The sequence below is a fragment of the Helicobacter sp. TUL genome, assembly GCF_002287135.1.
Lineage (GTDB): Bacteria > Campylobacterota > Campylobacteria > Campylobacterales > Helicobacteraceae > Helicobacter_F.
Window position 1 is genome coordinate 171,916 of the sequence record NZ_NESU01000001.1, and the last position, 42,512, is coordinate 214,427.

The window sequence follows — 42,512 nt, forward strand, 5'->3', positions numbered from 1 at the left end:
CTTACACATATTTCTAAATTCCCAATAACTAGGCTCTAAATAAAATGAATATGGTGTGTAATAAAACATAATTAAACCTATACTTCCAAGCACTACAAGAAATTTAGATATATGCTTTTGTGATTTAAAGAGTTTTCTATATATAAGCCACCATATAATGTATGAAAGAGTAAAGAATAGAAAATAAAAAAATACCATAGGCGGATACACAAAAAGCATTACCAAGCCTATACTTACAACAAATGTTAGGGCTATAGAAATCTGTTCTTGTGATTCAAAGAGTTTTCTATAAATAAGCCATAAAAGAAAATAAAAAATACTAAAGACAATCACGACAAGAACCAAAAGTATCAAAGCCATTGCATTACCTTTGCGTATGGAATTATCACAGATGATGTGTTATATCACCTAAAATGCTAATATATTCATTTTGTCATATCGTATTTTCATTAATCTACTACATACATAGAACATTTTTATTTTCCTTTAAGGGGGGGGGCTATAATTAAAAACTTGTTATTAATCATAACAAAACCCAAAATAATAAAAGGAGAGAAGATGAAAAAATCTTATTTGTTGGGAAGTCTTGTTGCATTGTTTGTATTTAGTGGATGCTCCACAAACATGGCTCGTTTTTCTATGGCTACAACAAGCAACCTCCCTGTAACAAATCTAAAAAAAGGAAATATTGTTGAAGGCAAAGATTGCATCACACAAGTTCTTTGGTGGAGTTTTGGAAACACACAAAATCGCGTAAGTGGAGCAGTAGCAAATGCTATTGATAGATCTGTTAAAAAAGGTGATTACGCCGATGCCTTAATCAATGTTGATATAAGCCACTCATATTGGAATGCGTTGCTTTTTGGAAGAGATTGCATAACCGCACAAGGACAAGCTATCTCTGTTGCGAGTAAATAAAACTCTAAAGATTCCCTAATGGGAATCTTAAAACTTTGTGTAAAGATTTTATCCTCTATGCACCAAGACAGATTCTATAATTTTGTCAAGATCCCCATCAAGCACCCCACTTGTATCACTTGTGGCATACTGACTACGCAAATCCTTGACTTGCTGATAAGGCGCAAGCACATAGGATCGGATCTGATGTCCCCAGCCTATCTCACTTTTTTCTTGGGTAGCGACACCTTCTTGTTGTTTTTGCCGCTCTAGTTCGTATAGTTTGGATTTGAGCATTTTCATAGCAGTGGCTTTGTTTTTGTGTTGGGATCGATCATTTTGACACTGCACGACAATACCGCTAGGTAAATGTGTGATTCTGATAGCGGATTCTGTTTTGTTTACATGCTGTCCGCCTGCACCACTCGCACGATATGTATCTATGCGTATGTCTTTGTCCTCGATGACAATATCAATATCATCATCAAGTTCAGGGCTTACTTGCACACTGCTAAAACTTGTATGCCGCTTGGCGTTGGCGTCAAATGGTGAAATTCGCACAAGCCTATGCACACCATTCTCGCCTTTTAAATAACCATACGCATTCTCGCCTTTTATGATAAAAGCCGCACCTTTAATCCCAGCCTCCTCGCCGTCTTGATAATCAAGCAATTCGACTTTATAGCCACGACGCTCCGCATAGCGCAAATACATACGATAAAGCATACTCGCCCAATCTTGAGATTCTGTGCCACCTGCACCAGGTTGGATTGTAATAATGGCGTTGGTGTTGTCGTTTGGCTCATTTAACATCACTTGGATTTCAAGATCTGTAATGCTAGATTCTAACTCGGGAGCTTGGGCAAAAAGTTCAGCCAAACTTGCTTCATCATTTTCAGATTCTAAAAGTGCAAAAAGCTCTTTAGAATCCGCTAGTAACGTACTTGTTGTATCAAATGTTTCTAAAAGACGCGTGATTTTACTTTTTTGCTTGCCTATCTCACCGGCTTTTTTGCTATCCTCCCAAAACTTTGGGTCTAACTCCATATGCGAAATATTTGTAAGCTCTTCTCGCAGGGTATTTGGTTGTATAACTTTTGTAATATTTTGTAGTTTGTTTTCTAATTCCTTTAGCAACTCGCCATATTCGTAGGTATCCATTTTTACTCCTTATAATGCTCCAAATCTGCGGATTCTGTGATAAAAATCTTGCAAGATACTTTCTAATTCTTTGGCACTAAAATCTGGCCAAAGTGTTGGGGTAAAAAACAACTCCGCATACGCACATTGCCAAAGCAAAAAGTTTGAAAGTCGCATTTCCCCACCTGTGCGTATTAGCAAATCCACATCACTTGCTCCGCGCGTATCAAGGGTGTTTTCGATATTTTTTGCTATGTATTCAATGGCTTGTTCACGCTTAAGCGTTTTTGCCTGTGCAAATACATTGCGATCATAAAGAGAGAGTGCAGATCGTGCAATTTCATTTTTTGCTCCATAATTTAGAGCCAAAAATTGCGTCAAGCCTGTGTTGTGTGCGGTGGCATCTTGCATAGCGTGTATGAGTTTTTGAAGTTTTTTGCTTAATCCCTCCACATCGCCGATGACAACAAAGCGTATGTTATTGTTTTGATAGACTTCTAGCTCACTTTGCAAATAATGCTCCAAAAGCTTCATCAAAAAATCCACTTCGGATTTTGGGCGTAGCCAATTTTCGGTAGAAAACGCATATAACGTGAGGTATTTGATATTTTGCCCAGCACAATATTTTGTAATCTCACGCACAACTTTTGCTCCCTGCCTATGCCCAAAAGTGCGATTTTTCCCCTTGGCACTTGCCCAACGCCCATTGCCATCCATAATAATAGCTATATGCTGTAATGTATTCATTTGCTCTCCATTGTTCGTAACAATCTCGCTGGATTCCCTGCATAAAATCCGCTCACTGCTATATCTTTGGTTACTACACTTCCTGCGCCAATCACGACATTATCGCAAATGCACACAGGTAAGATTGTGGCATTTGATCCGATAGAGACATTATTGCCAATCTTGGTAGCGCGCCACTTTGTCTTAGAATCTGCTGGCGCACCTTCACTAAAAAGATCATTGACAAACATCACGCCATGCCCTATAAAACAATCCTCGCCAACCTCCACAAGCGAACAAATAAAGCTATGGCTTTGAATCCTCGTGCGCGCACCTACATATACATCATTTTGAATCTCACAAAATGGTCCTACAAACACATCATCGCCCAAAGTGCAACCATACACATTACTTGGCATTATCACGCGGACATTTTCGCCACTTCGGACATTCACAATCCCACTTTCTTGTATGTATATAGCCACTTTTGCTTATCCTCGCAATGATTCTAGAGAATCTTTTATGTCTTTAAGTTGTGTAGAAAATTTGCATATTTTTTCAAACTTTTGCGCACAATGAGATTCAAAATCTGTGGGTATCACAAGGCTTTTAAGGCTCTCTACATCAATACTTTTGGTATAGTGCTCATACAATGCGCTTAAGGCACTTTGTCCATTATGGGAGTAAAAATAACAATATAGCCCAATAGCTTGTTTGGGATTTACACATCGCACAATCACAATCCCCGCATTTGCCACAGCAAGTTTATGTGCGATATTTGGGCTAAAAATCGTTACCTTTGGGGTATTACCGCGTAGTGAGAGACAAATATCATAGGGCTTTAGTGCATATTTTTGCACCTTGAGGCGATCACCCAAAAAGCGCTTAGTATAAAATTCCTCGCTAAACCCATATTCATTAAAATCTGCCAAACCAACATCATAATATTCTATGCGTGTATCATTTTTCCCACCATATACACGCTGTCCGCGAAACACTTCCACACCCAAAGTGCTCAAGGTAATGCCCTCATTTTGTGATGTGTCTTTGCGTGTAAGTGGGAGATTATAAGAAGTGATATGTGTATAAGGCGTAAGAAAGCAAAAGTCATTTTCTTTACGCGCAAAAAATGCTTCTGTGATTTCATCAAGATTCACAAGGCGATTGTATTTGCCATCTTTTTTCCAAAAATGCTCACCCTTGGCATCAATACTTAAAATCTCTTGATTATTTGGCGAGAGGACAAGCACACAAAAATCCGCGTTTTGGTGAGGAAAAATATTTTTAGGTAATTCGATAATTGCTTCAATCAAGCCTTGCTTATAGAATCTCTGCATAAACTCACTCTCAAGACTAGATTTTTGCAAAGTTTGTGTGCGCAAAATAAACACTGCGCGCTTTTTTAGATAATACAAAGCGTGGATTAAAAAAACCCATTCGGCATATGTTTTTGCCAAAGAATGCAATCCGCTAAAACGCTTATCATCTTTGAGATATTCCACGCCTATATGCGCACTAAATGGAGGGTTACAAATAATTTTGTCAAATTTTTGCTCAAAAAATGGTGCTTTTAAAATGTCATTTACGATGAGATGTTGATAATCGATATTAGCAAGTTTGCATGTAAGCTTTGCTACCTTGGCAAGACGAGCGTCTAGCTCCTCGCCATAAAGGGCTATTGGTGTATTTGGCTGCTTGGCATACAGAATCTGGGAAATCATCAAAAACAATGTGCCAATCCCATAGCAAGGATTATAAATTTTTTCATCACCTTGTATATCCAAAAGTCGCACAAGAAGTTCATTAATTTCTAAAGGTGTGGAATAAAAATAAAGCTTATTGGAGGTCTTTTTTTGCGTAATAATGTGCAAAAATTCCTCGATATTGCTCAAAGTTGTATCTGTATCTTGGATAAGTTTGAGGATTTTTAGAAAATTAATGTTTGGATTAATGGCGATAAAAAGTTCCTTGCTCACAATCTCTTCAAGTTTATGATTGAGACTTTGGGCGATTGGTTTGCGTTTGGAGCCTAAAGCTATAAATTCCCTTAGGGTATCGGGATAAGCATTTTTAATGATAAAAAGTTCTAACATAATGCTTATAGAATCTAGCATATCGACATGATAACGCTTGATATACTCAAAACATTGTAATAACTTCTCCACGCACTTCCTTAAAAATATGTTGGTAGAAGCGCATTTTAGCAGAGACTCCCTTTAACTTTTATCAAAGCTACGCTACAATGCAAACCCAAAATCCCTAAAGCCCAAAGGAATAAGGTGCTAAGACATTGTAGCCACTGCCATATCGCTTATGAAGAACATATGCTCAAAAAAGTTCCCTTTAATGGTGAGGACTTGTATTTTTGCTGCAATGGTTGTGAGGGCGTGTATATGCTTCTCCAAAAAGCAGACTTAGGGAGTTTTTATACCAAAAGAGGCGATGTCGCTCTCACACCGCCTACACAAGATACACAAGATTTAAGCTTTTTTGATTCACCCAGCTTCGCGCAAAAATATATCCGCACAGATTCAAAAAATCCTAATCTTAGTAGCTGTGCGCTCATTCTTACACATATTCATTGTGCGGCTTGTGTATGGCTTAATGAGCAAGTGTTAAACTCCCAAAAGGGCATAAAAAGCGCAAGTATCAATTACACCAACAATCGCTTATATATCACTTGGGATTCTCAAATCATCACACTTTCTCAAATCATACGACTTATACAAAGTATCGGCTATGATGCCTACGCGTATGATCCACAACTCCAAGAAAACGCGGACAAAAAACAAACAAAAGACTATTACACGCGTGTCATTGTCGCCCTTTTTTGCACGATGAATATTATGTGGATTGCTGTAGCCCAATATAGTGGCTATTTTCTTGGGATAGAAGCATACGCACGCAATGTGCTAAATATCGCCTCATTCATTCTTTGTTCACTTACGCTATTTTATGCAGGATTTGTCTTTTATAGAGGGGCATATTATGGATTAAAAAATGGCTTTATTGGTATGGATATGCTTGTAGCGGTGGGCTCAACGCTTACTTATTGTTACTCAATCTATGCCGCTATCACGCATAGTGGGGAAACATACTTTGAATCTGTGAGTATGATTATTACCTTTGTCTTGATTGGAAAATTTTTGGAAGTGCGTAGCAAAAAAAGTGCTGGAGAGAATTTGGAGGCTATCTATGCATTTTTGCCCCAAAATATCACTATTTGCAAAAATGGCGATGAACGCACACTAGAAATCAAAAAACCTCAAGAAGTGCAAATAGGCGATGTGATTATGAGTTTGCCTGGTGAGAAAATCGCCATTGATGGAATCTTGCTAAGCCAAAAAGGGCTTTTTGATACCAAGGCTATTAATGGAGAAAGTATGCCCCTAGAACTTCAATCAGGGCAAGAAGTCATATCCGGATCTATAAACCTCACGCATAAGATTCTCTACAAAGCAACTAAAAGCTTTAATGATAGCCTTATGAGCAAGCTTCTTAATCTCGTAGAACAAAGCCTAGCCCACAAACCATCTATACAGAATCTTGCCAATAGTATTTCACAAAATTTCTCACGCACGATTTTGGCTATCGCGCTTTTATGTTTTATGGGCTGGTATGTGCTAAGTGACAAAGGTGCAGAAGGCGCGATGATTATCGCTATTTCGGTTATTATTATCGCGTGTCCTTGCGCTCTCGCCCTTGCCACACCAATAGCTACAATCATAGGAATCTCCCAAGGCTACAAAAAACATATCTTGTTTCGACAAGCAAATTTTTTAGAAACCCTCGCCAAAATAGACACAATTGTTTTTGACAAAACCGGCACGCTCACTATGGGAAAACCACAGGTATGCGCTACACATACAGACTTGCTAGATTCTCTAAGCATTAGTCTACTTTATACACTCACACATACAAGCAAACACCCTATCTCTCTTAGTGTATGTGAATATATCCGCACATACTATGCACACCTAAATCCGAACCTTGTGCATTTACAATCCTTTCAGCAAATAGATTCTAAGGGCGTGTGTGGCTACTATGAAGGGGAGCTTGTGCTTGGTGGTAGCCTTGCATTCTTGCAAGAACAAGGCGTGAGAATCCCTGCCCTAGAGCTTGGTGAAGGTATGATGTTTGGGTTTGCAAAAGGTAGAGAGCTTGTGGCAGTTTTTGAATTACAAGATTCACCAAAGCCCTATGCCAAAGAACTTATAGCGTATCTACAATCCCAACATATACATACAATTTTGCTTAGTGGTGATAGGGTACAAAGTGTGCAAAAATGCGCCAAAGAACTTGGGATAAGTGAATATCACGCGGAATTTTCTCCACTAGATAAAGGTGCATATATTGAGAATCTAAAAGCAAAAACGCATAGGGTGGTTATGGTGGGTGATGGGATTAATGACGCTCTTGCGCTAAGTAAAAGCGATATAGCCATATCTATGGGTGCTGGAAGTGATATTGCGATTTTAAGTAGTGATGTTATAATCCTTGATGATAGCTTGCAAAGTGTGCAAAACGCCTTGCATTTGGCTAAAATCACTTTTAAGACAATCAAGCAAAACATATTGCTAAGCATTATCTATAATGCCCTTACTATTCCCATTGCAATTTGTGGGCTTATCATACCGCTTTTTGCCGCACTCTCAATGAGTCTTAGTTCAATTATTGTGGTGCTAAATTCATTGCGTATCAAAAGCCAAACTCGATAAAGGAATGTATTTTGCTTTATGCTCTCTAAGATTTCACGCTTAGGAGTATAGTATGATAGAAGATGTTTTGCAGACACAACCAAAAGCCCAAAAGCTTGTAGAAAAAAGTTCTACGCGTAATTCAGAATTTGAAAAATATTTAAAAGAAACGACACAAAACCTCGAAGGGTTAACGACTAAAAGCACAATACAGGCAGCAGCAAAGCCAACCCAAGTACAAGACACAAAAGAAAGCAAAACAACGCCAAAAGATAGTCCAAAACTAGCAGAATCTACCCAAACAAAAGAACAAACATCTAAAAAAGCACCAGATGCCACAGAGCTTTTGGCTGCTTCACTCACACCAGAGGCATTAAAATCCCAAAGCACTGCTACGCCACCACAAACACCAAAGGACACGCCGCTTACTCAAGCACTCAAGGCTACACAAGAGCAAGGCACAAAAATCGCTCAAGACAAACAAGCCCTACAAGCCCAAAATACAAATATGCAACCCAAAATAGTGCCTGATACAAAGGATCAAGCACCAAAAACTCTTGATGATGTGCAAGAACTCGCCAAAGATAAGGGATTAAACCCTACAAAAATTATCGCAAGTAGCCAAACACAAGAAACACAACCAAAACCTAAAGCAACACCAGAATCTGCTAAACAAAAGATTCAATACGAAATGGAAAACATAGAAGATCGCGTGGCAGTGATTAACCGCGGCACGAAAAAACCACAAAACATCACAAGCAAAATTTCTAATATCTATGAGGAAGGCAAAGCAGAACAAAGCACCGCTACGCTAGGGTCAATGCTTGGTCTAAAGGATTTACCCCAACAAAGCTAAGCAAGATGCAATAGAGGCAACACCCAATGCCTCACAGAATCCTAAAAGTGAGAAAAAAGCAAAAGCTTCACAAAAAACTAATGCCAAAACCCAAGATAGCGCACCCAAAAATACGCCAAGCAATACTAAAGAAACTATAGCAACAAAAGAGGAAAACGCGCCACAAAAAAGCCAACAACTCCAGCATTCTAAAGCCCAAAATACACAATCTCAAATTACACAAGAGCCACTTAGCACCCAAGAATCACTCCAAAACCTTGAAATGCCTAGCACTAACGATATGGCTAACAACGCCACCACAAACACACAAAAAAATCAAAAAAAATCAAAAACACCCAAAGAGACACAAAAACAAACGCAAACAAAAACTACCCAAAACTCTCAAAATACACAAAATAAGGTATCAGACACAAAACTAGATTCTAAACAATCCCCCAAAGAAAACACAGAATCTACCCAAAAATCTTCTCCAATAGATGCTCCTATACTATCGCAAGGTATGCAAATTACACAAGATATACTAGAAGATTCGTTGCATATACCAGAGAATATAAATCTCCAAGAAACAAAAGAGCTAATCCCTACAATAGAGCACCAAAACAACCACGCACCAAAGGCAAAAAGCCAAGAGCTATCTCAAAAATCCAACACACAACCACACGCAAAAACCACACAAACCAATACAGAATCTACGCAAAATGGAGATTCTAAACAACAATCCCAAAATTCCCACACACCACAAGATTCACAAAAATCATCAACAAACCAAAATGCACAAATAACTAATGAAGAATTTGTGCAAGATTTGGAACAAAGTGCGCGACATATCGAACATATCCACACACAAACAAGCAAAGAAACGCCAACAAGCAAACAAACCCAAACCTCTAAAGAGGCAACCCAAAACCAAACAACTAACGCAACTCCTACAATGCAGACTATCAAGCATGATATATTCTATAAAAGTGTTATGGCAAGACAATCTGTGTATAACTTTGCCTCACAACTTACGCAAGAAATGCTGAATTATAAACCACCAATTACTAAGCTATCTCTTGAGTTAAATCCACAGAATCTAGGCACGCTTGAACTAACAATCTCCAAAAATGGCAAGGATTTGCAAGTGCAAGTCATCTCTAATCCAACTGCAATCAATCTCTTTGTCAATAACCAAATGGAATTGCGCAACAATCTCGCACAAATGGGCTTTAACAATGTTGATTTAAGCTTTTCTCAAAACAATGCAAATTCGGGACAAAGACGCCAACAAGGACGCAGAGATCAAGCCCAGACCTATAATACAAATCAAGGGAATGAAAATAGCTTAGAATCCCACACAATGTTTATCACAATACCACAATATGCATAAAGGGTTTAAATGGCGATTGATTTAGGGGAAGTTACAGGGGCAACTGCCAAAATAGAGAAACAAAAACAAAATCCAAAAAATATCAATGAACTTGATAATGATGCGTTTATGAGATTGTTTTTGGAGCAGCTCAAAAACCAAGATCCCACCGCTCCAATGGAGACGGATAAAATCATTACACAAACTGCACAACTCACACAAGTAGAAATGCAAGAACAAAACAAAAAGACTATGGTAGAAGTGGCAGAAGCGATGAAATCCACACAAGAAACCAACAAGGAGCTTAAAGAATTCCAAGCCAAAATGAAAGAATCTCTTGAAAGTCTCAATGAGGGTATGAAAACCACCGCTTCCTCTAATAGCGCAATGGCAGCCCTCAATGCCCTCCAATCTGTTTCTATGATAGGCAAAATCGCTGAAACTGATGTTTTTGGTGTCAATCTCAATGCCGGTGATAGTGTGAAATTTCAAATCTTTTTTGACCAAGCTATCAATGCCCAACAAGGCGAACCAAAGATTCATATCTTTAACCAACAAAATGAACTTGTGCGCACGCTCTCGCTTAAAGAATATGCCGGAAAAAGTGGCTATGTAGAATTTAATTGGGATGGCAAAAGCGACAATGGCACACAATTACCAACAGGCGGCTACAACATTCGTGCAGAATATAATCTTGATCCAAGCACTAGCCAATATCACACTGCGCGAGTGGGGCGTGGTGAAGTGCAAAGCATTATCTTTGATAAGGGCGCACCAATGCTAAGAATGGGCGATATGATTTTGCCACTACAAAGCGCAATTGAGTTTTATAATAAGGATCATAGCCTATGAATGGGACAATGATTAATTCCTTTAGCGGTATCAAAACTCATCAATTTGGCTTAGATTCACTAGCGAATAATATCGCGAACGTCAATACAATAGGATATCGCGAGAATCAGCCACAATTTGAAAGCCTCTTTACTTCATCGCTAGATTCACTCAATGCAAATTCCGCAATCAATAATGACTACAATTACGGCGTTACAAAAGCAAGCAATGCGATCTCTACCAAAAGCGGAAGCTACAAAAATAGCGATGGAGAGTTTGATGTCGCCTATGAGGGCAAAGGGTGGTTTGTCGTAGGTGAAAACAAAGGCGGATCTTTTGTCATCAAAGATGATGGCTATGAAAGTAAGCAAAAAACCTACTTTACGCGTGATGGAAGTTTTTTGCGCGATGGTGAGGGGTATATTGTCAATTCTAGTGGATACTATATGTATGGCGTGAATCTAGGCAAGATTAATAATAATGTTTTTACCACTAGCAACAATAGTGATGAGGACTTTACCAAACTTGCCACAGGCGAACTTCAGCCTATCCAAATCCCACAAGATTTGTATTATAAACCTGTGCTTACTACAAAAGTTGATTTAAGTCTAAACCTCAACAAAAAACAAAGCAGTGTCAATGCTACACAAGTATATAGTCTTCCAGATGGATCATTTGATGAAGAGCGATTTTTAAATGCCGATCTCAATGGGTTTTCTGCCAATGGCGAAACGCTTGATGCTACAACCTTTGATAAGATTCTTATTACGATAAACAATAATGGACGCAACCAAGACATAGAACTTCGCTATGGCAAAGATTTTCGCACATTTAATGAACTCAAAACCGCACTTTTACAAAAGGCAGGAATTGGGCTAGACATCACGCGACTTCCTGATGGTAGCGTTTCAAAAGTAGGCTTAAAACTCTCCAATGCAACATACACAACAAAAGATATGACAATTAGTGGGAATCTCGCAGAAAAACTTGGCATAGCTGGAAGAAATGAGAATTTCGCAAGTGGCGTGGATTCACAATATCGTCCGAGTAAAAACTATAATAATGGTGATATTGTCAATGATCAAGGTATCGTGTTTCGATATATTGGCACAAGTGGCAATAGCGAACCCTTGCAAGATCCTGCAAATTGGGAAGTTTTGGACACAAGTGCTTTAGGCGAGTGGCAGGAGCGAACAAGCTACCAAGTTGGAGAGCTTGTCAATTATAATGGCAATGTCTATAAACGCACAGAATCTAATGGCAATAGCAATCCTCAAGAAGGTGGCTGGGAGCAAGTTGTGACTTCAGCACGCAACCTTCCTCAAGATTTTGTAGAAGGGACAAGTTATGCGCCAAAGACGATCATAAATTACCAAGGCAAACTATATGAACGCGTAAGTGAGGGTATCTCAAATCCAAAACAAGATCAAATAGGCTGGAAAGCATTGGGCAATGATAGCTTTGAGAGCGCGTATTTGGAAGTGCCTAGCTACCAAAGCAATGTCGAGGTATATGATGAGAGTGGTGCGAAGTTTTTGCTACAAAGTCATTATTATCTTATCAATTCAGCAGATGTAACCACAGATCCTCGCATAAATGAAAAATGGGAAGTGCGCACACAACTTTTTAATCAAGATGGCACGATTGCACTAGGAGATGTAAGCACACACGAAATTTCTTTTGATGAAAATAACAATCCTATCACACAGCCTATCACTATCGCATTTGGTAATGGACAAATCACATATAATATCGCAGGCACAGATCAAAAGCGTAGTAGCAACCGACTCTATCAAGATTCACAAATACTCCAAACAGATCAAGATGGTCGCAGCGAAGGGCATTTACAAGATTTGCGTATCGATAAAGATGGCATTATTTTCCTTTCTTTTAGTAATGGGGCATTTGAGGCTATGGGACGCGTGGGTATATCAGCGTTTGTCAATGATCAAGGTTTGCGCAAGGTGGGAGGTAATCTCTTTGAAATGACAGAAATCTCTAATAATGGCGATACCTATGTAAGCAGTGGCAGACCTTTATTGGGCTGGAGCGGACAACATTTGCGTTTTGGGTCTGTATTATACAAACACCTAGAAACAAGCAATGTTGATGTAGGGAGCGCCCTCACAGATCTTATCGTTATGCAAAGAGGGTATTCGATGAATGCCAAAGCTTTTACAACTGGCGATGACCTCATAAAAGAAGCCATTAACCTAAAACGTTAAAAATATTTTTAATTTTTTATAATTTTTTATAAACTTTGGAGTATAATCAATTCATCTCAAGCAGACTATCTAATCTCTTGACACAATCTTTCCAAGCCTACCACTACAGCCCTATGACTGCCTAAAGTAGGAATTTTCATTATCATTTCACATAAGGGAATGCCCTTAGACAACAGCTATAAGCTCTTGTGTAACAAAAAGAGCACAAGTAATACAAAATATTACTAAAATAATAGCGAGGCTATATGTCAATTGATATAAAAAAACATTTTAAACCTAATGAAATGCCCTCTATATGGGGAAGTCCGGCTAAGCCAAATCTTCCTGGCACAATACGCTTACTCTATGGCGTGGGATTTATTATCGTGCTGCTTACTGCAAGTTTGCAAAATAATCTCATTATAGCCTACATCGACTATCTCCAAGGCGATATGGGCTTTACGCCTACGCAGGGTGCATGCATAACAGCCGCCTATTATATGGGAAATGTTTGGACTACAATTATGCTCTTTAGGTTTCGGCAACATTTTGGACTAAAAGTATTTTTCACTTGTATTTTTATTGTTCTTTTGTTTTCAGAAATTTTGGAATTATCATTTAGCAATTTTGTCATTGTCGTATTTGCGCGTTTTATTGGTGGAGTTGTTGGTGGTGGTATTAGTGTGCTTTGTATTTTTTACACAATCCAAATGCTCCCAACAAGCAAAAAATATCTACTCTTTCCTACTAGCATAGGACTTACACAAATTGGCTCTGCACTCTCGCATTTTATCGTGGCGTATTTTAGTATGAGTGATTATCCGCATTTGATGAATTTCTTTGAGATAGGCTTTTGTCTTATTGCATTTTGCACATTTTTACTTATTGAATTACCACCATCACATGTCGCCAAAGCCTTTTTTCCTGAAGATTTTACGGTTATTTTATTTGCGCTTGGCACAGCACTTTGTTGTCTTATTTTTAGTGTAGGGAATGTTGCATGGTGGCATTATGATCGCATAGCCTATGGCTTATGTATTGGTATTGCGTCTTTTGGGATATTTTTTATCGCAGAGTTTTTTAAAAAGCGTCCATTTATTCACTTAAATTTTTTGCTCAATATCCAACTTTTAGAAATTTCTCTCGCAGCAGCATTTGTGCGTATGTGTCTCGCAGAACAAAGCACAGGGGCTACAGGATTATTCAGAGATGTGCTAAACTTTAGCGACTATCAATTAATGGGATCATATGGAATCTTAACCTTAGGAGCACTTGGCGGTGGACTTGGCTGTTTATATATCTATAATTATGAACGATCGCATGGTATGGTGCTTTTTGCAGCAGCACTTATTCCAATAGGTAGTTTTCTTTCTATGAATCTCTCCATTGATATGCTTCCTAGCAATATTTATCTAGGACAATTTCTTATCGCCTTTGCAAGTGTCTTTTTTATCGGTCCTCTGCTTGCAAATGGCATTATTTTAGGTGTTGCGCGTGGAACAAATTATGTCATTACCTTTGCGGTAATTTTTACCTTCTCTCAAGGTGTCTTTGGTCTCCTTGGATCAGCGATTATTGAATATTTTATCAAATCTCAAAGCATACAAAACGCACAAGATCTTATCAATAACAATATCACCAATCCTCATTTTGACGCACATTCTTATGACATAATCATGCAACACGCTGGAATCTTGGCTTATGAGGATTTATTTTTTGCTATTGGTGCAATTGGCAGTGTGATTTTTGTCATATTGCTTATGCGTTATATTTATCTCAAACTTACAACAAATTCTTTGCGCAGAGAACTTGATATCCTCAAGACTCGATCGATAAAAAAACAACGCCAAAACAGCCAAGATTCTAGAATCTCTTCAAGCCACACACTCTATACCACAACACGGAGGTAAAATATGAAACCACATTATTCATGGCTTCCTAGTAAGCCAAAACTCTTTGTTATCATTGCAACAAGTATTGGTATTATCACCGGTATTACGCTTATCCTTTATGCGTGGCAATTACCACCATTTTTTCTCAATGTTGTCGTGACAAATGATGCCTATGTCCAATCCAAAACTACCCTACTCTCACCCCAAGTAAGCGGTTATATCACACAAGTGTATGTCAAAGATTTTGCATTTGTCAAAGAGGGCGATCCACTTTTGCAAATCGATAAGCGTATTTTTACCCAAAAAGTGCAAGAAGCGCGTGCAAACCTACAAGGTGCGCAAAGTGCATTACAAGCATATGAGCAAAATTATCGCCTACATGAGGCTGATATTATCGAAAAAGAAGCCCAAATTAAAGCCACAGAAGCCAACCTCAAAAATGCTCAAGCAGAAAACAACAGAGTTTCACAACTTGTCAAAAAAGAGAGTTTAAGCAAACGCGATTATGACAATGCAAGAGCGCAGTTATCAAGTGCGCAAGCTGCATACATACAAGCAAAAGCACAATACCAAAAATCCCTCCAAGAATTTGAAGCCTTTAAAACCACCAAAGATTCACTACAAGCAGGAGTAAAACGTGCAAACGCCCTCTTAGAACTTGCACTTATTGATTTGGATAATTCCCTTATCAAAGCTCCTATAGATGGGCAACTTGGGGAAATTTTGGCACATATTGGACAATTTGTCTCCCAAGGTAGCACACTTACTTATATCGTGCCACAAACGCATTGGGTAATAGCCAATATCAAAGAAAACAAAATGGATAAAGTAACGCTTGGACAAAAAGTGCGTTTTAGTGTTGATGCCCTAAGCGGTGAGGAATTTAGCGGTGTTGTAGAAGAAATCTCTCCTGCTACAGGTAGCGAATTTAGCCCAATCAAAGTCAATCACGCTACTGGAAATTTTATCAAGGTTATCCAACGCATTCCTGTGAAAATCGCCATAGATCCTACAAATAAGCGCTTAGAAGAATTGCGTGCAGGAATGAGCGTCATAGTAGAGATTGAAACAAAATAAAGGATAGATATGAAATCTTTACACCTAAAATATGTAGCTCCAAATCTTTTGCTTACAATATCTCTCATATCATTTAGCGCGTGTGTGCCACAAATCACCGATGTGCCAAAAGATTCACATATTTCCCTAAATCTTAGTCAATCACAAGAAAGCATTAATGCGCATTGGTGGGAAGATTTTCATAACCCTGCTTTACTCTATTTGCTAGAACACGCAAGAGAATTTAACACACAAAACAAACTTGCCAAAACACATATTGAAATGGCAAGAAATGACTTAAAAATTGCTAGAGCCAAACTCTATCCAAATATGAATCTAAGCATAGATCCTGCCTATAATCAAACAATCCTCCACCCACTTTATGCCCTCACACAAGGCAATGTAGATTTTTCTTATCATTTAGATTTTTTTGGAAAATACCGCTATGCCAAACAAAGCAAACACTACGCCTTGCAAGCTAGTATTGCCCAAAGCTATGCGACACAACTCTCGGTTGATATGCTTGTCGCAAAGACATATATCACGCTTTTAGGGGCGTATGCGCGTTTAGAATTGCTCCAAACCACACTAGAGGCTAGACAAAAAGAGTTAAATATTATGCAAGATAGAAACAATATGGGCTACATTAGCACATATGATGTCAAACAAGCCGTTATTGCTTATGAATCTGTTCAAACACAAATTGCCGATACTAAACTCTCCATAGCAACAAGCAAAAATGCTTTGGAATATCTTACCGGTGTGGATGTGGATTCGGAGGAATTTATAGTCTTGCAAGGCTTTAGTGTCAAATATCAAGAGGATATGGCACAAAATACTACATCTATAGAATCCCAAAATGCCTCTCTTGCCTCTGCCACAGATGTGTTTATTACTTTACAAGCCCCAAAACTTCCAGATAGTATCTCTTCAAAACTCTTGCATAATCGTCCTGATGTGTTATACGCAGAATTTATGCTTGCCTCAAGTAGCGCATATCTACAAAAAGCACGAGCGGATTTTTTGCCAGATTTTAATATCGGACTAAATCTAGGTGCTATAGGCTATGCAAACTTTACGCAATTTTTAACACTAGGCGGGGTTACAGGCAGTGTATTAACACCACTTTTTAAAGGCAGGGAATTAGAGGGAGCATTTGGCATAGCCAACGCCCAAAGAGATGAAGCAGCGTATATCTATCGTGATGTGGTTATTAGAGCCTATAGAGAAGCAAGAGACGCATATATGAGTGTTTCATACCTAAATCTTGAGCGAAATAGCACAAAAAAGCAGCAAGAAGCTGCAAAAGAAGCACTTGCCCACGCACGATCAAGATATGATACAGGGTATTCCTCTTACTTGGAGGTTGTTGATGCGCAACGATCACTCTTAGAGATTGAGACAAACCTCATCACCCTAAAAACCCTCTATTTAGAATCTATGTTCACTCTCTATGGGGCATTAGGTGGAGGTATGCAATACCAAGCAGAGGACTTTAAGCAAGAATAATCTACTTATTGTCGCTTGCCAAATGTGATACTATACACTTCATTTCTTGTTTCAAAAAGTGGATCTTTGGGTGCATCAACGCCTTGTGGCAATACTGCTGGCATATATACATCGCCATTGCAATCCTTACCTGCATATTCTTTTATCCTAAGCGTTGCTATTTGCACTTCTTTATGTTTGCCACTCCACAATGCTGTCGTGTCGTTTGTAATATCATTAGGATTTGCCAAAATAAGCATCATTTTGTATTCGATAGGCTTACTAGCGGTTTTGGCTTTAAAATCAGATTCTAAAAAATCATCGCCAAGTTTTTTTGCTTCATCAGCACTCAATCCTTTCTCACCTGCTACAGGCACAAAAGCAAATCTAGCAGGAATGCTCTTGCCCTTAGAATCTGTAAAATAAAAAGTGTGTATGCTGTAGTAAGTCGTATTTGCTACGCTTGGCGTGAGCGGTGTTTTAGCAAGGTATTTGTCATAATTTGCAAACGATGGGATTTCTTTGGTAACCTTAGCGATATTTTCAGAATCTACCTTTCCATTTTTAGGCACGCGTATTTCAAAAAACTTTACAAATTCTTCTAGATTCTTTGCAAAATTAATTTCTGTATTAAGCATTACGATTTCCCAGCTATCACTTTTGCCTTCGATTTTTAGCGCCAAACCTCTTCCTTTTGTAGCATCACTAGCCTTAGGATTTCCACCACCTAGTGAAAAACGCGCTTGAGTAGGGATACTAGATTCCTTTAATAGAGGAATATTATAGGTATTTGTAATGCCTTTTACAGGTATAAATTCCCCAACTGCACAAAAACCCTTGGCATGATTAATTTTTTTGTGTGGATCCTTTGCATCACCATTAAGCGTATAAAAAAGCTCTGCGATGCTTTGTGAATCTGTAGCAGATTCTGCCCATAATGCGCAACTTGAAACAAACAAAGCTGCGACAATGCCTCTAAAGATATGTGTTTTTGGTTTCCTTGCACCAATTGTAGGTATGGTTTTCATTCATTACTCCTTTAAGTATTTTTAATGCAAATAAAATTCTTGCACACTTTTACAAACAAAGTTTTGCATACATCACAAAGAGTTTGTGTTTTATAACAATGTTGCCTTAAGTCCAATAATCATCATTTTTACGCCCATTGCCATAATAAAAACAAGTGCTATTCGTGAAAACACATGCAAAACAAGTTTTCCTAATACGCGTTCTATTGTGGCAGCAAAATGAAACAAAATAAGCATAAATACAAAAGCTACCACCACGGCACTAAGGGCAACAAAAGTGCCATTTTCTTCAGAGATAACAATGCTAGTAGAAAGTGTCCCCGGACCTACCAACATAGGAAAAGCCATAGGCACAATGCTTTGGCTTAATAATTCACTCTTATTTGTCGTAGTATAATGCGTGGTTGCTTTGTGAGATTGAAAAAGGAGATTCTTAAGGCTTACAAGGATTAATAGCAAACCCCCTGCGATTCGCAAATCATTTAAATCCACATTAAACAAATAACGCATAATAAAAGGTCCGCTTAGTAAAAACAACACAACAATAATAAAAGAAGTATACAGAATATTGCGGAAAAGACTTTGACGTAGTGAAGTCTCTAGCTCTTCAGTCATCGCAATAAATTGCGGGAGATTCCCAAAAGGGTTTAAAACAGCCAAAATTGTGATAGCTGCAAGCAAGATAGTATATAGTATCGTATACAATTGCGTTGAAAACAAAAGCTGCATTTCTTCAAACATGTATCTATCCTTTAGAAAAATTTCGCGATTTTAGCACAATTTGCAACAATGCAATGCTACTCTCATGTATTTTTAACCCTTGTATATCTCTAAAATCTCAAAGCAAATACTCTTTCATCATTACATACCAACACAACACAAACATTTAAGGATTTTTTTAGAACTTAAGAATTAGAATGCACCCCCTCATAAATTTAGGCTTTTGGACAAAGCAAGTGTATGTGAGATTCTGCATTAATCCCATAACCATTTCTTTTCAACAACAAGGACATAGTATGTTTAAAGCATTTAAAGAGCGTTATCTCGTGCGATTTTGGTCGCCTATGCCTGCAATCATCGCATTAGGCATTATGGCAGCGTATTATTTTGGACTTACTGGAACATATTGGGCAGTAACTGGTGAATTTACCCGTTGGGGCGGTCATATTATGCAATTCTTTGGCATAGATACAGATTCACTTGGATATTTTAAGATTATAGGACTTAGTGGCACTCCGCTAGATCGAATCGATGGCGTAATGATTATTGGTATGTTTGCTGGAGCTTTTATAGCAGCAAGTTTTGCAAACAATGTTAAATTTCGCCTACCACAAAGCAATTTACGCATAGCTCAAGCCCTCATTGGTGGTATCATTGCAGGTTTTGGAGCGCGTATTGGTATGGGGTGTAACTTAGCGAGTTTTTTTACAGGTATCCCACAATTTAGTCTCCATGCTTGGTTTTTTACACTTATGACAATTATTGGGGTTTATCTAGGCACAAAGGTGGTGCTTTTACCATTTTTTAGATCCAAAGCTCCACTCCAAAAAGTCCAAGCACAAAAAGTCATCGCCCATAATGCCAAAAGAGAAAAAATACTGCTTATTCTTGGCATCATTGTGCTACTTGTAGTTGCTATATGGGTAGCATATCTTATGATATATGGCATAACTCCAGAAGGCAGGGCTATACCGATTTTGCCTATTGCGATTATTTTTGGTGTAGGGTTTGGATTTATTATCTCACGCGCACAAATTTGTTTTACTTCCGCATTTAGAGATCTGTTTATTACAGGTAGAGGCTACATGGCAAGGGCAGTCATCATTGGTATGATGGTTTCAACTATTGGGGTATTTAGCTATGTTATGCTTGGTATGCCGCCTAAAATTATGTGGGCAGCACCAAATGCTGTCATTGGTGGATTGCTCTTTGGATTTGGGATTGTCATCGCTGGAGGCTGTGAATGTGGGTGGATGTATCGCGCTGTTGAGGGGCAAGTGCATTATTGGATTGTTGGGATTGGTAATGTCATTGGATCTACGCTTGTAGCACTCACTTGGGATTATTATTCTGCGCCATTGGCAACAAACTTTCCAAAAATCAATCTCTTGCAATCATTTGGAAATTATGGCGGACTTGTGATAAGTTATGTATTGTTGCTTGTTTTCTTGGGTTGGGTGCTATGGATTGAACGAAAATACCACGCACAATCCAAATTTCAAAAAGCATAAGATTCTAAGGAGTTTTGTATGGATATAACACCAAACTTTTCCCTTGATTTGCAAGGTGAGCCTTGCCCATATCCCGCAATTAGGACACTAGAAGTGTTACCTGAATTACAAAGTGGAGAAATTTTAGAAGTGCTTAGTGATTGCCCACAAAGTATCAATAATATCCCTATTGATGCTAAAAATCACGGCTATGAAGTTTTACAAGTAGAACAAATGGGAGCGACTATTCGCTATCTTATACGCAAACCTTAACGCTCTTGCAGGAGGTAAAATTCTCCTGTATTTGGATTTTGTTTTTTGGTTGGTATTTGTGATGAAGATGAGGGTTTATTGGCATAGTTAGCACTAAATTCTTGTGGTAATTCTATAAAATCACGCTTCTTTTTTTGAGAATCTGTGCGTTGCGTAGCAACTTGTGTAGTCATTTTTTTTGGGTTTGGCTTAGGGTATGCTACAGATTGTTGTGATAAAGATGGCTTTGGATTCTGTGCTAAAGCTGTGCTTTTTCCCAAAAATGCAAGTGCCTTATCATTTTTGGCTTGTTTGGCAAGTGCAGAAGCATATTTAGGTATATAGCCCTGCAGAGCTTGGACACGCTGCGCAATATCTTCATAATAACTTTGTGCCATTTTATCACGCTCCCTATCTTTTTCCCAACTAAACCCTTTATTATAAGATTTAATCACCTCTTTCCAATTCCCATTACGCACTTTTTGCCAATACAAAAGCTCATCAAGCGCCACTTCAGAGGCATATTCATCATCACGCACGAGTAATTCTCCTACCATATTGCGTATAAATCCTGTGTCTTTTTGGTTATTTTTTTTCAAAAGTCCAGGTATATGTGCATGATAGATTCCAGCAGATGGATCAGCAAAATTCATTCTATACTCTCCTGCGCACGATTCTTTCCATGCAATAGCCGCCATTGTGTAACCAAAACCCGATTTTACTCCATATTTAAATGCCTTAAGAATGACATTTCTTTGTGCAACACTAAAATCCTTTAATGCCACGCATTTACCCTCGACTTTATGCAGTGGAAGTGCCATACACACACTCATAATCCCAAATACCACACATACAAATATTGCCCTCATATATACCCTCTTTAACTCTATATTTTAAAAAACCCTAATGCTTTGCGTGGTAAAATCCCATCTCAAAGACTTTATCACAAAGGATACCCTTGAATACAGCAGAGCTTTTGATAGAAATCCTTACTCAAGAACTCCCAGCAATCCCGTTTCTACAAGAATTTCCAAATATTGCTACCAAATGGAATCATTCTCTTCAAGCACATCACATACCGCCTTGCCAAACACAAGTATTTTTCACCCCTAGACGCATTGTGATTTATGCCAAAGATTTTCCACTGCATTCAAAAGACATACACATACAAGCCTATGGTGCGCCAATTGCCATAGCCTTTGAAGGTGGTGATCCAAATAATGCACTCACAAAAGCAGGAATGAGTTTTTTTACCAAACACAACCTCAATCCACAAACAGATCGCGACAAAGTTACAATCGCTACCAAAGACGGCAAGGAAGTATTATATTTTTCCTCCACGCAAAAAGGCATAGAATCTACAGAACTTTTGCCAGAAATTTTTGACCAATTCTTGCATTCTTTACATTTTGGTAAAAGTATGCGTTGGGGTAATTTAAGCGAGAGTTTTATCCGCCCTATCGAAAATATTTGTGCCTTTTTGGGTGAAAAAAGCCTTAAATTGCACGCATTTGGTATAGATTCTAAGCCACAAACTTTTGGGCATAGAGATTTGGGCTTTGGGGCTATTGCGGTTAATAACATCGCGCAATATTTTGAAGTTTTGCATACACATAAAGTAATACTAAACCAACAAGAACGCAAGGAAAAAATTCTCAAACAAATCCAAGAATTAGAACATACACATAATATCAAAGTTGAGCTAGATTCTGCACTGCTTGAAGAGGTGGTAGCTATCACAGAATATCCACAAGCTTTGCTTGGAAGCTTTGAAGAGGACTTTTTGGAATTACCACAAGAAGTCATCATCACCTCTATGAAAGAAAATCAACGCTATTTTGCTATCCACAAACAAGGGCGACTTTTTAATGGCTTTGTTGTAGTTACAAATTCTACCACCAATGACCCTTCTATCATCATTTCTGGGAATCAAAAAGTCCTAAGAGCAAGGCTAAGTGATGCGATGTTTTTTTATCACAATGACTTAAAACGCGGATTACAAACCAAAGGATTAGAAAATATTGTCTTTGTGCAAGGCTTGGGAAGCTTGGCGCAAAAAACACAACGAGAATTACAAATCGCGCGACTTTTATACGCCAAATATACACAAACCCACACACTCTTACCTCATCATCAAGATTGTTTGGCATTGCTAGAACAAAGCATATTGCTCGCCAAAGCAGATTTACTAACAGAAATGGTGTATGAATTTCCTGAATTACAAGGCATTATGGGCGGTTATTATGCGCAAAAACTAGGATATGATCCACTCATCGCACAAGCCTTACAAGAACAATATCTCCCAAATAGCGAAGATTCTGCCCTTCCATCAAATGCACTTAGTGCCTTATTAAGTCTTGCAAACAAACTTGATAGTATTTTTGGGCTTTTTAGTATCAACAAAATTCCTACCGGCTCCAAAGATCCATATGCACTGCGTCGAGCCGCCAATGGAATCTTAAAAATTATCCAAGATCAAGGTTTTGCCTTTAACCTACGCGATGATATTCTTAATATATACAATGCCATAGGCTACACAAACAATACAGAATCTAGCGATACAAACACACAACCTGCACCAACAACACAAAATATAGTAGCGCACATAGAATCTTTTTTCCTAGAGCGCTTAGAAAATGCATTGCCTCTGAATGCCTCTATTTTCCGCAGTGCGCTTTGTGGGCTAGATTCACACAATCACGCACAACGCGATGTTAATACACTTATCCACAATGCCCTTGCACTTCATGAGGTATTTGAAGATACGCAAGATAAGCCTATGCTTCTTAGCACATTTAAGCGAGTAGCAAATATTTGCAAAGATGTATCTCTTGATACACTTGATATAGCAAATGTAGATTCTACGCTTTTTAGTCATAATGCCGAAAACACGCTTTTTCAAGCTTTTGTGGCAATCAAAGATAAAGAATTTGCTACTCCATTAGAGCGCACAAAGGCACTTTTTGAACTCAAAATCCCACTTGAAGCATTTTTTGATAATGTGCTTGTAAATGACAAAGATCCAAAGCTTAAACACAATCGATATGCACTCATTGGAAGTATCTATAGGGAATTTTTGAGTATTGGCGATATTACCCAAATCGCTATGTAAAAACACTATCCATATACATCACACAATAAGGAGAGCCTATGCAAAATTATGAAATGTTTGCGCAAGAATGCAAAGAGTTTTTGTTTGACCAAAATGGCACAAGGCGTGATTATAGAATCTATGATAGCTATATTATGCGTTTTGCCTATGGTGTAGATGCCTCGTGTTATCGCTATATCCCAAAACTCGTGTTAAAGCCTATCAATGAAGAAGAAGTGCAACGCATCATTATGCTAAGCAACGCGTATAATATTCCACTGACCTTTCGTGGATCTGGCACAAGCCTTAGCGGACAAGCCTGTAGTGATAGTGTGCTTGTGGTGTGTATGCATAAATGGCAAAATATCAAAGCAAGTGCGGATTCTATATGGTGTGATTGTGGTGTGATAGGCGTGGATGCAAACAATGCCCTAAAACCTTTTGGTAAAAAAATAGGTCCTGATCCTGCTACGATTAATAATGCAAGTATTGGTGGGATTTTTTCTAACAACTCTAGTGGTATGTGCTGTGGTGTAAAACAAAACAGCTATCAAACTATCAAATCTATCCGCGTGATTTTACACGATGGCTTTATTTTGGATACTTCAGATTCTAAAAATGTGCAAGAATTTATCAATACACATACTGATATGGTAAAAGAGATTCTTGCATTACGTCAAGAAATCTTAGATGACAAAGCCCTCCATAAAGAAATACATCGCAAGTTTGCTATCAAAAATACTACAGGGTATGCCTTAAATTCTCTAAGTGATTTTGAAGATATCAAAGATATTTTAAACCACATCTTTATCGGCGCAGAAGGCACACTTGGCTTTGTTTCAAGAGTAGAATACACGCCGGTCAAAGACTATGCACTCAAAGCCTGTGCATTGCTTTTTTATGAAAATCTCTCTCTTGCCGCACAAGCTATTGAGATTCTTGCGCGCAATGATGATAAGGTAAATGCGGCAGAAATTATGGATTATGCGTGCTTAAAAGCCGTAAGTGCGCTAGATGGTATGCCAGAAGAGCTTGGAAAGATTACACAAGAGAATTGTTGTATCCTCATACAAATAGAATCTGATAGCAAGGAGATTTTAGATTCACATCTAAGCCATATCAAAGCCGAGCTAGAGTGTGTGCCAACACTTTTTGGCATACATTTTAGTTTTGATGAAGCCACACAAGCCAAATGGTGGAAAATCCGCAAAGGTCTTTTGCCTATATCTGCAGGAACAAAAAGGCGTGGTAGCACGGTTATTACAGAGGATATTTGCTTTGAAATACCAAATTTTGCCAAGGGCATTAGAGGCATACAAAAGCTTTTTACAGAGTATGAGTTTGAGGGGATTATCTTTGGTCACGCGCTAAGTGGGAATGTGCATTTTATCATCACACCATTACTTAATGATGAAAAAGAACGCAATAACTTCGCGCTTTTTATGGATAAAATGGTGGAATTAGTCGTTGCTCTCAAAGGTAGCACCAAAGCCGAACACGGAACAGGCAGAATGATGGCGCCATTTGTTGAACAAGAATGGGGAGAAAAAGCCTATGCGCTCAATAAACGCATAAAACATATCTTTGATGCCAAAAATCTTTTTAATCCTGATGTGCTTATTTGCGAGGATAAAGAGATTCACATAAAAAATCTAAAACCCGCACATAGCATTGATGATTATATAGAATCTTGTATGGAATGTGGATTTTGTGAAAAAGTGTGTCCAAGCAAAAATATCACACTCACTCCGCGACAAAGGATTGCAGTCTATCGAGAAATACGCCGACTTGAAAGCCTAGATCACAAAAGCGCACAAGAACAAGAGGAATTAGAACTTTTACGCAAAGATTATGCGTATTTTGGAGTTGCAACCTGTGCGACTTGCTCGATGTGTGCGAGTATTTGTCCATTAGAGATTGATAGCGCCAAAATTGCTATCAATACCAAAAACGCCAATGCCTCCAAAGGTGCAAGTGCTATTGCACGCATAATAGCCAACAATATGGATAAAACAACACAAATAGTAAAAATAGGCGTGAGTGCAGCAAATGTAGGTGCTACACTCTTGGGCAATAATGTCCTAAAAAAACTTACCTTTTGGCTTAATAAAATCCTACACACTCCAATAGTGCCTAAATATATGCCTACAAAAAACACCTATACTCTGCAATCTAAGATTATAGAATCTAACGAAAAAACTCCTAATGCGCCCACACCAAACGCAACAAGTGTCATCTATCTCACAAGTTGTCTTAATCGTGTATTTGCACCACCTATACAAGCCAAAGACAAGCGCCCAATACAAGCAGTGTTTGAAAGTCTTTGCAAAAAAGCTGGGATTAGTGTCATATATCCAAAAAATATCGCTAAAATGTGCTGTGGTAAGGCATTTAAGGATTTTACAACCAAAGATCCTAGCCTAAATCCTATTCATCACACACTAAAAGAACTTTTAGAGATTTCAGATAATGGCAATATCCCTATTGTGTGTGATCATAGTGCGTGTAGTGGGGAGCTTATCGAGCAATTAAAACAGCTTCATGACTTTACAAAGCTACAAGTCTATGATATGAGCGTGTATGCTCACGATGTGCTTTTGCCACATTTACACATAACACCACTTAATGAATCTGTAGGAATTTATGCAGTATGTTCGTGCAAAAAACACGCATGGGCGCAATCCATAGAACATATCGCTGCTGCTTGCACCACAAATGAGGTTATCACACACGCACAGACTTATTGTTGTGGCTTTGCCGGAAACAAAGGCTTTAGCACACCACAACTTAATGCTTCAGCCTTGCAAGGCTTACAAGAACATTTCAAAAAAACATCGCCTACACGTATGTATGCTTCATCTAGCACTTGTGAAATTGGGCTTAGCGATAGCACTAACCACGCGTGGCAACATATCATCTATCTGCTTGATGAGGTTTGCCAATCAAAAGAGGCGTTGTCTTGAAACATATCTCTGTGTTGCAAAATGAGGTATTAGTAGCCTTTTGTCACCTCACGCACAAAAAAGAACCCATTATTCTTGATCTCACGCTTGGTTTTGGCGGACACACACTCGCCCTACTCCAAGCATATCCAAACGTCAAAGTCATTGGTGTTGATAGAGATGACTACGCGCTAAGCCTTGCCAAAGAGCGCCTACACGCATATGCAGATCGCATAACATATATTAAAAGTGATTTTGGAAGTGTTTGGGAAGTCTTAGAGGAAAACTATAAACCTCACATTCAAGCCATTTTGGCTGATATAGGCGTAAGCTCTATGCAGCTAGATTCACTAGATCGTGGTTTTGGATTCCAATCACACACGCTTGATATGCGTATGGATACCTCCACTCCATTAAGCGCCAAAGAAGTGCTAAATACCTATAATCCAATGGAGCTTGAGCGTATATTTAGCCAATATGGCGAAATTAGAGAATCTAAAAAACTTGTGCGATCTATTATCCAACATCGCGAAAAAACTCCATTTACTAGTGCTAGAGAATTTAGTGAGGTTTGTGCGCACACTCTCACACGCACCAAAGGGATTAATCCAGCTACACAAGCATTTCAAGCTATTAGGATTGAAGTTAATGATGAATTAGGACAGCTTCATAAACTCCTAGATTCACTCTATGCTAATTTCAAAGAGGGATTTTTGCATGGATCTCGCGTGGGAATTATTAGCTTTCATTCGCTTGAAGATAGGATTATTAAAAACGCCTTTAAACAATGGAGCAGAGCTTGTATCTGCCCACCAAATGTGCTTAAATGTATGTGTGGTGGGAATAATGCACTTGGTGAAGTGCTCTATAAAAAACCAATAAGCCCAAGCGCACAAGAGATCGCCCATAACAATCGTGCAAGAAGCGCAAAATTACGCGTCTTTGCCTTTAAGGACTAACAATGCATACAACACCAAATCTCACACAAACTAATCCATATGAATCTCACATAGATTCTAGCACAAGCCAAACTCCGCAGGAACGAGAAGCACTTGCACAAAACTTGCAAGAAGAAAACACCATTAGCACAAGGCATTTAGTCTATGCCTTTGGAATCTTTTTTGGTATTTTGGGGTTATGTTTCCCAAAAATTTATCTCTCAAATACTATCTATGCGACAAGCAAAGAGGTATTTAGTTTGCAAACAAGCAAGGAGATTCTCTCTGAGGAAAATAAAAAATTGCGTCGTGAACTTGAAGATATTGATTTTCGATTTCGCGTATTGGATAATGCGCCACAATAGCCTATGGTGGGCCTTGCAGGACTCGAACCTGCGACCGATCGGTTATGAGCCGAGCGCTCTAACCAGCTGAGCTAAAGGCCCACGAGCAGAACGCACATTATACTCAAAAATAAACCTAAACGCAAGGGCATTCTCTAAAATCACTAGCAAAATCATAAAAGTCATAAAGCTTGTCCCACCATAGCTCATCATCGGTAGCGGAATACCTACCACAGGAGCTAAGCCAATCACCATACAAATATTAACCCCAGCATACAAGAAAAATAAAATTGCGATATATCCACTCACTACGCGCAAAAAATAATCCTTGATAGCACCCAAACAAATACTCAACAAATACAAAATAAGCCCTAAATACAAAGCCAATAATCCAAACGCCCCAAGCAATCCAAAGCGCTCAACATAATACGCAAAGAAAAAATCGGTGCTTGCATAGGGTAAGAATCCTAATTGGGATTGTGTCGCCATCTCTTTTTTTTGCCCGACAAAACCACCAGAACCAATCGCGATCAAAGCTTGCTGCACTTGATATGGATACTCCCCACTCACAAAGTTGGCAATGCGTTTTTGGTGATAAGGCTTTAGAAGTCCTGTGCTAAATGCTACAGAATATGTAGTAGGCACGACCAAAAGCCCAATAATGCCAAGAGTAATCCAAATTTTCCTATGCACTCCAACTAAAAACAACACCCCAACACCAACAAGCAAGACAATAAGTGCTGTGCCTAAATCAGGTTCAAGCAAAATAATAAAAAATGGTAGCAAGACAAAAGAAAGGATTATGCCAAATTGTCTCCACCCATAGCCCTCATCAGGTGGAGGGTTTTTGGCAATATAAGATGCCAAAAACAACATAAGCGCGATTTTCATCACCTCACTAGGTTGGATAGAAAAACTTGTAAAAGGAATCTCAATCCAACGCACCGCAGAGTTTTTCTCCACTCCAATAAATTTCACCAGTATAAGCAATACAAGCAACAATACATACAAAAAAATAATCGAATAATTTAGGCGCCTAAAGGGAATAAAAAAAATTACCAAACCCACACACAAGCTCATCACAAGGTATTTTAGTTGTTTGGTAAACATCGTTACATCAAGTTCTCGCACAAGCCAAAACGAAAGCACCACCAAAGGCAGGACAAATAAAATAACGACAAAGTCAAAATGTGCTAGAATCTTTTTAGCATTCATTGTAGAAAATTATCCTTAGGTAAAAGAGTGAATCTTATGCAAGACTCCATAATTATAACACAAAAAGATTTAGACGCTACACCCAAGCCTCGCTTAGATTCTATCCTTAGCACCTGTTTGCAAATCCCGCGCGCACAAGCCTTGCAGCTTATAAAAAATCAGCGAGTTACCCTCAATAACAATCTATGCATCAAGCCAAGCACACAAATAGTTCTTAATGATACACTCCAAATCTCCATACCCAATCCACAACCAAGCACAAACACCCATATGACTTTGGATATGCTCATACAAGCAAAGCCAGAGTTTTTGGATATAAGCGTCGTATATGAGGATAATGAGCTTTTGATACTCAATAAACCACCACATATTGTTATCCACGAAGCGCCATCACTCAAAGAACCGACATTAGTTGATTGGCTTAAGCTTACCCAGCCTCCTATACGCAATCTTTGTGGAGATCTGCGCTATGGAATCGTGCATAGACTAGATAGACAAACAAGTGGCGCACTTGCCATAGCCAAAACTCCACACGCACACAACGCCCTAAGCACACAACTAAAAACTAGAGAAATGGGGCGCTACTACCTCGCGCTTATAGATAACCCACTAAAAGAAACCACTACTATAGAATGCTATATGGGGCGTCATCCAAAAAATCGCCTTAAAATGGCAAAACTAGCACCATATGAAAACTCACAAGATTCTAAACATAGCGCTTTACGATATTCTAAAAGCATCTTTACTCCGCTTTTAGATTCACCAAAAGACACCCTACAGCTTATTGCTATCAAACTTTTTACCGGACGCACACACCAAATCCGTGCACACCTAGAAAGCATAGGACGACATATCATTGGTGATACACTCTATGGTTATAAGGGGAAGTTTGAGGGCTATAGGGTATTGTTACATGCGTATTTGATGTATGTCTTACACCCTGATGGATATAACACACAAGATTGTAAAAAACATATTTTCAAAGCTCCACTTTTTGCCGATATGCTACAATTTTTGGAGCAATATTTTGATAAGGAGATGCTTGATGAAGTTTTGGCACCTAAGCATATTTTGGATTGTTTTACTCATTTTTAGCGGCTGTGGATTGATACAAAAACCACTAAGCATAGATGAGAATCTCCCAACAATCCAGCATATAAAAACACTTAGCGATGTAAGTAGTGTAGCGTTTGAATGGGAAAACAAAGACAAAACACAAGATGGCTCTCCTACTCCTATCGAAGGTTTTGTGATTTTTCGTGCCAGCCAAGAGGATCTACTACAAGATTCTAAATCCTCCCAAGAAAATACACAAGATACCCAATCACCACAACTCACCATAGAATCTTTTACACGCATAGCAACGCTAAAAAATCCCCTTATCACACACTTTTTTGATACAAAACTCAAACCAAAAAGCGTGTATTACTACCTGTTTGCCACACTTGGCAAAGACAACACGATGAGCCCCTATTCTCAAGCTATTAAAGTCAAAACTTCATTTATCGATCCAGTAGAAGGGGTTTTTGCTATTAGCCCACGCCCAAGGACTATCAAACTTATCATCACACCACACCCAAATCCGAGTATCAAATCCTATCTTATCCAGCGCAAAGATTCTCAAGGCGAATTTCAAACACTCACAGAACTTAAACACCGCCTCAATATTGAATATTTTGATTCTAATTTGCTTGATAGCACGACCTACACCTACCGCGTCTTAGCAAAAAGCTTTGAAAACAATCTCTCAGAGCCCTCCCAAGAAGTAAGTGTGCGCACCCTAGACCTTATAGAATCTATAGAAGGGGCTAGTGCAAGCACGCAATTACCGCTAAAAATCGAACTTACATGGCAGCCTCACCCAAAAGCCACTTCTTATAGAATCTATGCTGATATGCAAAATAATGGCAACTATACCCTTGTTGCCAAAACACAACAAACCTCCTATACACACGCACTAAAAGATCATGGGCAAAGTATCACATACCAAATTGTAGGCGTGGATCAATATGGGTTTGATGGAGAACTTTTAGCACAACCACTTGTAGGCACTACTCTCACAAGACCTATGACACCAACAATTACAAGCGCTCAAATCCAAGGCAACACCATTGCTATCACTTGGAATGCACCAAGCGATAATCGCGCACTCAAATACGCGCTATATAGGAAAGATTCACAAACAAATCGCACCAATCGTTATAACAACATCAAGACAACACAATTCATAGACAAAGAAGCTAAATATGGCATTGACTATAGTTATAGTGTGGTGAGTATTGATAGGTTTGGCATAGAATCTCCACAAAGCCCAAGTGTTACGTTAAAAAGATAACTATGCCACATTTTCACACCACATACCCCCAAGATTTTTGCCTCCCTCTTAAAAGTGGCGCATATGAGTTTGTGTGCAAATTTACACATACACGCAATCACAATCAAAGCCTTATTCTTGTGCGATATGAAGATTGTGAGTTTTTTTTACTTGAGAGTGTGCGCGACAATGGGACATTATACAAATACCACAAAGCCACAAGAATCGATCCTATTGGGATTATCAAAGATGCCTTAGAAATCCTACGCACACGCTCACACGGAATCCTAGGGCATAATCTTTCAAAAAATACACCCAAACAATGCACAAAAAGCCCATTTTTGCTCTCACGCACACAAACTTATGAGTTTGTCCTACACCACAATAAGCCCCTAAGCATAGAGGTAGGGTTTGGATCTGGCAGACATTTACTAGATCTTGCTACCAAAAATCCAAATGAGCTTTTTTTGGGATTAGAGATTCACACGCCATCTATCGAGCAAGTTTTGCGACAAATCACACTTTTGGGATTAACAAACCTCTATATCTCACACATTGATGCGCGAATCTTGCTCCAACTTATCCCAAATGCTTCACTCAAAAATATCTATGTGCACTTTCCAGTCCCATGGCATAAAAAACCCCATAGGCGAGTGATAAGTCCTATGTTTTTGCACCACGCTATGCGCACTATTAGCCTAAGCAATGATTGTCCTACTGCCCTACCACAAAGTGGCTTTTTACATGTGCGCACCGATGATAGAGAATATTTTGATTACACGCTACAGCTTGTCCTAGCCCTCCCAAAAACTACAATGCTTGTAGAAAAAAATGCCAACTTAGCGGTAGTTAGCAAATATGAAGCACGATGGAAAAAACAAGAAAAACATATCTTTGATGGCAAAATATTTAGCGTTTTACCTCCAACAGACACTCAAAAATCACTCCAAAATGGCGATTTTGTATTCCATGGTATATCTGAGTATGTAGTGCAAAATATTAAAAATCTCATAGCTTTGCCTACATTGCCAAAGATTGTGAGAAAAACATATTTTCTCCATATAGATGCCATATACCAACACGATGAAAACTATGTGATAGCCTTGTGTTTAGGGGATTTTGATGAGCCACAAAATGCCTTTGTGCTTATCCAAAATGGTATTATGCGTTATCTCAATGCCCCACCACTCCCTACACAAGCAGCTATACAAGCTCATCAATTGTTTATACATATCTTAGAATCTAAGGACAAACATTGAGTGCAATCATAGAAGCAAAAAACCTCAATCTAGGTTACAAGAATGATGAAAATATCATCAAAAATGCGAGTTTTAGTGTGCGTGCTAAGGAATTTGTATTTATCACAGGTGCGAGTGGTAGTGGCAAAAGCACGATTTTAAGTTCTTTATATGGACATTTACCAATCAAGGGTGGGAATTTGGAAGTATTTGGGATTAATATGTCTCGTGCTTCAAAAACAAAGATTCATTATCTGCGACAAAACATCGGTATTGTTTTCCAAGACTACAAACTCGTCAAGGAATGGAATATCGAGCGAAATGTTATGCTCCCTATGATTATTAATGGCTATAAAAAAGAAATTTGCAAAGAACAAGTAGAGCGACTCTTGGCTCATATCAAGCTTTCACATAAAGCGGGTAAATTTCCTCTTGAGCTTAGTGGTGGGGAACAACAACGCGTAGCTATGGCAAGAGCTTTGGCGCATAATCCTGCAATTATCCTTGCTGATGAGCCTACAGGGAATCTTGATGATTATTCAAGCGAATTAATATGGAATCTCCTAAAAGGCGTAAATGAACAGCTAGGTATTACGATTGTGGTTGTTACACACCGCTTGCCAGAAAGTCTAAATATCAACTATAGACGCTTACATATTGAAGAAGGGGTTGTGTATGAATTCAATTAAAAGGCATTTGGCACTTATTATTCCTTTGCTTGCATTACTTTTTGGGATTGAGAGCATTATACTTATTGATCGCTCTATCTCTACACATGAGCAAAAACTTGCAAATAGCTATTCAATCATCGTCGCATCAAAAGAAGCTTTAGATCTCCAAAAGGTGCAAACTTTTGTGCGTGAGGTTGATGAGATAAAGCCCGTGGCGCCAGATTATATGATAAATGAGCTCAAACAAGAGCTAAGCAAAGACGCATTAGAATCTCTCCAAAAAGAATTGCCACTTTTTTATTCTCTGCGACTTTCTGTGTTTCCAAACAAAGAGCGTCTTGAGCAAATTAGCTCCACACTCTTAAAACTAAGTGGTGTAACAAAAGTAGAGGCATTTAGCAAATCACATTCACAAGTCTATAAACTCCTGCTTATCTTGAAGGGATCTGTGCTTATTTTTTCAATCCTTAGCGCGATACTTAGTTGTTTGTTGATGATTAAACAAATAGAAGTTTGGCGATTTGAACATAGCGAGCGTATGGAGATTATGAGCTTTTTGGGTGCGCCATCGTGGATGCGTAATAGTGTGCTCTTTAGACTTGCGATAGTAGATTCTGTGCTAGTGGGTATTATAAGCTTATGCACACTCTTTTATTTTAAAGATAGCGCACTAGCCTCTAGCCTTGCAAACACACTAGAGGTTAATACAAGCATTATCAAAGTATGGAGTGATAGCATTATCTTGCTTTTTTGTTCGCTAATCATATCCCTTGTGTGCGTGTTGTTTGTGATCCTAAAACAAAAAGATCTCTAAATCTATGCTAAAAATTCTTTGGCTTGTCTTTTTTGCGACACTTTGTGTGTGGGCGGATATCCAAAATGATATTACGCTAAACACCCAAAAATTAGCACAAAACCAACAAGCCAAAAATCAAGTAAGCCAAAAACTCTCTGAAATTGGCAGTGCGATTAATGCCAAAAATCAAGAAATAATCAAGCTAGATTCACAAATAGAAAATCTCCAAAAAGATATTAACCAAAACAAAAGCAAATACTCTGCGCAAGAGCAATCCCTACAAGCCAACAAAAAACGTCAAGAAGAATTACTCCAAAAGCGCAACGCACTTGAAGAAGAAATTGTGCGATTACTTAGTCAAAGTATGGCATTTTATGCCCTAAGTGGCGAGGTAGATTCCAAAGAAGATGTGCTTTCAAGAGAAATATATACAATTCTTATCAAACTCACAAAACAACGCATAAAAGCCCTCAATCAAACAAGAGATAATCTTGCAAACGAGATTGTTAGTGTGTCTAAAAATATAGCCCAGATTCAAAACTCTATCCAAGAGCAAACAAAAAAACGCGACACACTTGAAGAAATAAAAGCCAAGCAAGAAAAGATCATCGCCTCCATGCAAGATGAACTAAAAATCTATAACCAAAAGCTACAAAATATCAACACAGAGAGGAAAAATTTAGATTCTATCCTAACCAATCTCAAAATCACCCAAGAACAAAACCAAAAAAAGATTCAAGAAAAAATCCAAAAAGAAGAACAAGCAGAAGCCAAAAACCCAAAACCAAAACGCACCATTCAAGCTAGCAAGGATATTAAAATCGCTTCAAGTGCTTACAAAGACATATCTACGACTTCTTACCGAGGGAGCAAAACTATCGCGCCACTTGCCCCAAATACATTTCGTGTGGAGCAAAAATTTGGTCCTACCTTTGATCCTGTGTATAAAATGAAGTTTTTTTATGAAAACATCATCCTTGTGCCAAAAAATCGCAATGCTGATGTCAAAAATGTGCTTGATGGCAAAGTAGTGTTTGCCAAAGAAAATCCAGTCATCAAAAAGGTAGTCATTATTGAGCACAAAGATTCACTTTATACCGTGTATGCGTATATGGATAGAATCTCTGATACCATAAAACCAGGTGTGTTTGTCAAAAAAGGCTATACAATAGGCAAAGTCAATGAAAAGCTAAGCTTTGAAGTTACGCAAAAAGACAAACATATTGATCCTTTGCAACTCATAACAATCAATTAAAAACATTTAAAAAAAATTTTTTTCGCCGATATAAGTCATATTTCTAAAGTTTCAAGGAGGAAACGATTATGAATATGGCAGTAAATGACTTACAGGTAACAAAAAATCAGCTTGTTGATATGGTAAAAGCTATGCCAAATAGCCAAAATGCACAAAAAACCGGAAATGTGCAAGAACTTGTTAAAGATTCTATCACTAAAGAACAAGCCAAAAAAGACAAGGAACAGCTCAAAGATGAGCTTGTGGAACTTAGCAAAAAGCTTAATGATGAAATGAAGCGCATAGGCACGAGTATAAATTTTGCCTATAACGATGATGTCCCCGGTTTGACGGTTACAGTCAAAGAATATGGTGGTGATAAAATCATACGAGAGATTCCTAGCAAGGAAGCTATCGAACTTATGAAGCGTATGCGCGAAGTTGTAGGGATTATCTTTAATCAACAAGGCTAAAGTATGGCTTTAGGCAAACTAAGCTCATTGGGCATTGGTAGTAATGTCCTTAATTATGACACGATAGACAAATTACGCAAAGCCGATGAGGGTGCACAAATCGCACCTATTGATAAAAAAATCGAAAAAAATGTAGAAAAACAAACACAGCTTGTAGATCTTATGAGCGGTGTGCGTGAAATGAAATCCTATACAAGCAAACTTGGGGATTATTCTACATACTTGGGACGATCTCATAATATCGTAGGTGATGCCATAAAAGCCACGATAGGCGATGGTGTGCCAATCCAAGATATAAAACTCGATATTGATTCTCTAGCACAAAGCGACATTAATGAAGTAGGGACAAAATTTGCGGAGCGAGATTCTGTCTTTAGTCAAAAAGATGTGAAATTACGCTTTTTTACCAAGGGCAAATTTTATGAGCTTGATATAAAAGCTGGTATGACACTCGAAGAAGTCGCACAGCTCATCACAGATAAAACCGATAGCGCTGTGATTGGCACGATTATGAAAACGGGGGGATCAAACCCTTATCAGCTTATGATAAACTCCAAAGATACAGGAGAAAATAATAGAATCTATTTTGGTGAGACTCTCAATGGTAGCACGCTAAAATCCGGAGAGCTTAACCTTAAAGATGATGATTTTACACTCACGCTCACAGATAAAAAAGGTGCGAGCAAAACACTAAATATTGAGCTAAAAACTTCCACAGAATCTAAATCCAACGATAATGCTCAAGCCCTAAAAGAAGCAGTGATAAAAGCAATCTCTTCAGATTCTGATCTCCAAGAATTACTCGAAAATGGCGACATTAATGTAGGTGTTGGTGAAGGTGGCGATAACCTTGTCATTAATGACAAAAGGGGCTATAATGTCCAAGTTGGCGGTGCCAAAACTACCGAAATGGGCTTTAGAATCACAGATAGTACACAAAACCGCGAATCTAATGACCTCATCACTACAGAAAAAGTCAAAGCCGGTAAGCTAGAGGGCACAATCACAATAGGCACCGTGCCACTTGATCTCTCTACGCTCACGCACAAAGACAATTCCTCATACCAAAATGCCAAATCCATTGCCCAAGCAATCGACAATATCGCTGGGATTCATTCTCATGCCACAGATGATGGCAAACTTGTAATTAATTCCGATACAGGCGAGGTTGCCATAAGTGCCAACAATGATTCAAAAAGCAAACAAGCGCTAGAAAGCCTTGGGAATCTAAAACAAGGCGTTGCGATGGATTATGTCCGCACCCAAAACGATCTCTTTAAAATTAAAAATATCCAAAGTGCGCAAGATGCAAGTTTTAGCTATAACGGCATACGCATGCACCGCCCTACAAATACAATCGATGATGTGGCTTCAGGGATTACAATCGATTTGCTCTCCACCACAGAACCCGGAAAACCTGCAATCATTAATATCACAAACGATAGTGAATCTATCATAGAGAGTGTTACAAAATTTGTCGAAACCTACAATCAGCTTAGTATGAAAGTCGATGAACTCACACGCTATGATGAAGACACGCGCATAGCAGGGGTATTTAATGGCGAAAGCAATGTGCGTATGATACGCCCTGCACTCAATAAGATTCTCACTTTTACGATGGGTGGGGGGATTGATAAATATTCACTTATCAAGTATGGTATCAGTGTCAATGAAAAAGGTGTGATGAGCTTAGATGCCAATAAACTACGCACAGAAGTCAATAACGACCCAGAAGGCACACGAGATTTCTTTCATGGCAAGATGACAACAAGAGATTTTCGTGAAGTGCAAGTTGATGGCGTTTTTAAAATGCTTGATAAAGAATTAGCAAATTTTGTCGATGGTAGTAATTCAAGATTGAAATTGCTTGAAGAGAGTCTCACTCGAGAAGACAAGAGACTAAAAGAAGATAGAAAACGAGCCGTCTCAATGCTTGATACGCGTTATGATTTAATGGCGCAAAGATTTGCTGCATATGATAGCCAAATCTCAAAGACCAACAATGCTTTCAATAGCGTGCAGATGATGATAGATCAATCTGTTGCTAAAAAATAAGGGGGATATATGAGAAGCACAAACGCTTATAGTCTGTATCAGCAAAATTCTGTAATGGTAGAATCACCAGTCAAGCTTGTAGAAATGCTGTATGAAGGCATTTTGCGATTTTGCGCACAAACTAAGCGATATATGGAAGCCCAAGACATAGAGAAAAAAATCTATTACATTAATCGCACAACAGATATTTTTACAGAATTGCTTAATACGCTTGATTATGAAAGAGGTGGTGATGTCGCGGTTTATCTAACAGGACTTTATACCCACCAAATCAAGCTCTTGACACAAGCAAATGTAACAAACGACACCGCAAAGGTTGATATTGTTATGAATGTCGCCAAAGGTTTGCTTGAGGCGTGGCGTGAAGTCAATGCCGAGGAATTAATGCGCTAATGCCCCTTGATACCCAACAATGGCTAGATGCACTCAAAGTTGCAATCCTTAGCCAAGATGATCAAAAGGCGTTTGTCCTCACACAAGATCTCCCCACAGACCTTGCCCAAAGCCCTCTAGAATCTAAGCTCCAAGCTAGAGAGCTTATCTCCCAAACACTCAAACTCCTTGCATACAAAAAACAACTTGCCAAAACTTCTATGGAACAAATCAAAGCCGCTAAAACATTTTTAGAAAACTAGATACCTTGCCTCTATCTACCCTAAAAGAATTTAGGCAAAAGTTTTAGCTTAGATTTGTTATACTAACGCACAAATCACAAGCACAAAGGAAATAAACATATGAGCGCTTATGAGACCATCATCGGACTAGAAGTGCATGTCCAACTTAACACCAAAACCAAAATCTTTTGTTCGTGTGCCACGAGCTTTGGTGCAGAGCCAAATACCAATGTCTGTCCTACTTGCTTGGGACTTCCAGGTGCATTGCCAGTGCTTAATAAAGAAGTGGTAAAAAAAGCTATTGCTTTTGGCACCGCTATTAATGCACAAATTAATCAAAACTCGGTATTTGCGCGCAAAAATTATTTTTATCCCGATTTACCAAAAGCCTATCAAATTAGTCAATTTGAAATCCCTATTGTAGGGCGTGGAAATATCGAAATAGAAGTCAATGGTGAGAAAAAAATCATCGGCGTTACACGCGCACATATGGAAGAAGACGCAGGAAAAAATATCCACGAACACGATTGCTCCAAAGTCGATCTAAACCGCGCTTGCACGCCGCTTTTGGAGATTGTGAGTGAGCCAGATATGCGTAGCAGTGATGAAGCAATCGCATATCTAAAAAAACTCCACTCTATCGTGCGATTTTTGGATATTTCTGATGCGAATATGCAAGAAGGAAGTTTTCGCTGTGATGCCAATGTTTCTATCCGCCCAAAAGGAGATTCTAAACTCTATACACGCGTAGAAATTAAGAATCTTAATTCGTTTAAATTTATCCAAAAAGCTATCGAATACGAAGTGGAGCGACAGATTGAAGCGTGGGAAGATGGCAAGTATCAAAGCGAAGTGGTGCAAGAAACGCGTCTTTTTGATACTGCAAAAGGCATAACGCGATCTATGCGTGGCAAAGAGGAAGCTGCGGATTATCGCTATTTTCCTGATCCAGATTTATTGCCTGTATATATTGATGAGGCGCTTATGAAAGAGGGGAGAGAGATTCCAGAAATGCCTGATGAAAAAAGAGAGCGCTATGTGCGAGAATTTGGCATTAAACCCTATGATGCAGGGGTGCTTACCTCTAGCCTAGAGCTAACACAATATTTTGAATCTATGCTTGGGTTTGGTGCAAGTGCCAAAGGTTCTCTCACTTGGCTTACCACAGAGCTTTTAGGGCGTCTAAAAGGTGAGAATACTTTGCAAACTTGTGGAGTAGATTCACGCACGCTTGCGACTTTGGTGTGTCGCATTGATGAATCCAAGATCAGTGGCAAAAGTGGCAAAGAAATTTTAGATGTCTTGGTAGAGCAAAAAGGCGGTGATGTAGATAGCCTTATAGATTCTATGGGATTAGCACAGGTTAATGATGATGGTGCGATTCTTAGTGCTATAGAATCTGTGCTATCTGCCAATGCCGATAAAGTCGCGGAATACAAAAGTGGCAAAGATAAACTCTTTGGATTTTTTGTCGGTCAAGTGATGAAAAATAGCAAGGGAGCAAATCCTGCTAGAGTAAATGAGCTTTTAAAAGAAAAATTGCAATAAGCTAGAATCTATACAATGTCTCTATCCACACGCACAAAAGATATGCTTCATACACTGCGATCTAGACTAGAGATTCCATCTTTTCAAGCATATCTTGATGTGTTGTGGGTGCGTTTTTCGCACCTTGTTGGCTTTTTGCCACCAAAGATTCAATCCCTGCTTTTTTATCTCCTTAGCAATGCGTTCTTAGCATTTATGTTTGCCCTACCAATCTATGGTATATGGGCTTTTGAATCCTATCATTTGGATATGCCATACTTTTTGGGCAGTATCTTAGGAGCTTTAAGCTTTTATATATACTTGCGTATTCCCAAAACTCGGCGTTTTGGCTTTGGTTTTTTTGTGGGGATTTGGTGGTTTTGGTGGGTAGGACTAAGTTTTAGATTCATTGATCTTAGCTTTCTTGTCCCAATCATTGCACTTGCTATTGCCCTTGTTTATGGCGTGATATTTTGGATCTTGCTTTTTTGTGAATGTCTGCCAGTGCGCCTTATAGGACTGCTTATTATGCCTTTTATTACGCCTTTTGGTTTTGATTGGCTCGTGCCTCAAGCGCTTCTTTCTTATAGTTATTTTGGGGTAGATTCACTGCATATATGCTTTCTTATCCTTGCTTTGTATGCCCTCATTCTCGCACACACAAAAAAGATATTGCCCATACTTGCTCTAAGCAGTATGCTTGCAATCGCTGCGCTAGATTTCCAAACATTTAGCACCAAAGCATTGCCAACCTTTGCCAAAGACATTGAGCTAAGCGCTACACAAGTTCCACAGAATCTCAAATGGGATACACAAAACATATCCAATACGATCGCATACAATTTCGCACTTATCCAAAATGCTATCGCTGAAAAAAAATCGCTTATTATCCTTCCAGAAACCGCATTTCCATTTCTCCTACAAGATAGCACATACATCTTTGAGTCCCTAAAGCAGTATTCCTTAGAAATTGCTATCATCACAGGATCAATCCACATACAAGGAGATAAAACCTACAATAGCACCTTTGTTTTTGACAATGGCTCATACCAACGCATAGACAAAAAGATTCTTGCGCCATTTGGAGAATATATCCCCTTGCCGCAATTTATAAAAAATCATTTTGCATTTATAGCAAATATGGAGTTTAGTCATGGCACAGATTTTGGCTATATTGATATATTTGGTGAGAAAATAAAAAACGCCATATGTTATGAAGCTACCTCAAGATCCTTATATGCGGATTATCCTGAATTTGTTATCGCTACAAGTAATAATGCTTGGTTTGCACCAAGTATCCAACCAAGTCTCCAAAAAATGCTACTAAAATACTATGCGCGACTCTATCAAAGCACGATCTTTCACAGCGCCAATATGAGTGAAAGCGCGATCATCACTCCATAAAAATACCTAAGATTCTCTTATGCACGCACAGCTAGTTTTGTAATAGCCTCGCTATTAAGATCGTCCATATGAGATTTCATAACCTTTTGATACATATCTACAAGTCGGTTTGTTTCTATAAGCGCACTCATTTCTAGCACCGCATTAACATTGCTTTTTTCTACAAAACCCTGCATAACAATCGTGCGATTTCGTAAATCTCGGCGTTCATCTAGTCTATCTTGTGGAAATTCATAGAGATTTTTACCCACTTTTTTAAGATACCGCGGATTCTCAAATCCCACCACCGCCAAAGAACCTATCGGCGCGATTTCACCTATGGCATCATTATTTATATCGCGCGTATATATATTGCCACTAGGATCAACCTCGACATGCAATCCTTGGGCAATTGTGATACCACCGCCACTATCAAGCCCTGCTCTAGAAAGCACAGCAAAACCCTCTTTGGTAACCAAAGCGCCATCTGCATTCAGTGTAAAACTTCCATCGCGTGTGTATCGCACGCCCTCTGGAGTCATTACAGCAAAAAACGCATTAGAATCTTGCAAGGCAAAGTCAAGTGGATTTTCTGTCTGTGCCATAGAGCCTACGCTCCTATCGGTGTATTCCTCGCTGATGATGGGCACTCGATCCAGCGATCGATTGAGGAATTTCGCCGCTTCACGCGTGTGGTTGTGGATAGGTAACTCGTGCTTGTGTGTCTGATAAAGCCGTAGATAATCGCCTATCACGACATCATCGCGTTTGAATCCATTGGTATTGAGATTGGCAAGGTTATTTGAGATGAGATCAAGGCGGCTAAATTGTGTCACCATACCACCAGTTGTATTATAAAAACCACTTTGCATATTTTTTAGCTCCAAATCAATAAGTGCATACACCACAAAAACAAAAAATATTCCACAACAACACATAGGTATATAAAGACATAGATTTACAAACAAAATATGTCTTTTGTTATCTATTTTGTAATCTTATGACAAATATTTTATAAAAGTTGGTCATAAACTCATAAATTTTAAGTCGTT

General features: G+C 38.7%; 36 protein-coding genes, 1 tRNA gene and 1 pseudogene (1 of these 38 running past the window's edge). 27 read left to right on the top strand and 11 right to left on the bottom strand.

Features of this window, described 5'->3' with window-relative positions; all coding sequences use genetic code 11:
* Window positions 1-198: the beginning of a hypothetical protein gene (locus B9T66_RS09085; protein WP_374220118.1), read on the bottom strand. It extends 399 nt beyond the left edge of the window; the window shows 198 of its 597 coding nt (coding positions 1-198); the start codon lies at window positions 196-198; its stop codon lies beyond the left edge, outside the window.
* Between the two features lie 360 nt (window positions 199-558).
* On the opposite strand from B9T66_RS09085, the gene B9T66_RS00875 reads away from it, so the two are divergent.
* Window positions 559-918, top strand: a complete 360-nt coding sequence (locus tag B9T66_RS00875) for a hypothetical protein (protein ID WP_095627099.1) — start codon at window positions 559-561, stop codon at window positions 916-918.
* Between the two features lie 48 nt (window positions 919-966).
* Here the strand turns inward: B9T66_RS00875 and prfB are convergent, their stop codons facing one another.
* Genes prfB through B9T66_RS00895 form a run of 4 tightly spaced genes read right to left on the bottom strand, consistent with a single transcriptional unit; the run spans window position 967 to window position 4,928 of the window.
* Window positions 967-2,058, bottom strand: a complete 1,092-nt coding sequence (prfB, locus tag B9T66_RS00880; protein WP_095627100.1) for a peptide chain release factor 2 — start codon at window positions 2,056-2,058, stop codon at window positions 967-969.
* A 9-nt stretch (window positions 2,059-2,067) separates the two neighbouring features.
* Complete coding sequence (locus B9T66_RS00885; RefSeq protein WP_095627101.1) at window positions 2,068-2,784, bottom strand: di-trans,poly-cis-decaprenylcistransferase; 717 nt, start codon at window positions 2,782-2,784, stop codon at window positions 2,068-2,070.
* A complete protein-coding gene (locus B9T66_RS00890) occupies window positions 2,781-3,242 on the bottom strand; it encodes an acyltransferase (protein WP_095627140.1) in 462 nt (153 codons plus the stop codon). Before B9T66_RS00890 ends, B9T66_RS00885 begins: the two co-directional genes overlap by 4 nt.
* 12 nt (window positions 3,243-3,254) lie before the next feature.
* Window positions 3,255-4,928 carry an N-6 DNA methylase gene (locus B9T66_RS00895; protein WP_257874559.1) on the bottom strand — a complete coding sequence of 558 codons (1,674 nt, stop codon included), beginning with the start codon at window positions 4,926-4,928 and terminating at the stop codon, window positions 3,255-3,257.
* A 114-nt stretch (window positions 4,929-5,042) separates the two neighbouring features.
* On the opposite strand from B9T66_RS00895, the gene B9T66_RS00900 reads away from it, so the two are divergent.
* The 8 genes and pseudogenes from B9T66_RS00900 (at window position 5,043) to B9T66_RS00935 (ending at window position 17,156) form a co-directional block, all read left to right on the top strand.
* Entirely contained in the window at window positions 5,043-7,481 is a 2,439-nt protein-coding gene (locus tag B9T66_RS00900; protein ID WP_095627102.1) for a heavy metal translocating P-type ATPase, read from the top strand.
* A 52-nt stretch (window positions 7,482-7,533) separates the two neighbouring features.
* A complete protein-coding gene (locus B9T66_RS00905) occupies window positions 7,534-8,316 on the top strand; it encodes a hypothetical protein (protein ID WP_095627103.1) in 783 nt (260 codons plus the stop codon).
* A gap of 280 nt (window positions 8,317-8,596) precedes the next feature.
* Complete coding sequence (gene fliK, locus B9T66_RS00910) at window positions 8,597-9,685, top strand: flagellar hook-length control protein FliK (protein ID WP_180763297.1); 1,089 nt, start codon at window positions 8,597-8,599, stop codon at window positions 9,683-9,685.
* A gap of 9 nt (window positions 9,686-9,694) precedes the next feature.
* A pseudogene (gene flgD, locus B9T66_RS00915) lies at window positions 9,695-10,504 on the top strand (flagellar hook assembly protein FlgD); the annotation flags it as partial.
* Between the two features lie 8 nt (window positions 10,505-10,512).
* Window positions 10,513-12,720 carry a flagellar hook-basal body complex protein gene (locus B9T66_RS00920; protein WP_095627106.1) on the top strand — a complete coding sequence of 736 codons (2,208 nt, stop codon included), beginning with the start codon at window positions 10,513-10,515 and terminating at the stop codon, window positions 12,718-12,720.
* Between the two features lie 245 nt (window positions 12,721-12,965).
* Entirely contained in the window at window positions 12,966-14,609 is a 1,644-nt protein-coding gene (locus tag B9T66_RS00925) for an MFS transporter (RefSeq protein ID WP_180763298.1), read from the top strand.
* Between the two features lie 3 nt (window positions 14,610-14,612).
* Complete coding sequence (locus tag B9T66_RS00930) at window positions 14,613-15,668, top strand: HlyD family secretion protein (RefSeq protein ID WP_095627107.1); 1,056 nt, start codon at window positions 14,613-14,615, stop codon at window positions 15,666-15,668.
* A 9-nt stretch (window positions 15,669-15,677) separates the two neighbouring features.
* Window positions 15,678-17,156: a TolC family protein gene (locus B9T66_RS00935; RefSeq protein WP_095627108.1), complete on the top strand. Its 1,479-nt coding sequence runs from the start codon at window positions 15,678-15,680 to the stop codon at window positions 17,154-17,156.
* A gap of 5 nt (window positions 17,157-17,161) precedes the next feature.
* Here the strand turns inward: B9T66_RS00935 and B9T66_RS00940 are convergent, their stop codons facing one another.
* A complete protein-coding gene (locus tag B9T66_RS00940) occupies window positions 17,162-18,163 on the bottom strand; it encodes a catalase family peroxidase (protein ID WP_095627109.1) in 1,002 nt (333 codons plus the stop codon).
* 90 nt (window positions 18,164-18,253) lie between these two features.
* Entirely contained in the window at window positions 18,254-18,883 is a 630-nt protein-coding gene (locus B9T66_RS00945) for a MarC family protein (RefSeq protein WP_257874560.1), read from the bottom strand.
* A gap of 296 nt (window positions 18,884-19,179) precedes the next feature.
* Here B9T66_RS00945 and yedE point away from each other — a divergent pair, with 296 nt between their 5' ends.
* Window positions 19,180-20,394 carry a selenium metabolism membrane protein YedE/FdhT gene (gene yedE, locus B9T66_RS00950; protein ID WP_095627110.1) on the top strand — a complete coding sequence of 405 codons (1,215 nt, stop codon included), beginning with the start codon at window positions 19,180-19,182 and terminating at the stop codon, window positions 20,392-20,394.
* An 18-nt stretch (window positions 20,395-20,412) separates the two neighbouring features.
* Complete coding sequence (gene yedF, locus B9T66_RS00955; RefSeq protein ID WP_095627111.1) at window positions 20,413-20,646, top strand: sulfurtransferase-like selenium metabolism protein YedF; 234 nt, start codon at window positions 20,413-20,415, stop codon at window positions 20,644-20,646.
* Here yedF and B9T66_RS00960 read toward each other — a convergent pair.
* Entirely contained in the window at window positions 20,643-21,494 is an 852-nt protein-coding gene (locus tag B9T66_RS00960; RefSeq protein WP_095627112.1) for a hypothetical protein, read from the bottom strand. The genes yedF and B9T66_RS00960 overlap by 4 nt on opposite strands.
* Before the next feature lie 89 nt (window positions 21,495-21,583).
* On the opposite strand from B9T66_RS00960, the gene glyS reads away from it, so the two are divergent.
* Genes glyS through B9T66_RS00980 form a run of 4 tightly spaced genes read left to right on the top strand, consistent with a single transcriptional unit; the run spans window position 21,584 to window position 27,961 of the window.
* Window positions 21,584-23,737: a glycine--tRNA ligase subunit beta gene (glyS, locus tag B9T66_RS00965; protein ID WP_095627113.1), complete on the top strand. Its 2,154-nt coding sequence runs from the start codon at window positions 21,584-21,586 to the stop codon at window positions 23,735-23,737.
* Between the two features lie 38 nt (window positions 23,738-23,775).
* On the top strand, window positions 23,776-26,679 hold the full coding sequence (locus B9T66_RS00970) for an FAD-binding and (Fe-S)-binding domain-containing protein (protein WP_095627114.1): 2,904 nt from the start codon (window positions 23,776-23,778) through the stop codon (window positions 26,677-26,679).
* On the top strand, window positions 26,676-27,617 hold the full coding sequence (gene rsmH, locus B9T66_RS00975; protein WP_095627115.1) for a 16S rRNA (cytosine(1402)-N(4))-methyltransferase RsmH: 942 nt from the start codon (window positions 26,676-26,678) through the stop codon (window positions 27,615-27,617). The genes B9T66_RS00970 and rsmH overlap by 4 nt, the downstream gene beginning before the upstream one ends.
* A gap of 2 nt (window positions 27,618-27,619) precedes the next feature.
* Entirely contained in the window at window positions 27,620-27,961 is a 342-nt protein-coding gene (locus B9T66_RS00980; RefSeq protein ID WP_095627116.1) for a hypothetical protein, read from the top strand.
* 4 nt (window positions 27,962-27,965) lie between these two features.
* Here the strand turns inward: B9T66_RS00980 and B9T66_RS00985 are convergent.
* Both B9T66_RS00985 and B9T66_RS00990 read right to left on the bottom strand, forming a co-directional pair.
* Window positions 27,966-28,042 (bottom strand) — tRNA-Ile (locus B9T66_RS00985).
* Window positions 28,004-29,155, bottom strand: a complete 1,152-nt coding sequence (locus tag B9T66_RS00990; protein ID WP_095627143.1) for an FtsW/RodA/SpoVE family cell cycle protein — start codon at window positions 29,153-29,155, stop codon at window positions 28,004-28,006. Before B9T66_RS00990 ends, B9T66_RS00985 begins: the two co-directional genes overlap by 39 nt.
* Window positions 29,156-29,191: 36 nt before the next feature.
* Between B9T66_RS00990 and B9T66_RS00995 the strand changes: the two genes are divergently transcribed.
* The 12 genes from B9T66_RS00995 (at window position 29,192) to B9T66_RS01050 (ending at window position 41,481) form a co-directional block, all read left to right on the top strand.
* Window positions 29,192-30,250, top strand: a complete 1,059-nt coding sequence (locus B9T66_RS00995; RefSeq protein ID WP_095627144.1) for an RluA family pseudouridine synthase — start codon at window positions 29,192-29,194, stop codon at window positions 30,248-30,250.
* Window positions 30,201-31,490 carry a fibronectin type III domain-containing protein gene (locus tag B9T66_RS01000; protein ID WP_095627117.1) on the top strand — a complete coding sequence of 430 codons (1,290 nt, stop codon included), beginning with the start codon at window positions 30,201-30,203 and terminating at the stop codon, window positions 31,488-31,490. The genes B9T66_RS00995 and B9T66_RS01000 overlap by 50 nt, the downstream gene beginning before the upstream one ends.
* 2 nt (window positions 31,491-31,492) lie before the next feature.
* The gene (gene trmB, locus B9T66_RS01005; protein WP_095627118.1) at window positions 31,493-32,728 is read left to right on the top strand and encodes a tRNA (guanosine(46)-N7)-methyltransferase TrmB; all 1,236 of its coding nucleotides are present in this window, start codon (window positions 31,493-31,495) and stop codon (window positions 32,726-32,728) included.
* Entirely contained in the window at window positions 32,725-33,396 is a 672-nt protein-coding gene (locus B9T66_RS01010) for a cell division ATP-binding protein FtsE (RefSeq protein ID WP_095627119.1), read from the top strand. The genes trmB and B9T66_RS01010 overlap by 4 nt, the downstream gene beginning before the upstream one ends.
* Window positions 33,383-34,192: an FtsX-like permease family protein gene (locus tag B9T66_RS01015; protein ID WP_095627120.1), complete on the top strand. Its 810-nt coding sequence runs from the start codon at window positions 33,383-33,385 to the stop codon at window positions 34,190-34,192. Before B9T66_RS01010 ends, B9T66_RS01015 begins: the two co-directional genes overlap by 14 nt.
* Before the next feature lie 4 nt (window positions 34,193-34,196).
* Window positions 34,197-35,429 carry a murein hydrolase activator EnvC family protein gene (locus B9T66_RS01020; protein WP_095627121.1) on the top strand — a complete coding sequence of 411 codons (1,233 nt, stop codon included), beginning with the start codon at window positions 34,197-34,199 and terminating at the stop codon, window positions 35,427-35,429.
* A 68-nt stretch (window positions 35,430-35,497) separates the two neighbouring features.
* Window positions 35,498-35,881 (top strand): FlaG family protein, encoded by a 384-nt coding sequence (locus tag B9T66_RS01025; RefSeq protein ID WP_095627122.1) that lies wholly within the window; start codon window positions 35,498-35,500, stop codon window positions 35,879-35,881.
* Window positions 35,882-35,884: 3 nt separating this feature from the next.
* The gene (gene fliD / locus B9T66_RS01030; protein ID WP_095627123.1) at window positions 35,885-37,936 is read left to right on the top strand and encodes a flagellar filament capping protein FliD; all 2,052 of its coding nucleotides are present in this window, start codon (window positions 35,885-35,887) and stop codon (window positions 37,934-37,936) included.
* 9 nt (window positions 37,937-37,945) lie between these two features.
* A complete protein-coding gene (fliS, locus tag B9T66_RS01035) occupies window positions 37,946-38,329 on the top strand; it encodes a flagellar export chaperone FliS (protein ID WP_095627124.1) in 384 nt (127 codons plus the stop codon).
* A complete protein-coding gene (locus tag B9T66_RS01040) occupies window positions 38,329-38,571 on the top strand; it encodes a hypothetical protein (protein ID WP_095627125.1) in 243 nt (80 codons plus the stop codon). Before fliS ends, B9T66_RS01040 begins: the two co-directional genes overlap by 1 nt.
* 99 nt (window positions 38,572-38,670) lie before the next feature.
* On the top strand, window positions 38,671-40,098 hold the full coding sequence (gene gatB / locus B9T66_RS01045; RefSeq protein WP_095627126.1) for an Asp-tRNA(Asn)/Glu-tRNA(Gln) amidotransferase subunit GatB: 1,428 nt from the start codon (window positions 38,671-38,673) through the stop codon (window positions 40,096-40,098).
* 15 nt (window positions 40,099-40,113) lie between these two features.
* Window positions 40,114-41,481 carry an apolipoprotein N-acyltransferase gene (locus B9T66_RS01050; RefSeq protein ID WP_095627127.1) on the top strand — a complete coding sequence of 456 codons (1,368 nt, stop codon included), beginning with the start codon at window positions 40,114-40,116 and terminating at the stop codon, window positions 41,479-41,481.
* A gap of 17 nt (window positions 41,482-41,498) precedes the next feature.
* Here B9T66_RS01050 and B9T66_RS01055 read toward each other — a convergent pair whose 3' ends face one another.
* Window positions 41,499-42,332, bottom strand: coding sequence for a flagellar hook-basal body protein (locus B9T66_RS01055; protein ID WP_095627145.1), 834 nt, complete (start codon window positions 42,330-42,332; stop codon window positions 41,499-41,501).
* Between the last annotated feature and the right edge of the window lie 180 nt (window positions 42,333-42,512).

Excerpts from the sequence above, each read along its gene's own strand:
- fliK (WP_180763297.1), top strand. The coding sequence starts at position 8,597 with ATGGCTAACAACGCCACCACAAACACACAAAAAAATCAAAAAAAATCA.
- B9T66_RS00875 (WP_095627099.1), top strand. The coding sequence starts at position 559 with ATGAAAAAATCTTATTTGTTGGGAAGTCTTGTTGCATTGTTTGTATTT.
- B9T66_RS00980 (WP_095627116.1), top strand. The coding sequence starts at position 27,620 with ATGCATACAACACCAAATCTCACACAAACTAATCCATATGAATCTCAC.
- B9T66_RS01000 (WP_095627117.1), top strand. The coding sequence starts at position 30,201 with ATGAAGTTTTGGCACCTAAGCATATTTTGGATTGTTTTACTCATTTTT.
- B9T66_RS00920 (WP_095627106.1), top strand. The coding sequence starts at position 10,513 with ATGAATGGGACAATGATTAATTCCTTTAGCGGTATCAAAACTCATCAA.
- B9T66_RS00930 (WP_095627107.1), top strand. The coding sequence starts at position 14,613 with ATGAAACCACATTATTCATGGCTTCCTAGTAAGCCAAAACTCTTTGTT.
- B9T66_RS00905 (WP_095627103.1), top strand. The coding sequence starts at position 7,534 with ATGATAGAAGATGTTTTGCAGACACAACCAAAAGCCCAAAAGCTTGTA.
- B9T66_RS00940 (WP_095627109.1), bottom strand. The coding sequence starts at position 18,163 with ATGAAAACCATACCTACAATTGGTGCAAGGAAACCAAAAACACATATC.
- B9T66_RS00970 (WP_095627114.1), top strand. The coding sequence starts at position 23,776 with ATGCAAAATTATGAAATGTTTGCGCAAGAATGCAAAGAGTTTTTGTTT.
- B9T66_RS01020 (WP_095627121.1), top strand. The coding sequence starts at position 34,197 with ATGCTAAAAATTCTTTGGCTTGTCTTTTTTGCGACACTTTGTGTGTGG.
- trmB (WP_095627118.1), top strand. The coding sequence starts at position 31,493 with ATGCCACATTTTCACACCACATACCCCCAAGATTTTTGCCTCCCTCTT.
- B9T66_RS00925 (WP_180763298.1), top strand. The coding sequence starts at position 12,966 with ATGTCAATTGATATAAAAAAACATTTTAAACCTAATGAAATGCCCTCT.
- B9T66_RS01055 (WP_095627145.1), bottom strand. The coding sequence starts at position 42,332 with ATGCAAAGTGGTTTTTATAATACAACTGGTGGTATGGTGACACAATTT.
- B9T66_RS01050 (WP_095627127.1), top strand. The coding sequence starts at position 40,114 with ATGTCTCTATCCACACGCACAAAAGATATGCTTCATACACTGCGATCT.
- fliS (WP_095627124.1), top strand. The coding sequence starts at position 37,946 with ATGAGAAGCACAAACGCTTATAGTCTGTATCAGCAAAATTCTGTAATG.
- B9T66_RS00990 (WP_095627143.1), bottom strand. The coding sequence starts at position 29,155 with ATGAATGCTAAAAAGATTCTAGCACATTTTGACTTTGTCGTTATTTTA.
- B9T66_RS01025 (WP_095627122.1), top strand. The coding sequence starts at position 35,498 with ATGAATATGGCAGTAAATGACTTACAGGTAACAAAAAATCAGCTTGTT.
- yedF (WP_095627111.1), top strand. The coding sequence starts at position 20,413 with ATGGATATAACACCAAACTTTTCCCTTGATTTGCAAGGTGAGCCTTGC.
- B9T66_RS00960 (WP_095627112.1), bottom strand. The coding sequence starts at position 21,494 with ATGAGGGCAATATTTGTATGTGTGGTATTTGGGATTATGAGTGTGTGT.
- B9T66_RS00995 (WP_095627144.1), top strand. The coding sequence starts at position 29,192 with ATGCAAGACTCCATAATTATAACACAAAAAGATTTAGACGCTACACCC.
- B9T66_RS00935 (WP_095627108.1), top strand. The coding sequence starts at position 15,678 with ATGAAATCTTTACACCTAAAATATGTAGCTCCAAATCTTTTGCTTACA.
- B9T66_RS00885 (WP_095627101.1), bottom strand. The coding sequence starts at position 2,784 with ATGAATACATTACAGCATATAGCTATTATTATGGATGGCAATGGGCGT.
- B9T66_RS01015 (WP_095627120.1), top strand. The coding sequence starts at position 33,383 with ATGAATTCAATTAAAAGGCATTTGGCACTTATTATTCCTTTGCTTGCA.
- yedE (WP_095627110.1), top strand. The coding sequence starts at position 19,180 with ATGTTTAAAGCATTTAAAGAGCGTTATCTCGTGCGATTTTGGTCGCCT.
- gatB (WP_095627126.1), top strand. The coding sequence starts at position 38,671 with ATGAGCGCTTATGAGACCATCATCGGACTAGAAGTGCATGTCCAACTT.
- B9T66_RS01040 (WP_095627125.1), top strand. The coding sequence starts at position 38,329 with ATGCCCCTTGATACCCAACAATGGCTAGATGCACTCAAAGTTGCAATC.
- fliD (WP_095627123.1), top strand. The coding sequence starts at position 35,885 with ATGGCTTTAGGCAAACTAAGCTCATTGGGCATTGGTAGTAATGTCCTT.
- prfB (WP_095627100.1), bottom strand. The coding sequence starts at position 2,058 with ATGGATACCTACGAATATGGCGAGTTGCTAAAGGAATTAGAAAACAAA.